We start from the raw sequence: 57,671 nt of genomic DNA on the forward strand, positions 1-57,671 counted from the left end.
TTGCAACAGACGACGGGCGTCACCCAGCAGCATCTCTCCATCGTCGGTCAGCGCGACGCTGCGGGTCGTGCGCCGGAACAGCGGACGTTTGGTTTCAAGCTCCAATCGCTTGACCTGCTGGCTGATGGTCGACTGCGTCAGATTGAGCCGTTCGGCGGCGCGGTGGAAGCCGCCGCAATCCGCGACGGCAACAAAGGAACGCAAAAGCTCGAATTCCAGCATGCCGATTGATCCAAATTCATGATCAATCATATTACAAAATATCGTTTCTATAATCAATACTGGTCACCTAACTTCTGCATCGAAGACAGCGTCGAGCGAAGGAGGTTCATCATGCACGCCACATCACGACGGGGAGCGGATCGCTCCGCGAGGCTAGCTCGGGCCGCCACGATCTGCTCTGAAAAGCTCTGCCCTGCCGAGCGCGCGACCGAGTTGCTCGAAGCGATCATCGAGCCGGGCGACCGCGTTGCCATCGAGGGCGACAATCAGAAGCAGGCCGATTTTCTTGCCGCCGCCCTGACGAGCGTGGATCCGGCGCAGATTCACGATCTGCACATGGTGCAGTCGGTGCTGGCGCTGCCCGATCATCTCGCCGTGTTCGAGCGCGGTGTCGCCAATCGGCTCGATTTTGCCTTCGCAGGTCCGCAGAGCCGCAAGCTCGCCGAACTGGTCGGCAGCGGCACGGTGAAGATCGGCGCAATCCATACCTATCTCGAGCTCTATGCTCGGATGTTGGTGGACCTGACGCCGCACGTGGCGCTGATCGTCGCCGACAAGGCCGACCGCAACGGCAATCTCTACACCGGTCCCAACACCGAAGACACGCCGACCATCGCCGAATCCGCGGCCTTTCGCGGCGGCATTGTCGTGGCGCAAGTCAACGAGATCGTTGACCGGTTGCCGCGAGTAGACGTCCCCGGCGACTGGGTCGATTTCGTCATACCAAGCCCAAAGCCTTACGCGATCGAGCCTCTGTTCACGCGCGACCCCGCCAAAGTAAGGGACGAGAACGTGCTGATGGCGATGATGGCGATTGCTGCGGTCTATGAGCCATTTGAGGTCCGGCGGCTCAACCACGGCATCGGTTACGCCACCGCGGCGATCGAGCTGATCCTCCCGACATTTGCCGCCCGGCGGGGCCTGAAGGGCAAGATCGCGAGCCAATTCGTGCTCAATCCGCACCCGACCCTGATCCCGGCGATCGAAGCCGGCTTCGTCGACGGCGTCTATTGCTTCGGCTCCGAGCTCGGTATGGAGCGCTACGTCGCAAAGCACGCCGATATATTCCCGATCGGCGCCGACGGCAGCCTGCGGTCGAACCGGGCACTGGCGCAGGTCGCCGGACAATATGCCTGCGACATGTTTGTTGGCGCCACGCTGCAAATCGACGCGCGAGGCAACAGTTCGACGGCCACAAAAGACCGGATCGCAGGCTTCGGCGGTGCGCCGAACATGGGCGCGGATGCACGCGGTCGTCGCCACGACAGCCCCACCTGGCTTCGCGCCGGTCAGGAAGCAGGCGATCCCTTACGCGGGCGCAAGCTTGTGGTGCAGATGGTGCAGACCCATCAGCCAAACGGCACGCCCAGTTTTGTCGAGCGTCTGGACGCGTTCGATCTGGCCGCCTCCGCCGGCTTCGCATTGCCGCCGGTGATGATCTATGGCGACGACGTGAGCCATGTCATCACCGAGAAGGCCGTGGCGAACCTGTTGCGCTGCCGATCACCGCAAGATCGCGAGGCGGCATTGCGCGCGATCGCCGGCGACACCGAATTTGGCAAGCGCCAATCGCCTGACACAACCGAGAGCCTCCGCCGTCGCGGCATCGTGATGTTTCCGGCAGACCTTGGCATCGACGTCGGCACGGCGACGCGCGATCTGCTCGCCGCCAAGACGATCGATGACCTCGTGGCCGCCTCGAGCGGACTCTACGCGCCACCGGCCAAGTTCCGCCGCGCCGTCACCGCCCAAGCTTGAGGAGGAATAGTCATGTCCGCAATCCGCCAAACTTTCAACGATCCATCCAGCACGACAATGCCGCTCCTCGATCGCGCGAAGCAGCTCGCAGCATCGCTGCTCTCCGAGCGCAGCCAGGCCTCAGGAGCGCTGGTCGCGCGGCAATTGCGCGAGATGCTTGGTGCACTCGACGACAACGATCGCCGCTGCTTTCAGCGCTATCTCGCCACGGAATTCCATCCTCACGGTCCGGCTTTGCGCGCGGCGGCGCAGCGCTACCTCGCCGAAGGCACCGCAGAAGCCGCGGCCGCACTCGCGCGTGCTGCCGAGCCGCCGCGCCAGGAACTGCTGCGGCGAATCAACATGGCACCCGGCGGGATCAGCGCGCTGATCGCGATTCGCAGCGAAATTACTTCATACATGCGCACTGACCCCGAACTGAAGTTGCTCGACGCGGATCTCAAGCATTTGTTCGCCTCATGGTTCAACCGCGGCTTCATCGAGTTGCGGCGCATCGACTGGCAGACACCGGCCGCGGTGCTGGAAAAGCTGATCGCCTACGAAGCCGTGCACGAAATCAAGGGCTGGGACGACCTGCGCCGGCGCCTTGCACCCGATCGGCGCTGCTTTGGCTTCTTTCATCCCGCACTTCCAGGCGAGCCACTGATTTTCGTCGAGGTTGCTTTGGTGGAAGGACTGGCCACGGCCGTGCAGCCGTTGTTGTCGCAGGACGACGGTGAAGCCATCGCGCAGCAACGCGCCGCGCGCGCCGACACCGCGATCTTCTACTCGATCTCCAATTGTCAGGACGGCCTGCGCGGCGTGGCGTTCGGCAATTTCCTGATCAAGCAGGTCGTTGAAGAGCTGCAGTCGGAGTTTCCGCAGCTGAAGCGTTTTTCCACCCTATCTCCGGTACCGGGATTTCGGCAATGGCTCGCTAATCGGCTTGCAAATGCAAGTGATCCCGATGCGGCGCTGTTATCGCAACTGGAGAGCGATAGCTGGTGGAATGACCCGGCGCAGAGCGAGAAGCTGCGCGTGCCCTTGCTGCGGCTCTGCGCTAGCTATCTGACACGGAAGCCCTCGATACGCATCGACCCCGTGGCGCGTTTTCACCTCGGCAACGGCGCACGGCTCGAGCGCATCAATTGGCTCGGCAATACCGCTCTGCGTGCGATTCAAGAATCCTTCGGGATCATGGTCAACTATCTTTATGACCACAACACCATTGAGACCAATCACGAAGCATTTGTACGCGACGGCACTATCGTCCGTTCGCCTGATGTCGATGCTCTACTGCACATCACCGACTGAGCCGCGATCAAGTTCGTTGCGCTAGCTCGGCGCCATCCCGCCGCCGTTCAGCGCCTTGCGGATCATCTCGGCGAGCTGGTTGCGCCGATAGGGCTTGGTCAGCAGCAGCACGCCGTCGTCGAGCTTGCCGTGATGGACGATGGCGTTGTCGGTGTAGCCGGAGGTGTAGAGCACCTTCACGCCCGGCCGGCGCCTCGCCACCTCGTCGGCGAGCTCGCGGCCGCTCATGCCGCCGGGGATGACGACGTCGGTGAACAGCAGGTCGAAGCTCTGCCCGGCCTCGATCAGGTCCAGCGCCGCCTTGCCGTCGGACGCGGCGATCGTCTTGTAGCCAAGGCTCTGGAGCTGCGCGGTGACGAAGTTGCGGACCAGCGGATCGTCCTCGACCACGAAAATGGTCTCGGCGCCGCCTTCGGCCGTCGGCGTGACGCCGGTTGCGATGTCCGCTGCGCCTTCGCCCGGCGGCAGGTAGAGCTTGATCGTGGTGCCGTGGCCTTCCTCGCTGTAGATCTTGATGTGGCCGCCGGATTGCTTGACGAAGCCGTAGACCATGGAGAGGCCGAGGCCGGATCCCTTGCCGACCTCCTTGGTGGTGAAGAAGGGCTCGAACGCCTTCTGCTGCACGTCAGGGGGCATGCCGGTGCCGGTATCGCTGACCGCGAGCATGATGTAGGGGCCCGCTGCCACGTCGGCATTGGCCTGCGCATAGGCTTCGTCGAGCACGACGCGGTGGGTCTCCAGCAGCAGCTTGCCGCCGCCCGGCATGGCGTCGCGGGCGTTGATCGCCATGTTGAGCACGGCGTTGGTGAGCCTGGACGGATCGATATGCGTCGTCATCGGCCCCTGTTCCAGGACGGTCTCGATCTGGATCTGCTCGCCGAGGGTGGGGCGCAGAAGCTTTGCGATGTCCGAGATCGCGGCGTTGATGTCGACGTTGCGCGGCTCGAGCGGCTGCCGGCGCGCGAATGCCAAGAGGTGCTGGATCAGCTCGGCGCAGCGTTCGGCGGCATCGTCGATAAGCCGGGCCGTGCGCTGCAGCTCGGGCTGGTCCTTCAGGCGCTCCACCAGCGTCTCGGTGTTGCCGGAGATGACCGTGAGCATGTTGTTGAAGTCGTGCGCGACGCCGCCGGTCAGCTTGCCGATCGCATCCAGCTTCTGCGACTGGTGCAACTGCCGCTCGGTCTCGCGCGAGGTCGTCGCATCGTGATAGACCAGCACCGCGCCGGAGATGTTGCCTTGCCCGTCCCGCATCGGCCGGCCGCTGACCATGAGATGGCGCGGCGGGTTGCCGCTGTGCGGGCGGACGATCATCTCCAGCTCTTCGAACTGCTCGCCGCGCAGCACGCGCGTCGATGGCAGCTCGTCGGCCGGAAGCGGCGTGACGCCGTCGCCGTGAAACACGTCGGACAGCGCGCGCAGATTGCCGACGTTCATGCCGGTGCGATGCAGCAGCATGCGCTCGGCGGCCGGATTGGACAGCAGCACGGTGCCCTCGGCGTCGATGACCAGCACCGCCTCCGCCATGCTGCGAAACGTGCTCTGGAGCACGTTGACCGACAGGCGCAATTCGTCATGCGCGGCGACGAGGTGCTCGGTGCGTTCGGCCACCGCCGCCTCGAGCGCCGCCTTGGCGGCTTGGGTCTGCTCGAGCGAGCTCTGGAGCTCACCGGTCGTGCGGCGGCTTTCGCGCATCACCAACGCGACCAGGAGCAGGATCAGCACGGCGCCGGCGACGTCGATGCCGAGCAGCACGATGCCGGTGCGGCGCGAATCCTGGGAGCGGGCGGCGAGCAGGCGTTCTTCCTCCGCGCTCAGGCGGTCGAGATTGCGCATCACCGTGTCCATGAGGCCGCGGCCCTCGGCCTTGCTGTTGAGCGCGGCAATGCCGGCCTGGTCGTTGGCGGCCCGCAGGCGCATCGCGGTGGCGGCGATCTCGATCCTGCGCAGCGCCAGCGGCTCGGTGCCCTCAAGCAGGGCGACCTGATCGGGGGTGTCGCGCACGTCGCGCTTGAGCTCGGCGAGGGCCGGCGCGAGCTTGGCGTGCACCGCCTGGAACTCGTCGCTGAAGCCCTGGCTGCGATAGAGCTCGTAGCCGCGCGCGGCGCTCTCGGCCCGGCGCAGCAGCACGCGCAGATCGGAGATCTTCTTTTGCACCTGGACGGTGTGGTTCACCGACGCCGCGTCGGACCGCGACTTGACGTCGAGGGCGATCGAGGCCGCGGTGATGATCAGGAGGATGGCAAGTCCAACACCGAGAATGACGCGCTGCGTTGGAATCAAGGGGCTTCTTTCTGGTCCTTCGGCGGCGCGCTCTCGCCCGCGCCGGCAAGGCATTCCCGGATCGTGGTCAGCAGCGCTTCCGGCGTGAACGGCTTGCGCAGGCAGCGCGTTGCGCCCAGCTCAAGCGCCATGCGGAGAAAATCGGGAGAGGGCGAGGCGGACGAGGCGAAGGCATAGCCTGACATCGCGATCAGCGGCGTGGCAGGGGCGCGCTCGTGAAAGATGCGGATGGATTCGAAGCCGCGCATATGCGGCATGAAGATGTCGACCAGCATGACGTCGAAGGCTTGCGATTCCAGCGCAGCCAGTCCTGTTTCGCCGCCGTCGGTCAGCGTGACGTCGAAGCCCTGACGTTGGAGGAGGACCTCGATGGTCGCGCCGACCATCGGATCGTCATCAACCACGAGAATACGCGGCATGACACTTCCCAGAAGATCGAAGTCCCCACTGTGGTTTGTGATATCCGCGAATCGTGGGTCCGGTCAATTTGCGATTGGATCGCGCAGGATATGCACGGTTTGGTGCATAAAGGTCCATTTGCATCGATTTGTATTTATCTGCGAGGGTGATGGAGCCGAAAGGAGCGAGGAAGGCGCCGATTGCAAAAAAGGCGCCGCATTGCTGCGACGCCTTTCGCCTCTAGTCTTCGCGATCTGCTTACGGGCAAGGATGCCGCCGGCCGTCGTAGCCGAGATAGGTGCCCGAGGCCGGGTCGTAAGATTTGAAGCGCCGCGCGCAATAAGCGGCGTCGCCGCCGCCATCCTGCACTACGGCAACCGACGGCTCGTCATAGTAGCCGTAGTAGTAGGGATCATCGTAATAGCCGTAGCCGCTGCCGTAATAGGCGTAGGAGCCGAGGCCGCCGATCGCGGCGCCAGCCGCAAAGCCCGGCCAGAAGCCGCCGTGGCGATGATGATGGTGGTGGCGACCGTGCCAGTGACGACCGCTCCAGTTGCCGCTGCCGCCCTGCCAATTGCCGCTGCCGCCCTGCCAGTTGCCCGCAACTGCAGCGCTACGGGTCCCACTGAAGCTCGGCGAGATAGCGGCACGGTCTGCCGCGCCCCCGACGAAACTGCCACCGCCCGGACGGACCGCGCCACCGCCTGCGAAATTGCCACCGCTCGGGCGCATCGCGGCTCCGCCCCCGAAACCGCCGCCACCGCCCTGGAACGCGGCGCCGCCGCCGCCCATGCGGGCGCCGCCACCGAAGCCGCCGCCTCCGCCACCGACCGCGGCACCTCCGCCACCGATCGCCGCACCACCGCCCGCTCCGACCGCGGCGGCACGACTCTGCTGCGCAAAGCTCGGGCTCGCCAAGGGAAGAACCAACGCCACCGTCGCAGCGGCACTCAACAATTTCAGACTGTTCATGGTAAACTCCTTTCCCGGAAAGCAACCCTGAGAAAGCGCGGGGGTTCCTGGGATCACGCCGGTTTGCGCGCGCATGGAGGCTCAGGTCCCGCCGCTGTACCGGGCATGAATGAATCGCGTCGGCTTTGCGGCAGGGGCGTGCGCGGCAGGCGGATTTGCGGGGGCGCCGACGCGCCTGCCGAACTGGACATTTCGGCCCCCGGATGGCATCAGGACCCCACGAAGCAGGGCCCTTGCCGCATGAAACAATTCTTCCTCAAGTTCTTCACCTGGTGGAATGGCCAGACCTTTGGCACCCAGCTCTGGACCAAGCGGTATGGCGAGCTGGTCGGGGAGGACGAGCAGGGCAACCGTTACTACCGCACGCGGGGCGGGGCGATCGATCCGGCGCTCGGCTTCGAGCGGCGCTGGGTGATCTATAACGGCTACGCGGAAGCGAGCCGGATTCCGCCGTCCTGGCATGGCTGGATCCACCACGTCGTCGACAAGCCGCCGACCGAGATCGATTATCAGCCGCGCGAGTGGGAGAAGCCGCACCAGCCGAATCTCACCGGCACGGCCAAGGCCTATCGTCCCTCCGGCTCGACGCTCGCCAGCGGCAGGCGTCCCAAGGCGACCGGCGACTATCAGCCCTGGACGCCCGGCTAAGCCCCTTTCGGCCGACCCACGAATCACCATCGTCCAAAGCGGATGCACATGCATCCGCGCCGCGCCGCTGTGGACAACGGGAACAGCGGGGATGCCGCCTGCGCAGGTGTTGCCGCGAGGCGGGCGATGCGGCTCAATGATCCCATCTTACGGAGATGGGAGACCATCGCGTTCGGTTCGGGCAACAGTTCGCGACTGTCCCGAGATGCAGCGGCCGCCGAGGAAGGACTCGATCGGGAGATAGGCCCCCGGTCTGGAAGCTCCGACATCGCCCGATGTGAATGTGCAGCCACCGTGAGACAGGAAAGGCCGCTCGGGAAACCGAGCGGCCTTTTTCTGTCGTTGTTCGCCTCGCGTGTCCCGGACGCGCTGGAGCGTGCAGCGCTGCGCTGCGTCCGGGGTACAAGAGCAAGCCCGATCCTTTACGCCACCCGCTCGGCCGCGCGCTGCACCGCCTCGAGCCGCCGTGCATGGTTCTGCGCGCCGCGCTCCCTCAGCAGCGCCAGCACTTCGGCTGGTGCGGTGTCGGGCGATCCGGCATTGAACGGCGGGGCTGGATTGTATTCCATCTGCAGCTGGATCGCTTCGGCGGTGGTGCGATTGACCATGATCGAGACCAGCGTCAGCGCGAAATCGATCCCGGCGGTGACGCCGCCGCCGGTGATGCGGTTGCGATCGACGCAGACGCGTGTCTTGGTCGGCGTCGCGCCGAACTGTGCGAGCATCTCCATTGCGCTCCAATGGGTGGCGGCGCGGTAGCCCTTCAGAAGGCCGGCGGCGCCGAGGGCCAGCGATCCCGTGCAGACCGAGGTGACGTACTTGGCGCCTGCCGCCTGCTTGCGCAGGAATTCCAGTACGTCCTCGTCGTTGAGAAGGTCGTTGGTGCCCTGGCCGCCCGGCACGCAGATGACATCGAGCTGGGGGCAATCCGCAAAGGTCGTAGTCGGCGTCAGCGTCAGCACGGAATCGCTCGGCACCGGCTCGATCCGCTTCCAGATCAGGTGCAGCTTTGCGTCCGGGACCATGGCGAACACCTGCAAGGGGCCGGTGAAATCGAGCTGGGTGACGCGCGGAAATACCAGGATTCCGATCTGGAGCGGTGACGACATGGGAGCCTCCGATAATGCGCTTGACGCCGGCAGAATGGCATGGTGCCCTTCTGTCCGAAATGGCATAATTCCCTCGCTTTCGGACATACGTTACGGCTTGGCCCATGATCGGCATCCTGATCTTCCCGGACTTCCAGCTGCTCGATGCGGCAGGTCCGATCTCGGCGTTCGAGATCGCAGCGCGCTGCCTCGGCAAGGCGCCAGCCATCCGCGTGCTGGCCGCCAAGCCGGGGCTGGTGCGCAGCTCGTCCGGCGTCGAGATGATGGCGCGCGACTTCAAGACCGCGAACGCGATCACGACGCTCGTCGTCGCCGGCGGCATGGGCGTCGCGGAAGCTGGGCGCTGTCAGATCACGCGGGCCTTCGTGCAGCGGCTTGCAAGGCGCGGCGTGCGGGTCGCGAGCGTCTGCTCGGGCGCCTTCGTGCTCGCCGAGGCGGGGCTTCTCGACGGCCGCCGCGCCACCACGCATTGGGGACGGACGCGCGATTTCATCGCGCGGTTTCCCAAGGTGAAGTTCGAGCCGGACCAGATTTTCACCCGCGACGGCAATGTGTGGACCTCCGCAGGTATCACCGCAGGGATCGACCTCGCGCTCGCGATGGTCACCGAGGACCACGGTGAGGAGATCGCGCAGGCGACCGCGCGGCAGCTCGTGCTCTATCACCGCCGCAGCGGCGGGCAGTCGCAATTCTCGTCGCTGTTGGAGCTGAAGGCGCCGAATGGTCGTTTCGGCGCACTGCTATCCTGGGCACGCGAAAATCTCGACGCGCCGCTGACGGTGGAGGATCTCGCCGATCGCGCCGGCATGAGCGCGCGGCATTTTGCCCGTGCCTTTGCCGCCGAGACCGGCACGACACCGTCCAAGGCGATCGAGCGGCTCAGGCTCGAAGTCGCGCGCGAGCGCGTGCAGTCCTCGCGCGAGGCGATCGAGCGCGTGGCGGAGGTGACCGGCTTCCGCGACCCCGAGCGCATGCGGCGTGCCTTCATCCGCGCCTATGGCCAGCCGCCGCAGGCGCTGCGGCGCGCGGCGCGGGCGGGGTAGGACGTTTCTCTTGACCTTGGCGAGCCCTGCGGAACGGCGAAGTCGGGCGTTGCTCAGAAGCGGACTTCGGCGATGCTCACTTGTCCGGCTTCTCGCTCACGATGGCGCCGGTTTTGGGATCGGCACGGAATTCCATCTTCTGGCCGTTCTTGATGCCTTCGCCCTCCCACCGGCCATCGTCGGCTTCAAGCTTGGTGACCTCGGAATAGCCCGCCTCCAGGATCTTGGCTATCACTTGTTGCATCGGCATCCAGTCGGGGCCGGGTCGATCGGCTCTCGCGGCCGAGCCCAGCGCGAGCGAGCCGAGAACCAAAATCACGGCAAACCTCATCGCGACCTCCTTTGGGTAACAGACCTTGAACGGCCACCTTAGATTGTTGTTCCTTCACGGCGCTCCTGTGACACAAACGAGTGAACTTCGGCCTTTTTTGCCTCGCTGGACCCATTCGTGCGTGCCGTCAGGCGCCTTGCGATCGGCATCAGCATGTACGGCGCAAAGTGAATCGGAAACTGCGTCAGCGCGAAATAGAGCCAGGTCGTCGCCGGCAGCGCGCCGGCGGCGGCCGCCAGCATCAGGCCCAGATTGCGCTGTGACACCATCAGGCCGAGCGCGAACGCGCGCTCGGTGCCGGCACGTCGGAAGATCAGCGTGGTTGCGGCGAGGAGGGTGAAGTAGACCGCAAAAGCGAGCAGCGCGACGGCGATCGTGAACAGCGGATCGGCGAGAAACTCGGTTGCGACGTCGCCCATCACTGCGGAGGCGAACACCAAGAGTATGATGATGTTGAGGCCGTCGATCGGCCGCTTGTGGCGCTGGATTGCATCACTGCCCACCAGACGGCGGATGATCGTGGCGGTCACCAGTGATGCGGCGAGGATGCCGAGCAGCTTCAAGCCGAGCGTCATCGGAGAGATGCTGAGCATGCCGCCGAGAAACAGGCTCGCGTACAGCGAGGCGGTGAATGGCACGAGCGCGGTCGAGGTCACCAGCGTGACCAGCACCAGCGCGGCATCGAGGCCCATCAGCGCGGCAAGCGCTGGCGCCGCCATCATCGGCGAGGCCATGCCCTGGAGCATCAGCGCGAGAGCAAGGCCTGGAGAGCTCGTGGAGAGCCCCGTCGCGTGGGCAGCGAGGGCGAAGATTAGCGGCACACCGATCGTGGTCCAGGCGGTGGCGGCCGCGACCAGCGCCGGCCGGCGCAGATGTCCGTACAGCGCGCCGAGATCGACGCGCATGAAGGAGATGCAGAGCAGAAGGAAGATCGCCTCGGTGACGTAGGGGCGCAGCAGCGCGCCGAGCGGCGGCACCGCGACCGCGATGAAGGCAATCGCCGCCACCGCGCGCGTGCCCTGGCCACCAAGCCAGCCGAGGGCACGCAGGGGAAGGGCGAGGACGGCTCGGAGGAGGGAGGGCATTTCTGTCGGTATTATCGGCTGTGTAGCGCTTTGGAGGGCATGCTCGCCTTCGGCCATGGGGGTGCCCCGGCGAGGGGCTCAGGACTATCCCATCCGGGAGCCGGCCTGGCCAGACCGGGCCGGGAAGGGCAGGGATGCCGCCCTTCCCCCGCCGTATTCGGCGTGTTAACCGGAAGGCCTGCGAGCGGCGGTATCCCCTGTAGAATGTCCAACGAGCCCGATTCGCTGTTGAAGCCGCGCGAAATGTTCAAAACCTTTTCCCTGACCGGTCTTGCGGCGCTTTTGGCCGCCACCGCACTGACGGCTGCGACGCCGGCAAGTGCGCAGATCGGCACGATCTTCTCCGATCCGCCGCCGCTGCGGCCGCCCGGCAGCATTCCGCGCGGCCAGCCCCAGCCGCAGCAGATGCCCGAGGACGACGAAGAGGTGCCGGAGCTGCCGCCGCAGGGCCGAGTGCTGCCGTCGCGCCCGATGCCGCCGCCTCCGGGCCGGCAGGGCAACGTGATGCCCGGGCCGGTCGAGACCCAGCCCCTAGCACCGCCGCCGGGCTCGACCCTCGCGCCGCCGAACCAGCCGCCCTCGGCCGCGATCACTCCGCCGGGTCCGCAAGGCGCTCCCGGAGCGCCCGGTCAGCGCCAGCCCCAGCAGAAGGGCGGCGTGCCGCAGACGCCGGCCAGCCTCCAGCCGGGCGACGAGGTCGTGACGGAGCCGCCGGCCCAGAAGATCGTGAACAAGAAGGCGACGTTCTCCGGCCTCGACAAGATCACCGGGCGCATCATCAATTTCGACGAGGAGATCGGCGAGACCGTCCAGTTCGGTGCGCTCCGCGTCAAGACCAACGCCTGCTACACGCGTCCGGCGACTGAAGCGGCCAACACCGACGCCTTCGTCGAGGTCGACGAGATCACCTTGCAGGGCGAGGTGAAGCGGATCTTCTCGGGCTGGATGTACGCGGCGAGCCCCGGCCTGCACGGCGTCGAGCATCCGATCTACGACATCTGGCTGACCGACTGCAAAGAGCCGCAGCAGACCGTGGCGACGGCGGCACCGGATCCGGCCGCGGCCAAGCCGCCGCCACCGCCGCCCGCGCAGAAGAAGGCCGCGCCCAAGCAGGTGCAGCAGCGCCCGCCGCAGCCGCTGCCGCCGATCCAGCAGCAGCAACCGGCGCCGCCACCGCCGCCACCACCGGAGCAGCGCCCAGGCCTGTTCGGCATTCCCGGGTTTGGCCGCTAACCGAGCTGTTCGTTATTGCCGCGAAGCGATGATCTCGAGGGCGCTTGCGCCCGGGATCGGTTCGCCGGCGGAGAGCTTCAGGAAATCGCCGGGCTCGCCCGCCAGCGCCTTGTCGAGCAGCGCGGTATAGCGTCGCCGCGAGATCTCGACGGCGCCGAAGCTCTTCAGGTGCTCGGTGACATATTGGGTGTCGAGCAGCTCGAAGCCGCCGTGAATGAGCCGCGCGACCAGATGCACCAGCGCGACCTTCGAGGCATCGCGCACATTGTGGAACATGCTCTCGCCGAAGAAGGCCCGCCCCAGGCTGACGCCGTAGAGACCGCCGACGAGCTCGTCGCCCTGCCAGGCTTCGACGCTGTGGCAATGGCCGAGCTCGAACAGCCCGCCATAGAGGTCGCGGATACGCTTGTTGATCCAGGTGTCCTCGCGGCCCACTTGCGGCGCCGCGCAGCCGGCGATGGTCGCCTTGAATGCGGTGTTGACGGTGACGCGAAACTGATCCGAGCGCACCGTGCGCGCGAGGCGCGAGGCGACGCGGAAGCCGTCGAGCGGGATGACGCCGCGCAGCTCCGGCTCGACCCAGAACAGGGTCGGATCGTCGGCGCTTTCGGCCATCGGAAAGATGCCGCAGGCATAAGCGCGCAGCAGCACGGCCGGCGTGATTTCAGACGGGGCGGAGTCGCGCGAAGTCATGGCTTGCCATCATAGCAGGATCGCAATGCAGTTGCGATGGGTGCGGCCGGACCGCTCAGCTCGCGGCAGCGGTGCTGGTCTTGCCGACGCTTGCGGGCATGCGGCCGAACTTCAGCACGACCCGGGTTCCGGAATGCGCGGGATCGCGCTCGACCGTGGCGTCGAGCTTGGTGGCCATGGCCGCGACGATGCGCTGGCCCATGCCAGTGGAGCGCGGATCGGCCTTGGCGTTGTCGCCGACGCCGTCGTCGGTGATCGAGAGCAGGAGGTCGTCGCCTTGCGAGATCAGCTCGACATGGATCGGGCCGGCGCCGTCGGGATAGGCGTATTTCACCGCGTTCATCACCAGCTCGTTGACGATGATGCCGACGGCGACCGCACGGTCCGGATCGATCTCGATCGGCTCAGCCTTCAGCGTCAGGCGCGACATGCGGTTGCCTTCGGCCGAGCGGCGGAGATCCTCGAGCAGCGAGTCCAGATACTGATTGAGGACCACGCTCTTGAGGTCCTGCGAGGTGTAGAGGCGGCGGTGCACCTGCGCCACCGCGGCGACGCGGCCCATCGCGTTGGTCAGCGCCGCCTTGACCTCGTCCTGCGCGGCGGAGCTTGCCTGCAGATGCAGCAGCGAGGCGATGATCTGGAGCGAGTTGCCGACGCGGTGATTGACCTCGCGCAGCAGGAGCTCGCGTTCGGCGGCGAGCGCCGCGTAGCGGTCGCGCGAGGCGTGGATCTCGGCCTCGGCTTCCTCGCGAGCCCGTTGCAGCTCGGCCTGGCGTAGCGCGCCTTCGGCGGCGACGTGGAGGAGCGGGATGAAGTCGCCCTGGACGTCCTTGACCAGATAGTCGGCCGCTCCCGCCTTGAGCGCCGTCACCGCGATGCTGGAATCCTGCGAGGCGGTCACGAACACGACGGGCGGCGCGTCCGGGATCGCCATGATCTGCTCGAGCGTCTCGAGCCCGTCGAGGCCTGGCATGTACTGGTCGAGCGCGACGACGTCGATGCCGCCTACGGTGCTGTTCTGGGCGGCGGCGCGGCGGATGTGCGCGAGCCCTTCCTCGCCGCTCGCGGCATGGACGACCCGGAAGCCGCGCCGCGTCAGGCCGCGATCGACCAGGCGCGCCAGCGCCCCGTCGTCGTCGATGTAGAGCAGTGTCGGCGTGCGCTGGTTCATGTGGCGGCGGGCGGGACCTGGATGACCGAGAAGAACAGACCGAGCTGCCGGATGGCGTTGGCGAAATTCTCGTAGTTGACGGGCTTGGTGATGTAGACGTTGCAGCCGAGCTCGTAGCAGCGCTTGATCTCCTGGGAATCGTCGGTGGTGGTCAGCACCACCACGGGCGAGGCCTTCAGGTACTTGTTCTCCTTGATCTGCTTCAGGATGTCGATCCCGGTCATGTCGGGGAGGTTGAGGTCGAGCAGGATCAGGAGCACGTTGCCCTTCTGCACCAGCCCGGAGCCGTCGGCGCCGAACAGGTGCCGCATGGCGTCGGTCCCGGTGGTGAAGGAGACGATCTCGTTGTTGACGCCCGAGCGGCGGATATTGCGCTCGATCAGACGGGCATGGCCCTCGTCGTCCTCGACCATGATGATGGTGACAGGCTGGGTCATCGATCTCTGTTCCGGTTGCTCACGTTCCAGGCGATCGGCAGCGTGATCGTGAAGGTGCTGCCCGTGTTGAGTTCCGATGATACCGACATGGTGCCGCCGAGGCGACGCACAAGTGCACGCACATGGGCAAGACCAATGCCCTGGCCGGGCTTGTCCTGGGTTCCCGCGCGGCGGAACAGGTCGAATATCCGCTGGTGGTCCTTGGGATCGATTCCGCGGCCGTTGTCGCTGACCTCGAAGATAGCGTAGCCGAGCTTGGTCCGCCCGCGGATTCTGATCTCGCCGGGCGCGCCGGGCTTGAGATATTTGATGGCATTGTCGATCAGGTTGGAGAAGATCTGCTCGAGGGCGAGACGGTCGCTCACGAGGTCCGGCAGGGGCTCGACGTGAATCTCGGCCTGCGCCTCGGCGGCCTGGTGCGCCAGCGTCGTCACGATGGCCTCGATCAGCTCGCGCGTGTCGACCTTCACCGGCTGGAATTCGCGCCGGCCCTCGCGGGTGAGGTTGAGGATGGCCGAGATCAGCCGGTCCATCTTGGCGATCGACGATTTGATGAAGCCGAGCGCTTCGGAGAAATCCTCCTGGAGCTGCTTGTCGCCGCCCTCGAGCGCGATCTCGCCCGGCGCGGCGGGCGCGAGCGGCGCTCCTTCCGCGGGGGCGTGCGAGAGGCTGCCGATGCGGCGGAAGATGTCGCCGCCGAGCTCATCGAGCTCGCTCGTGAAGCCCATGATGTTAACGAGCGGCGAGCGCAGATCGTGGCTGACGATATAGGCAAAGCGCTGGATCTCGTCGTTGGCTTCGCGCAGATCCGCCGTGCGCTCGTCGACGACGGTCTCGAGGTTGGCGTAGGCCTCGCGCAGGCGCGCTTCGGCCGCATCGCGTTCGCGTGTCGAACGCCGCACCAGCCAGATCGAGATCAGCGCCAGCACCACAACCAGGCCGGATCCGATACCGGTCATCGAGGCGGCCAGGGTCTGGCTGCGGTCGGAGTTGGCCGTGCGGAGGCGGAATAGGCGTTCCTCTTCCCGCATCATCGTGTTGGCAACGCTGGCGATCCTCGCCGTGGCGTCCTGGGCTGCCAGCTCACGCACCAGTGCCGTGGCCTTGTCCGGCTGGCCTTGCCGAATGAAGGCCATTTCCTGCGCGAACTGGCTGAGCCGGGTTTCGATCGCCGCGCTCAGCTTCTCGACATTCTCGCGTTGCCCCGGATTGTCGACGCTCTGGCGGGTGAGCTTGTCGAGGGCCGGGATGATGGCGGCCACGGCCTTTTCATGGTCAGTCCTGAAGTTGTCTTCCCCGGTCAACAGGTAGCCACGAGCGCCGCTCTCTGCACGTCGGATCTCCAGCAGCAGGGCATTGATCTGGTTCTCCACCTCGATGGTGTGAACCACCCATTTGCTGTCCTCCCGCGCCTTGTTGACGAGATAGACGGAACCGGCGCTGATCACGGTCAGCACCAAAAGGCCCGCCGCGAACAGCAGGATCTGCCAGAATGCGCGCCGTCGCTGGCCTTCAGCCGTCACGACGGTTCACCTGTCTGCAGGCAATGGAGTTCAAAACGCCCCCTTAGAACTGGCCCCAACCCTCCAGAACGCGATTGGAGGCAAGGGGTTCCATGAGAGGGCGTGATTATCGTGGCGCTGGTTCCACCTTGCCGGCCAGGTACTGCTCCAGCCAGTGGATGTGGTAGTCGCCGTTGATGATGTCGGCTTCGCGCACCAGCGCGCGGAACAGCGGCAGCGTGGTCTCGATGCCCTCGACCACCATCTCGTCCAAGGCGCGGCGCAGCCGCATCAGGCATTCGGCGCGGGTCTTGCCGTGCACGATCAGCTTGCCAACGAGGGAGTCGTAGTAGGGCGGGATCGTGTAGCCCTGGTAGACGGCAGAATCGATCCGCACCCCGAGGCCGCCGGGCGGATGATATTGCAGGATCCGGCCGGGCGAGGGGCGGAAGGTCTGCGGATTCTCGGCGTTGATGCGGCACTCGATCGCATGGCCGATGACCTGGACCTCATCCTGCCTGGCCGGCAGGTCGCCGCCGGCGGCGATGCGGATCTGCTCCAGCACGAGGTCGATGTCGGTGATGCTCTCGGTGACGGGATGCTCCACCTGGATGCGGGTGTTCATCTCGATGAAGTAGAACTCGCCGTCCTCAAACAGGAATTCGATGGTGCCGACGCCGAGATATTTCATCTCGCGCATCGCTTTCGCGCAGGTCTCGCCGATCTTGGCGCGCGCGGCGGCGGCGAGCACGGGCGAGGGGCCTTCCTCCCAAACCTTCTGGTGGCGCCGCTGCAGCGAGCAGTCGCGCTCGCCGAGATGGATCGCGCCGCCGCGGCCGTCGCCGAGGATCTGGATCTCGATGTGGCGCGGCTTCTGCAGGTATTTTTCCAGATAGACGGAAGCATCGCCAAAGGCCGATTTGGCCTCGTTGGCCGCTGTCGACAGCGCCACCTGCAGGTCGGCCTCGCTATGCGCGACCTTCATGCCGCGGCCGCCGCCGCCCGCCGCCGCCTTCACCAGCACGGGGAAGCCGATCTTCCTGGCGATCGCCATCGCATCGTCGTCGGGACCAACGGCGCCGTCCGAGCCGGGCACCACGGGGATGCCGAGGCGCTTGGCGGTCTTCTTGGCCTCGATCTTGTCGCCCATCAGGCGGATGTGCTCGGCCTTCGGACCGATGAAGTGCAGATTGTGCTCGGCGAGGATTTCCGCAAAGCGCGCGTTCTCGGAGAGGAAGCCGTAACCGGGATGCACCGCGTCGGCGCCCGTGATCTCGCAGGCCGCGAGCAGGGCGGGCACGTTGAGATAGCTGTCCTTGGACGCCGGCGGCCCGATGCAGACGCTCTCGTCCGACAGCCGCACATGCATGGCATCGGCGTCGGCGGTGGAGTGCACGGCGACGGTGGCGATCCCGAGCTCCTTGCAGGCCCTGAGGATGCGAAGGGCGATCTCGCCGCGGTTGGCTATGAGGATCTTGTCGAACATGTTGTCCTGCAGCGAATGGCGAGTGGCGAATGGCGAGTAGGGAAGGCTGACGCCATTCGCTATTCGCTATTCCCCATTCGCGTCACTCAATGATCACCAGCGGCTCGCCGTACTCGACCGGCTGGCCATCCTCGACCAGGATCTGCGTCACCGTGCCCGCGCGCGGCGAGGGGATCTGGTTCATCGTCTTCATGGCTTCGATGATCAGCAGGGTCTGGCCGACCGAGACCTTGGTGCCGACGTCGATGAACGGCTTTGCGCCCGGCTCCGGCGCCCAATAGGCCGTGCCGACCATCGGCGAGGTCACGGCGCCGGGATGCTTCGACAGATCGGCCGCGGCAGGGGCTGCGGGGCTTGCTGCCAGCGGCAGGGCGGCCGGAGGAGCCGTCACCTGCATCGGCATGGTCGCGGCAACGCTGATGTTGCGGGCGACGCGCAGGCGCAGACCCGCCCGCTCGATCTCGATCTCGGTGAGGCTGGTCTCATCGAGCAGAAGTGCCAGCTCGCGGACGAGCGCGGAATCCTCGCTGGAAAACTTTGCGGCTGCTTTGTCGTCTGGCTGGCGCGCCATGTTGTTTGATCCGAATGTTCTGTTGGAAGGGAGCGTCAGGCGTTGGGCTTGATGCCGAGCTTGGCGGCAAGGCCCTGGATGGCGAGGCGGTAGCCCTCGATGCCGAAACCGCAGAGCGAGGCGAAAGCCGCGCGCGCGGTGTAGGAATGGTGACGAAAACTCTCACGGGCGTGGATGTTGGTCACGTGCACCTCGACCGTCGGAATCTGCACCGCGAGCAGCGCATCGTGCAGTGCGATCGAGGTGTGGGAATAGCCGCCGGCATTGATGATGATGCCCTTCATCTTGCGCGCATGCGCCTCGTGGATGAAATCGATCAACTCGCCTTCGCGGTTGGATTGCCGGCAGTCCGCCTTCAGGCCGAACGTCGCGGCCGTGTCCCGGCACAGCGCCTCGACGTCGGCCAGCGTCGCATGGCCATACTTGTCGGGCTCGCGGGTCCCCAGCATGTTGAGGTTCGGCCCGTTCAGGACGAGGATCGTGTCGGTTGCAGGTTCGGCCATTCCAATCCCGGAAGAGGTGCTTCGGCGTGGCGGGGGTTATAGGTAACAAAGCGCGTGAGGGGAAGCCTTGAAGGGCCTTGAGGTTGGGTTCAAGCACCTCATCCAGTGCGCAAAAACCTGTGCGGAAACCACGGAAATTGCTTGTTAACCAGTCCGAAGCATGGCTGCCGGGCGCATGCAAAGGGGCGGGCATCGCTGCCCGCCCCTGAGATTGCCCGTGTCCGCCTTAGACGTTCAGCACAGCCACGATCTCGTAGGTGTCCGGATCGATGATGACGATCTCTTCCCGGACCAGGACATACTTGTAGCTCCGCCATTCCGGATAGATCGACACGACCCGAGACGGCAGGGCGTGAAGGGTGATGCCCTCCCGCGGAATGCGGGTGCCGACCGAGATCGAGAAGTTCACGTTGGTCACCGGGGCGACGCGCTGCTCGCGGATCACGGACGTGATCTGCGTGCGCTGCTCAGTCGAAAGCTTGGCAGCGGCGCCGGCCTGGCCGACCGTGGTCGAGCTCTGGCCCTGCGCGTTCTGGGTCGAGCTGGTGCCAGTCTGACCCTGCACGTTCTGGTTGGTGCTGGTGCCAGTCTGGCCCTGAGCATTCTGGTTGGTGCTCGTGCCGGTGCCCTGTCGGGTCTCGGTGGTCGAGGTGCCGCTCTTGCTGCCCTCAGCCTTCATGTCCTTCTGGTCCTTAGCACCGGACTTGCTGGTGTCCTGGCTCATGCTCTTGGACTTGTCCTGCTGGGACTTGTCCATCTGGCCCTGCGCGCGATCATCGGTGCGCTGGCCCTTGGTGGTACCAGACTTGTCCTCGGCCGCGTTCTTGTTCATCGCGCCGCCCGAGGAGCGCTCGTCCTTCATCGCGCCGGACTTGTCTTCGGACTTCATCGTCCCGGAGCCGCCGGCCTGGCCAACGGTCCCCTTGTCCTGGCTCATCGAGCCACCGCGCTCAGCAGCGCCGCCGGAAGGCTGCGAATGCTGCATCTGCGCGCCACCGGCGCCGCCGCCGCTGTCGCGGCCCATATTGCCCTGCGCGTTCGCGAGGCCAGTGCCCGCGACGAGCGCGACTGCGGCAACCGAAATCATAAAGCGGTTCAACATCGAAATTCTCCTCACGTGTTCATTCGCGTCATTGCCCGCGCCGACAACGAAAGGGGATTTGAGTTGTTCCGGAACTTCGACTGTTCCGCGGCTTTTGTTTGTTGAACGCCAGATGAATGACTTTGCACGAAGGCGCCAACGTTCAGCGCAAGAAAAAAGGCCGGCATGTCTGCCGGCCTTTTTGTGTTCTCGCTATCGTAAAACTGTGATCAGCAAGTCGCCTTGCCGCAACGGGCAATGCCGATCTTCTCCTTCAGGCTTTCAACACCGACGGCACCGATCACGATCTGCTTGCCGATCACGTAGCTCGGCGTACCGTTCATGCCCATCGCTTCGGCAAGCTTGAAATTCTCCTCGAGGGTGGCGCGCACCTCGGGGCTGGCGATGTCCTTCTCGATGCGAGCCGTGTCGAGACCGGCTTCCTTGGCGGCTTGCATCGCGCGGGCCTTGTCGGCGGCGCCGCGGCCGCTGAGCAGCTTCTGATGGAAGTCGAGATATTTCTTGCCGGAGGGATCCTGCATGCGCACGGCGACCCCGACCTGCGCCGCTTCCACCGAGCCCTGGCTCAGCACCGGAAATTCCTTCAGCACCACCTTCAGCTTCGGATCGCCCTTCATGATGGTCAGCATGTCGTCCATCGCGCGCTTGCAATAGCCGCAATTGTAGTCGAAGAACTCGACGAAGGTGACGTCGCCGTCCCTGTTGCCGAGCACGACCTGGCGTGGCGAGTTGAAGATCGCCTCGGCGTTCTGCGCGATGCTGGCTTGGTGCTTCTGCGTTTCGGCCGCGGCCTGGCGCTTGCTGAGCTCGGCCATGGCCTCCTCGAGCACCTCGGGATGGCTGACGAGATAGTTCTTGATGATCTTCTCGATCTCGGTGCGCTGGCTGTCGGAGAAACTGTCGGCCGAGGCGGGCACGGCTGCGCCGAACATGGCGAGCGCGAACAAGGCAGGAGCGAACAGGCGCAGCGAAGGCATAGTCAAATCCTCTTATCCAAAGCAGGTTTCGAGAAACGTCCCGGCGGATTCAAGCCCGGTGTCGTGACGTCGTGGTCGGGCGTCGTTCGAGTTTGCGTCAGTTGCGCGGCGGCTTCGCCGCCACGATGTCGTCGGCCTTGACCCATCCGGGGGTGCCGACGGCGAAACGTGTTTTCGCGCGCGTGGCAAGCTCGCGGGCGGTTTTGTTGTCGCCGCGCAAATATGCGGCCTGGGCCGAGGCGAGATCTGCCTCCGCATAATCTCCCTTCCGGCCATAGGCCATCGCGAGCTGGGTATAACCGAGCGCCGCCTCGGGCTCCCGGGCCACCGCGGCGCGGAGAATCCGAACGGCATCGTCGGTGTAGGCCTTATTATCGGTTCCGACCAGAGCCTGCCCAAGTAACATCTCGATGAGGGGGGCGTTGTTCGAGAGGGCGACGGCCTTACGCAAGGGAGCGATCGCTTCGGCCGCCTTGCCGCTTTCCAGGAGCGCCTGGCCGCGCACCTCGTAGAAATACGGGTTGTTCGGCTGCACCTGGATCAGCGCGTCGATCTGGGCGAGCGCGCTGCGCAGATCACCGTGCAGATAGGTGCTGATGGCGCGGGCATAGCGCGCCGGCAGGCTGTCGTTGGTCTGGGGATAGCGGCGGTACACCGTCTCCGGCCGCTCCATGAAGGCGGAGATTTTGGCGCGGACCATGTCATGCCGAAGCTGGAGCGCCGGATCGTCCTTCTTGTTCCAGTAGGGGCTGGAGCTTGCGAACTCCTGTAGTGCGGCGACGCGCTCGGCCGGCATCGGATGCGACTGCAGATAGGGATCGGCGCCGCGCGCGGCGAACAGGCTCTCGCTGGTGAAGCGCTTGAACGTCTCGTACATGCCCTTGGGCGATTGCTGGGTCGCAGCCAGGAATTTCACGCCGGCGCGGTCGGCATTCTCCTCCTGCTGGCGCTGGTAGGACAGCAGCGTGCGGCGGATCACCTCCTGCGGAGCGGCGATGGCGGCCGCGCCAGCATTGGCGAGCCCGTTGTTGCCTACGCTGCTGCGCTGCGTGCTGCCGGCCGCAATCGCGCCGGCGCCGAGCAGCATCGCGATGATCATCTGGGTCTGGGCGGCGGCGAGCTGCTCGCGCAGCTTGGACAGATGGCCGCCCGCCAGGTGTCCGGTCTCGTGCGCGAGCACGCCGATGATCTGGTTCGGCGTCTCCGATTGCAGGATCGCGCCCCAATTGACGAAGATGCGGCGGCCATCCGCGACGAAGGCGTTGAACGAGCTGTCGTTGATGATCACCATCTGGATGTTGTGCTTCTCCAGACCCGCAACGCGCAGGATCGGACGCGTGTATTCGCGCAGCAGCTGCTCGGTCTCGGTGTCGCGCAGGACCGGCGGCCCCTTGGCCTGCGCGCGCGCGGCCGTGAACGGCGTCAGCGCGATCGCCGTGGCCGTGACGAGGGCGGTGAGGGCGGAGGCCTTCTTGCGCAATGCGATCTGGAGCGACATCAAGCGGTCTTGGTCAAAAGGGGCTCGGTCAAGTGGTCTTGGTCAAGCAGTTCAGTGATTGGTTTTGGCGATTGGCGGCGGACCGGATACGCGATATGCCCTTGTGAGCGGTGCCCTTATGAGCCGTACAATGCGGCCAGTCTGGGGCACAAGCGCCCCGTTTACGGACCGGACGGACCGGTTCGCCAGCCAATAGCAGAAATCGATGCACGACGCGACATTGAGGAACCGGTTGGGGCAGTGGCTCGAGCCCTCCCGCCGCAGCGATGTTCCCCCGTTCATGGTGATGGACGTCATGGCCGCGGCGGCTCGAATCGAGGCCGCCGGCGGTCATGTGATCCACATGGAGGTCGGCCAGCCCGCGGCCGGCGCGCCCAGGACCGCGATCGCGGCCGCCCATGCGGCGCTCGAGGCTGGACGAATCGACTATACGTCCGCGCTCGGCATCCCTTCCTTGCGCGCGCGCATCGCGCGCCATTATCGCGACACCTATGGCTGCGATGTCAGCCCCGAGCGGATCGTGGTGACGACGGGCTCGTCCGGCGGCTTCATCTTGGCCTTCCTGTCGATGTTCGAACCTGGCGATCGTGTCGCCGTGACGGTGCCGGGCTATCCGCCGTATCGACACATCCTGACCGCGCTCGGCTGCGAGCCGGTGCTGATCGAGACCACGAACGAAACGCGTCACGCGCTGACCGGCGAGGCCCTGCTCGCAGCGCATCGCAAGGCGCCGCTGAAGGGTGTTCTGGTCGGCAGCCCCGCCAATCCGACGGGCACGATGATGTCCCGTGAAGCGCTCGCCGGCCTGATCGCGGCCGCGGAAGATGCCGGCATCCGCTTCATCTCCGATGAGATCTATCACGGGCTCGATTACGCGTTTCCGGCCGTGACTGCGGCCGCGCTGTCCGAGCACGCGTTCGTGATCAATTCGTTCTCGAAGTATTTTTGTATGACCGGTTGGCGCGTCGGCTGGATGGTGGTGCCCGAGATCCTTGTGCGGCCGATCGAGCGGCTGCAGCAGAACCTCTCGATCTCGGTGCCGGCGCTGTCGCAGATCGCGGCGGAGGCCGCCTTCGACGGCGCGGCCGAGATGGAGGAGATCAAGCACGGCTACCAGGAAAACCGGCGCGTCCTGATCGATGGTTTGCCCAAGGCGGGACTGACGAAATTCCTGCCGGCCGACGGCGCCTTCTATCTCTATGCAGACGTCTCGGACTTCACCGCCGACAGTTTCGAATTCGCAAAGCAGATGCTGGAGCAGGCGCGCGTGGCGGCAACGCCCGGCCTTGATTTCGATCCCATCCATGGCCGCTCGTTCATTCGTTTCTCCTATGCGCGCTCGCCAGGGGAGATGCGTGAGGCAGTTGACCGGATTGCTGAGTGGCTTAAATAACTGCGCCAGTTTTCTTCAGTCTTCCGGAGTTCAGCTTGTCAGACCGTTCCGTCCCGTCCGCCGCTGCGCCACATTCCTCTCTCGCCGCTTTGATGTGGCCGACCCGACCGGGCGAATCCGTCGGCGCGCTGCGTGCCGTCGTGCTGGTCGCGCTCGGCACGGCGTTGATGGCGCTGTCGGCCAAGGTGAATCTGCCGCTGCCTTACGTGCCCATGACGTTGCAGACGTTGGTGGTGCTGATGATCGGCGCCGCCTATGGCTGGCGCCTCGGCAGCGCGACCATGATCGCTTACCTCGCCGAGGGCGCGATCGGCCTTCCGGTGTTCGCCGGCCCCGTGGGTGGGATCGCGCCGCTGGTCGGCCCGACCGCGGGCTATCTGTTCGGTTTCGTTGTGGCCGCGTTCGCGACCGGTTGGCTCGCCGAGCGCGGCTGGGATCGCAGCGTCATGCTGCTGTTTGCGGCGATGGCTGTTGGCCACATCGTCATTCTCGCGGCCGGATTCGGCTGGCTGGCATTCGGCCTTGGTCTCGGCGCCGCCAAGGCCTGGCAGGTCGGCATCATGCCGTTCATTGCGGCCTCGCTGGTGAAGAATGCGCTCGGCGCGACCCTGTTGCCGGCGGCGCGCCGGATTGTCGAGCATCGCGGATAGGACGCGCTCGCTAAAATCGCTCGGGCCGGTACGGCGTGGGATCGACCGCGGGCGTTTCGCCGCTCATCATCTCCGCGAGCAGGCGTCCGGTCGCAGGGCCCAGCGTGAAGCCCTGGTGGCCATGGCCGAAATTCATCCAGAGGCCGGGGTGGCGCGGGGCGGGGCCGAGCACCGGCAGCATGTCGGGCGTGCAGGGCCGCGTGCCGAACCACGGATCCGGCTCGACCCGTTTGCCGAGGTCGATCAGCTCGCGCGCCGAGGCTTCGGCGCTGGCGAGCTGCACCGGGGTTGCGAGCGCGTCCGCGCCCGTCAATTCCGCGCCGGTGGTGATGCGGATGCCCTTGGCCATCGGCCCCATGGCGTAGCCACGGGCCTTGTCGACCAGCGGCAGGTCGAGCGAAGCGCCGCCGCTGTAATGCATGTGGTAGCCGCGCTTGCGCACCAGCGGGATGCGATAGCCGAATTTGTACAATAAATCAGGCGACCACGGCCCGAGCGTCACGACGGCGTGGGCAGCGTCGATGCGGCCCTGGTCGGTGTCCACCGACCAGCCGGTCGCGGTCTGTCGCAGCGACTGCGCATCACCGAGCACGATCCTGCCGCCGAGCCGTACGAACAGCTCGGCATAGGCCGTGACCAGCGCGCCGGGGTCGGACACGGTCCAGGTGTCGAGCCAGTGGATCGCTCCCGGGAGATCGTCGCGCAGGATCGGCTCGGCCCTGGCAAGCTCGCTGCCCGACAGCACGCGGTAGTTCACGCCAAATTCGCGCTGATCTTCCTCGGCAGCCTTGACCGAGAGATCCAACGAAACGGCATCGCGAAACAGCGCTCGGTAGCCGGCGCGGCGGATGAGATTGTCGGCATGCGCCTCGCGGATCAGGATGTCGTGCTCGGCCGTTGCGTAGGCGATCAGCTGTGCCCACGCCTCGATCGCCTCGCGATGTCGCTTCGGCGCCGAATGCCACCAATAGCGGAGCAGGGGCTCGATGTGGAGATGCAGCGAGGAGAGGCTGTAGCGCACGTCGTTGGTGCGGCCGGTCGCGATCTTCAAAAGCGAAGCGAGGTCGCGCGGCATCGGATAGGGGCGTACCGCTTCGGCCTGGATCATCCCCGCGTTGCCGTAGCTGGTCTCGCGGCCCGGCTCCCTGCGATCGATCAGCGTCACCCACCAGCCGCGCCGCTGCAGATGCAGCGCGGCGCCGACGCCCACCATGCCGCCGCCGAGAATGATCGCGCTTTGCATCGCAACTGACCTCATCAAATCAAAACCGCCCGGTTGGGCCGGGCGGCTTCAATTCCATTTGTCCCTTTACTCGCCGCCGCCGAAACGGCGCGACCACCAGCCGGCACGACGTGGGGCGGCCGGGGTTTCGCTTGCCGCCTCCGGCGCGGGCTCAGGTGCCGGCGCGGGTGCAGCAACCGGCTCGGTCGCCTCCGCCGCCGGCGTTGCGGGCTCCGCCTGGCTGTTCGCCAGGAAGCTCACCTTTTCGCGCACGGTGGAGCGGCGCCGCGCGGCCCTGTCGCCGGCTAACTCTTCGTCCGGCGTTGCGGTCGTCGCGGCGGGAGCGGGCTCCGGCTGGGCCGGCGCCTCGGTTCGGATCTCGGCGTGCGGCTCAGGCTCCGCAACTTGCGGCTCGCCGGTCGGCTCGGCCTGCGCGATCGAAGGCGAAGCCTGGCTGCCGAGGCCGTCGAAATCGGCCACTGCATCGGCAGCTTCCGGCGGCGGGTTGGTGCCGAGCTCGTCGCTGATGGAGCCGGCAAGACCTTCCTCGCCGCCACCGCGACGGCGGCGACCGCCGCGGCGGCCACGCCGACGCCGGCGATCACCGGCGCCCTGCTGTTCGCCACGGGCGGCCTGTTCCTCGCCTTCCTCACCGTCCTGCTCGGACTCGGTCTCCTCCTCGCTTTCGCCGGCGATCATCGCGGGCTCAGGCACGGTCGGCGCCGTATCCTCGCGCAACTCTCCTTCGCGCTGGCCGCCGCGGCCGCGCCGGCGGCGCCGGCGCTTGCGGCGCTGGCCGTCCTGCTCCGAGGCTGCCTCGCCGCCAGCCTGCTCGTCGGCAAGGCCTTCGGTCTCGTCGGTTTCGACCTCGGATTCCGTCTCCAGGTCGAAGACGTCCTCGTCGTCATAGGCCTCTTCGGCCGGTGGCGGCGGGCTCGCAGCGGCTTGCGCAACGAGCAGCGCCTTGGCGGCTTCGAGCGTATGCACCTGCTCGCCGCGGTCGATCACATAGGCCTGCGGACCGCTGACGCCGGGATCGGCGATCACCGACAGCGTGACCTTGAAGCCGTTCTCGAGATCGCGCAGATGGCCGCGCTTGTGGTTCAGCACATAGAGCGCGACGTCGGTGCGGGTGCGGACCACGAGATTGTGGGTGGCGCCCTTCATCAGGATCTCTTCGAGGCCGCGCAGGAGCTGCAGCGCCACCGAGGACACCGAGCGGACGTGGCCGGTGCCGCCGCAATGCGGGCACGGATCGGTCGAGGATTCCAGCACGCTGGCGCGGATGCGCTGGCGCGACATCTCGAGCAGGCCGAAATGCGAGATGCGGCCGACCTGGATGCGCGCGCGATCCTGCCTGAGGCAATCGGACAGCTTGCGCTCGACCGCGCGGTTGTTGCGCTTCTCGTCCATGTCGATGAAATCGATGACGATCAGGCCGGCGAGGTCGCGTAGGCGCAGCTGGCGGGCGACCTCTTCAGCCGCTTCCATGTTGGTCTTGAGCGCGGTGTCCTCGATATGGTGCTCGCGCGTCGATCGTCCGGAGTTGACGTCGATCGAGACCAGCGCCTCGGTCTGGTTGATGACGATGTAGCCGCCGGAGCGCAGCTGCACGGTCGGCGAGAACATCGCATCGAGCTGGCTCTCGACGCCCATGCGCGAGAACAGCGGCTGGCCGTCGCGATATTGCTTCACCGCGCCGACATTGGCGGGCATCAGCATCTTCATGAAGTCGCGGGCCTCGCGGTGGCCGGCTTCGCCGGCGACCAGGATCTCGTCGATCTCCTTGTTGTAGAGGTCGCGCAGCGAGCGCTTGATCAGCGAGCCTTCCTCGTAGACGAGGGTCGGGGCCTGCGATTTCAGCGTGAGGTCGCGCACCGTCTCCCACATCCGGATCAGATATTCGAAGTCGCGCTTGATCTCGGGCTTGGTCCGGGCGGCGCCCGCGGTGCGCAGGATGATGCCCATGCCCTCGGGCACGTCGAGGTCCTGCACCACTTCCTTCAGGCGCGAGCGGTCCTGCGCGCTGGTGATCTTGCGGCTGATGCCGCCGCCGCGTGCGGTGTTCGGCATCAGGACGGCGTAGCGGCCGGCGAGCGAGAGGTAGGTCGTCAGCGCCGCGCCCTTGTTGCCGCGCTCTTCCTTGACGACCTGAACCAGCATCACCTGGCGGCGCTTGATGACTTCCTGGATCTTGTACTGGCGGCGCGGGCGGAAGGTGCGCTCCGGCACTTCCTCGAGCACGTCGTCGCCGCCGACGGATTCGACGACTTCCTCTTCGGCATCCTCGCCGTCCTCGTCCTCGTCGTCCTCCTCGGCTGCTTCCCCGGCGTCCGCATGCGGGGCTTCCGTGCTTTCGCCGGCGGTGTAGATGGCCTCGGCCGGCTCGGCGGCCGATGTCACGGCTTCGGCCAGAGGCTCCGCCTGCGCTTCCGCGGCATGAGCTTCTGGAGCGGGAACGTCGAAGGTTGACGCCGGCTGCGGCTCGGCAGCGGTCTCGACCGCGGGCTCGGCGCCGACCGCCGCGACAGGCGCGGGCGTCTCGTCGGCGTGATCATGATCGTGATGATCGCGCTCGTCCTCGCGGCCGTGGGCATCATCGTGAGCGTGATCGTGCTCGTCATCGCGGGCATGACGATGTTCGTCATGATCATGGTCACCATGATCGGGATCGTGGCCTTCGTGCTCGCCATGATGCTCCGTATCGGCGTGCAGATGCTCGCCCTCGGCATGCTCGGGCAGCGCGGCGCCTTCGACCGGCTGGGCGGCGGGATCGGCGCCGGCTTCGAGACCTTCGACGATGTCGCTGCGCACGCGCTCGCCATGACCGCGGCGGCGGGCGTTGCGGTGCCGCGAGCGGCGACGGCCGTGCGAGCGGTTCTCGCTTTCTTCCTCGGCCTCGCGATGGGCCTGTTCCTCGGCCTCGATCAGCGCCTGCCGGTCGGCGACCGGGATCTGGTAATAGTCGGGATGGATTTCGCTGAAGGCGAGAAAGCCGTGGCGATTGCCGCCATATTCGACGAAAGCAGCCTGGAGCGAGGGTTCGACCCTTGTGACCTTGGCGAGGTAGATATTCCCGCGCAGTTGCTTGCGTTGCGCGGTCTCGAAATCAAACTCTTCGACGCGATTGCCGCGGACCACGACGACCCGGGTCTCCTCCGGGTGGGTGGCATCGATCAACATCTTGTTGGGCATGTCTTAACTCTTGGCGGCGGCGGACGCGATAAGCCGTGGGCGCGTATCGCGCCGGCGGGTGACGCGACGGTCCACCTGATTCGGGGGTGAGGGGAAGGCCGAAACGCCGTCTCTCGCGCCTTGCCGAACCGGAAGCTTCAGGACCATTGCGACGCACGGGATTGTCACTCCGCAGCGTCGCGAATGCTCCTTCAGATTTCGTCGGCACAGTCTGGCGCATCAAGCGTCGGCCCGTATGAAACACTGGGCGGCGAGGCCGCCCTTCAATCAGTTGCTGCTGGCCAGGCACGGCGCGAGCGCGCTCGCCTTGGGGATCACGAACCGCCCCCTTGGGGTCAAGGGACCGGGTAATGGGTTACGCCGCTGTCAGAACCGTCCCGGCAACATGAGTGGTAGCCCGAGACCGTCCGCCGCCGGGGCTTGACCCGCTCCACCTCGCTGCCGCGCACCGCGCTGGTCATAGAGGGAAGTGGAAAACGCTGGAATTCTCAAACCTTGAGAGTTCCGGCGCTGCACCGGGAGGCTGAATGCGACACAACCGGAAATATCGGCCGTCAGCATTCCGTACATACGAGGAATGAGCCATCCGTGCAAGGGAGCGTCGCACGGCGGTCACAGTCGGCGAGTTTCGCGTTTCCGTCATTAAGGATCGATTAACCCTGTGGTTCTATTGCGTTAAGAGAGCTGCTCGGAGGCACGGAATCGGTGGCGAGCCGCACAAATCGACGGATTTTGCTGGGGGGCGTGTTGCTGTGCACTGCGGCATTGCCCTGTGCCGATTCCGCGCGCCTGATCGCCGCCGAGAGCCGGCTGCAACCTGCTGCCGTTGCGGCGAATTTTCCGGTCGCCTCGGCCGCCCGCCTGGCCGGCGACGGCAAGCAGACCCGCTTCATCCTCGACCTCGACCAGACCGTCACCTTCCGCGCCGTCACGCTGGCCGACCCTTACCGCGTGGTGGTGGACGTGCCGCAGGTCAATTTTCAGCTGCCCGCCGGGACCGGAAGTGGGGGGCGGGGGCTGGTCAAGGCCTTCCGCTACGGGCTCGTCATGCCCGGCGGCTCTCGAATCGTGTTCGACCTGACCGGACCGGCGAAGATCGCCAAATCATACGTGCTGGAGGCGGCCAACGGCCAACCGGCCCGGCTGGTGCTCGAGCTGGAGGAGGTCGACCGCACCGCCTTCGTGTCGTCACGTGCCCCCGAAAACCGTCCCGAGCTGCGGCCCGCGATCGCTGAAGCGCCGCCCGCCACGGTTCCCAGTGCCGCGGCCCCGGATGGCGCGCAGCAGAAGGCCGATACTCGACCGGTGGTGGTGATCGATCCCGGCCACGGCGGCATCGACAACGGGACGCAGTCGAGCGGCGAGAGCGAGAAAAACCTGGTGCTGGCCTTTGGCCTGGCGCTCCGCGACAAGCTGGAAAAAGCCGGCAAGTACCGCGTGGTCATGACGCGGGACGACGACACCTTCGTTCCGCTCAATGACCGCACCAAGATCGCCCGCAATCTCAAGGCGGCCTTGTTCGTCTCGATCCACGCCGATGCGCTGCCGCGGGCGGAAGGGGATGCGCAGGGCGCGACCATCTATACGCTCTCCGACAAGGCGTCCGACGCCGAGGCCCAGCGGCTGGCGGATGCGGAGAACCGCGCCGATGCGATCGCCGGCTTCAACCTCGCGGAGGAGCCGACCGACGTCGCCGACATCCTGATCGACCTCACACAGCGGGAAACCCGCACCTTTTCAAACCGTTTCGCCCGCCATTTGATGAGCGAAATGAAGCAGACGGTGCGGATGCACAAGCATCCCCTGAAATCCGCCGGCTTCCGGGTTCTGAAGGCGCCCGACGTGCCATCGGTGCTGGTCGAGATCGGCTACGTCTCCAACAAGGGCGATCTCGAGCAGCTGGTCTCCGAGGGCTGGCGCTCCCGCGCCGTGGGCTCGATGGCCCAGGCGATCGACGGATTTTTGACCAAGCGGATGGCCACGGCGGGGACGTCGAACTGAGCCGGTTTGTTCCTCCCGGCCCGAAGGCCCTAGTTTGGCCACAGCGGACGCTTTATAGAAACCGGTAGAGGGTTCCGGAATCGGCGAGAACCTGTTCGGCAAGCGTCTTAAGTCCGGCCTCGATGTGATTGCGTAAGCCGGTGAATTCGCGGCGTGAGGTTGGTACCGTTTTGTGTGCCAAAGGGCTGATACTGGGCTGATCCAGAGTTTGAACGGATAAACAGATAATGCGCTTGCTGGTGCGGTTCATGGGCTTCCTGTTCGCCGCGGGAACAGTGGTGTTCCTTGTTGGCGTCGGGGCCGTGGCAGGCCTGATCTGGCATTTCTCCAAGGACTTGCCGGACTACTCTCAGCTTCAGGATTACGAGCCGCCGGTGATGACGCGTGTGCACGCGGTCGACGGTTCGCTGGTCGGCGAATACGCCAAGGAGCGGCGGCTGTATCTGCCGATCCAGGCGGTGCCGAAGCTCGTGATCAACGCCTTCCTCGCGGCCGAGGACAAGAATTTCTACGAGCATGGCGGCATCGACTACACCGGCATGGCTCGCGCAGGCCTGCTCTATCTGCAGAACTACGGCTCCAACCGCCGTCCGCAGGGTGCGTCCACGATCACGCAGCAGGTCGCCAAGAACTTCCTGCTCACCAACGAGGTCTCCTTCTCACGCAAGATCAAGGAAGCCTTGCTGGCGATGCGCATCGAGAAGACCTATTCGAAGGACAAAATCCTCGAACTGTATCTCAACGAGATCTATCTCGGCCTCGGCGCCTACGGCATCGCTGCGGCCTCGCTGGTCTATTTCGACAAGTCGGTGAACGAGCTGACAGTGGCGGAAGCGTCCTATCTGGCGGCGCTGCCGAAGATGCCGGCGACGCTGCATCCGGTCCGCAACCGCGACCGCGCCATCGAGCGCCGCAATTACGTGATCGACCGTCTCGTGGAAAACGGCTGGATCAAGCAGGCCGACGCCGACAAGTCGCGCAAGGAGCCGCTCGCCGTCACCAGCCGTTCCAACGGCGCCCACACCTTTGCCGGCGAATATTTCGCCGAGGAAGTCCGCCGCGACATTTTCGAGCGCTACGGCGAGAAGAAGCTCTACGAGGGTGGCCTGTCGGTTCGCACCACGCTCGATCCGAAGATTCAGGTCATGGCGCGCAAGGCCATGGTCGCCGGCCTCGTGAACTATGACGAGCAGCAGGGCTATCGCGGCGCCATCAGCAAGCTCGACATTTCGGGCGACTGGGGCGTGAAGCTCGCCGAGATCAAGTCGCTGTCCGACATCTCGCCTTGGCGCATGGCGGTGGTGTTGGAGACCAGCGATCAGTCGGCACGGATCGGCTTTCAGCCTGGCCGCGAGCTCGGCGGCGCGGTGAGCAAGCAGCGCGAGACCGGCATCGTCACGGTCGACGGCGTGCGCTGGGCGCGGGCGCTGCAGGGCGGCACGAGAGGCAAGACGCCGACAGCGGTGTCGCAGGTGCTCCAGCCCGGCGACGTCATCTATGCCGATCCCCTCTATAAGGACGGCCACCCCGTCGAGGGCCAGTACCGGCTTCGCCAGATTCCGGAAGTGTCCGGCGCGATGGTGGCGATGGATCCCTGGACCGGCCGCGTGCTCGCGATGGTCGGCGGTTTCTCGTTCGACCAGAGCCAGTTCAATCGCGCCACGCAGGCCTACCGGCAGCCCGGTTCGTCGTTCAAGCCGATCGTCTATTCGGCCGCGCTCGACAACGGCTACACGCCCTCGACCGTCGTGCTCGACGCGCCCATCGAGATCGACCAGGGGCAGGGCGCCGGCGTGTGGCGGCCTGAAAACTTCTCCTCGGGCAAGTTCCAGGGACCGGTGACGCTGCGCAATGCGCTGCGGCAATCGCTCAACACCGTGACGGTGCGCCTCGCGCAGGACATCGGCATGCCCCTGATCGGCGAATATTCCCGCCGCTTCGGCGTCTATGACGAACTGCCGAACTATCTCTCCTACGCGCTCGGCGCCGGCGAGACCACGGCGATGCGCATGGTCACGGCGTACTCGATGCTCGCCAATGGCGGCCGCCGCGTGAAGCCGACGCTGATCGACCGCATCCAGGACCGTTACGGCCGCACCATCTTCAAGCACGACCAGCGCGAATGCCGCGGCTGCGACGCGCCGGGCGGCTGGAAGAACCAGCCCGAGCCGCAGCTGATCGACCGCCGCGAGCAGGTGCTGGATTCCATGACCGCCTATCAGATCACCGAGCTGATGGAGGGTGTGGTGCAGTCCGGTACGGCCACGGTGATCAAGGAGGTCGGCAAGCCCGTCGCCGGCAAGACCGGCACCACCAACGAGGCCAAGGACGCCTGGTTCGTCGGCTTCTCGCCGGACATCGCAGTCGCAGTTTACATGGGCTACGACAAGCCTCGTCCGCTCGGTAAGGGCAATGCCGCGACCGGCGGTCATCTCGCCGCTCCGATCGTGCGTGACTTCCTCAAGCTCGCGCTCGCCGACAAGCCCGCGGTCCCGTTCAAGGTGCCCGCCGGCATCAAGCTCGTTCGCGTCGTCGCCAAGACCGGCATGCGCGCCGGCCCCGGCGAGACCGGCGGAACCATCCTCGAAGCCTTCAAGCCCGGCACGGCGCCGCCGGACAATTATTCGGTCATCGGCGTTGCCGACGCCGAGGGGCGCGGCATGCCGGTGCAGCAGCAGCAGCCGGATTCCGGCTTCCTCTTCCGGCCGGGCACTGGCGGGTTGTGGTAGGCCGCGGATAAGGCCGGCGATCACGGTTTGGGCGGTTGCGCTTTGCGGCCGCCGCCGCTACATCCCCTCTCGAACTGCACGCGGGATTCCGCAAGACAGAGAACAACATGCGCGCCGAAATCGAACGGTTGTTAGAAGAGATCAAGCAGTCAGTCGGGCTGCTGAGGAGGCATCTTTGACGTCGAGAAATCGACGGCGCGCCTCGCTGAGCTGAACAAGCTCGCAGAAGATCCCAATCTCTGGAACGACCCTCAGAAAGCCCAGAAGCTGATGCAGGAGCGCACCTCGCTTGAGGATGCGCTCTCAGGCATCGGCAAGGTCGAGCAGGAGCTCGAAGACGACATCGGCATGATCGAGCTCGGCGAGGCCGAGGGCGATGACGGCGTCGTCGCCGAAGCCGAAGCTGCGCTGAAGAACCTCAAGAAGGAAGTGGCGCGGCGCGAGCTCGAGGCACTGCTCTCGGGCGAAGCCGACCGCTTCGATTCCTATCTCGAAGTCCATGCCGGCGCCGGCGGCACCGAGAGCCAGGACTGGGCGCAGATGCTCCTGCGCATGTACACGCGCTGGGCCGAAACCCACGGCTTCAAGGTCGAGTATCTCGAAGAGTCCGAGGGCGAAGAGGCCGGCATCAAGTCGGCGACCATCCAGGTCTCCGGTCACAACGCCTACGGCTGGCTGAAGACTGAAGCCGGCGTGCATCGGCTGGTGCGCATCTCGCCATTCGATTCCAACGCGCGGCGGCACACCTCGTTCTCGAGCGTGCAGGTGTTCCCCGTCATCGACGACAGCATCAAGATCGACATCAAGGAATCCGACGTCCGCGTCGACACGATGCGATCGGGCGGTGCCGGCGGCCAGCACGTCAACAAGACCGAGTCCGCGGTGCGCCTGACGCATATCCCGACCGGCGTCGCCGTGGTCTGCCAGGCCGGCCGCTCCCAGCACAAGAACCGGGCGCAGGCCTGGGACATGCTGCGCGCGCGTCTCTACGAGATCGAACTGAAGAAGCGCGAGGAGAAGGCCGCTGCCGACCAGGCTGCCAAGACCGACATCGGCTGGGGCCACCAGATCCGCTCCTACGTGCTGCAGCCCTATCAGATGGTGAAGGATTTGCGCACAGGCGTGCAGACTTCCGACACATCGGGCGTGCTCAATGGCGAGCTCGACGAGTTCATGGCGGCGACGCTGGCGCAGCGCGCCTTCGGCACCACCGCCGGCGACGTCGAGGACGTGGACTAGCCATGTCCCGAATCGCCTTCATCGGGCTTGGGCGGATGGGCCATGGCATGGCCGGCCGCTATCTCGATGCCGGCTTCACGGTAACGATCTGGAATCGCAGCAAGGCAAAGGCCGAGGACCTGATCGCGCGCGGCGCGATTTGGGCGACCTCGCCGGAGGATGCCGCGATCGATGCCGACGCGGTCGTGACCATGGTCGCCGACGACGAGGCCTCGCGCGCGGTCTGGCTCGGGCCTGACGGCGCCGCCAAGACGGCGAAGGCCGGCACCATTGCGATCGAATGCTCCACCGTCTCCTATGACCATTCCCGTGAGATGGGCCGCGAGCTCAACGCGCGCGGGCTGATCTATATCGACTGCCCGGTGACGGGATTGCCGGACGCGGCGGCGGCCGGGAAGTTGACGCTCTTGGTTGGCGCCGACGCGGCCGATCTCGAGCGCGCGCGGCCCTATCTGACGCCGATCGGCTCGACCATCCGCCATTTCGGCGCGGTCGGCTCCGGCACGGTCTACAAGCTGATCAACAATCTCATGGGCGCGATCCAGATCGCCGGCCTCGCCGAGGGCCTTGCGATTGCCGAGCAGGCCGGGCTCGACATGAACCTGGTGCTGGAATCGATCCAGGCAGGCGTCGCGGCAAGCCCGCAGGTAGCGCGTCACTCCAAGCGCATGGTCGCCCGCGATTTCAGCGGCGCGACCTTCACCGCAGCGCTGCGGCACAAGGATGCCGCCTACGCCGTGAAGCTCGCCGAGAGCCTGCTCGCGGGCAAGCCGCTGGTCGCGCGCGCCGCGGTCGAGGCGTACGCGCAGGCGAAAGCGGTGATGCCGGACGATGATGAAGGCAGGATGATCGAGCTGGTGTCGCGGCCGAAGAAGCCATCCTAGTCAAACCGCGCTAACCGGTGCCCCTCAGTCACTCCATTCGCGCCGAGCATCGGTTTGTAAACCGGGACCTCGTCAGAAATCGGGTGGCGACATTGATCGCACCGTTCTAGGCCATGGGGCTGAGGTAAGACCCCATGCCCGACAATGACCACCGGATCGATGCACGCGACTGGTCGTTGCTCGCTCTGCTCTCGATCCTCTGGGGCGGCTCGTTCTTCTTCAACGGCGCAGCCTTGCGGGAATTGCCGCCGCTCACACTGGTGTTTTTGCGCGTCGCGCTCGGCGCTGCAATGCTGCTGCCGCTGCTGCGCGCACATGGCATCGGCTTTCCCAGGAGCTGGACGGGCTGGGCGCCGTTCATTGCGATCGGGCTGCTCAACAACGTCGTCCCGTTTTCGCTGATCGCGATCGGCCAAACTTTCATTCCGAGTGGGCTGGCCTCGATCCTGAACGCGACCACGCCGATGTTCACGGTGGCCGTGATGATTGCAGCGGGCCAGGAGGCCTTGCAGATGCGCCGCCTGGCCGGGGTGGCGTTGGGCTTTGTCGGCGTGATCCTGCTGCGCGGATGGGGCTTCGAGACCAGGCCGGGACAGGGGCTCGGCATTCTGCTCTGCCTCGGCGGGGCACTGAGCTACGGCTTTGCGGCGCTGGCTGCGCGGCGCTTGCTGAAGGACGCAGCGCCGCTGGGGACGGCGACGTTTCAATTGATGTCATCAACGGTGATGATAGCGGTCGTCGCCGGCGTCGTGGAGCAGCCTTGGCAGTTACCGATGCCGAGCCTCACGACCTGGCTCGCCGTGCTCGGCCTCGCCGCGCTGTCGACGGCGCTCGCCTACATCGTCTTCTTCCAGATCGTGCGGCGCTCGGGTGCGAGCAACGTGATGCTGGTGACGCTGCTCATTCCCGTCACCGCCATCCTGCTGGGCTGGCTGGTGCTGGATGAGCCGATCTCCGGCCGCGAGATCGCCGGCTCGATCGTCATCGCCAGCGCGCTGCTGGTGATTGATGGGCGTGCATTCAGCTTACTGCGCAAGCTCTCGGCCGCCATCTCTGGCTCTCGGGAAGCTCTGCGCTGCGAAACTGAAAAGCGCGGGCCTAACCCGCGCTGAGCCGCACGCCGGCGCGCAGGAATTTCTGTGGATCGACCGCTTCACCTTCGATGCGGGTCTCATAATGCAGGTGCGGACCGGTGGAGCGGCCGGTCGAGCCGACGAGGCCGATGACCTGGCCGATCTTCACGACTTCGCCGACCCTGACGTTGATCTCGGAGAGATGGCCGTAGCGGGTCGAAAGCCCGTTGCCGTGGTCGACCTCGACCATGCGGCCGTAGCCGCCGGACCATCCGGCGGAAACCACCTTGCCGTAGGCGGTGACGCGGACGGGATCACCGCTGGCGGCGCGGAAATCAAGGCCGGTGTGCATCGCGGGCCGACCCAGGAAAGGATCGCTGCGCACGCCAAAGCCCGAGGTGAACTCGACCTCGCCAATGACGGGCTTGCGATACGGCACCAACGCCAGCGTGCGGTTGAGACGGTCCATCTCGGCGCGCGTGGTGTGGATGCGGTGGAGCTGCTTCTCGAACGGTCCGGCATTCGCCGTCAGCTTGACCGGGACGAACGGTCCGCCCATCGCACTGCGCGGCACGGCGGCTTCGAGATGGGCAAGGTTCAGGCCGAGGTCGCTGACCACGCTGCGCATCCGGCGCATGCGCGAATCCATGCTTTCCTCGACCGCGTTGAGCGTCGCCATCTGGCGCCGCTCGACCTGATCAAGCGAGGTCGTGAGCCGGACCAGCACGTTGTCGAAACCGCGGTTCTTGGCGAACTGGCTGGTCGGCGTTGCCGCAACGCTCGGCGCGCGCGATTCGAGGCGCGCTTCGCGATCCGGTGGCGCCACGAAGATCACGGTGTCGCTGATGGGCGACGGTTTTGGCGTGGTCGGGCTTGCATCGCTGCGCTGCGGAGCGGCGCGGGGAATCGAGCCGGTCACGTCGGGCATGGCGCCGAGCGCCGTGGCCCGGGACTCGAGCGCCGTCTGGCGCTTCATGATCTGGTCGAGCTTTTGGTCGAACTGCTCCTGGTCGAGCAATTGACGGCTGGTGGTGCGATCGATCTTGGCGCGCAGCTCGGCGATGCGGTCCTCATAGGCGTATTGCATCTCGGCCTGGCGGGCGATCAGCCGGGTCAGGACGTCGTCACGGAACGCGAAATAGGTGGCGGTGGCGGCCGACCACAGCCCGAGCAGCACCACGGTGCCGACCACGATCCAGAACACCACGGGTCCGAAGCGGACCTGCTTGCCGGCATGCACGATGGTGTAGGCATCGTCGGTGGCGGGCAGGGGAATCGCGGTTACCGCCGCCGGGGCACCCAGAGGGCGCCGGAAGGCCCGTCCGTGATCGTGAGGATGATGTTGGGGGTACTGCGAGTATTGGGCAGAACTTTTCGACATCGGCACTCCCGCGCCGGTCGGATGGGTTCCTTGCGGCTCAATTGCCGCCGCAATCTGGGCCGCTCATGGTTAATTTTCCGCAAATGGGAACGCGCGAATTTAAAGGATTGGTTAAAGGCTCCTTGCCGCCTCCAGCACTTCGTCGGCATGGCCATCGACCCGGACATTGCGCCAGATCCGCGCGACTTTACCGTCAGTCCCGACCAGCACCGTGGTGCGAAGGATCCCAAGGAAGCTCTTGCCATACATGGACTTTTCGCCCCAGGCCCCATAAGCCTCCAGCATCTCATGCGTCTCGTCCGAGATGAGGGGGACGCCGAGCTTGTGCTTGTCGCGAAACTTCTCCTGGGCCCTTAACGGATCGGCGGAGATGCCGAGCACGGCGGTGCCGGCGGCCGCGAAGGCGCCCGCCAGGCGCGTGAAGTCGATCGCCTCCCGCGTGCAGCCGGGGGTGTCGGCGCGGGGGTAGAAGAACAGGACGAGCTTTCGGCCGGCGTAGTCGGCGAGCGTGACCACGTCGCCGCCATCGCGCGGCAGGCGGAAGGCCGGGGCCTTTTGGCCCTCGGCCAAGCCGGACTTCAAGTCCGACTTGGCGGCAGCCGGAGAGGAGGCGGATTTGGAGGATTTTAACTGTTTCGATGCGGCCTTATGTGATCCTGCTTTTGCTACGGTCGCAGCTGATTTGCGTGCCGGTGTGCGCTGCGTTTTCGCGGATCTTGTTTGAGTCGATGCCCGCGTTTTTGCGGACTTCTTTTCAGCGGTCGGACTGCCGGAGGGCGTTTTGGACGATTTCTTTCGGGATTTCTTGGACATACGCCTTCCTTTCGACGCTTTCGGCAGGTCAACCGAAGCGGTATTGCAGCTCTTGTCCGGCGAGCCGGAATCGTGCCCTCGGCTGGGCAAGTCTGGCGACGCCGGAGTATGGTTACAAGGAATTCCACGCACCACCCCACTGCTCGTTGAACGCGCTCCCGGGGCGAAATGACGAACAGCAGGAATATTCGAGGTATGGCGGCAGTGCCGGCGCAGGGAGCATCACTTCCCGCGAACGGCTGCGGTCCCGGCGGCGCTCAGTCCTATGACGGGCGCCTGTATCGAGAGGCAATGGCAAGGAATACGTCGCCCCAGGACTACAACCGGGATTTTGATCGGCGCGGCGGCCAACTCGAGCCGCAGGAATGGGACGACGCCGACTGGGATCCGGATCAGGAAGCGGCTGCGCGCAATCGCGCACGCCGGTTGCTGGCGCGTTCCGGTTCGGGCTTTCTTCGCTTCGGTGGTGGATTTGGCGCGCTGCGCCGCTGGACGGGTGGGGGACGCTGGCTGAAGCGCCTGGCGGTGGCCGTCGCCACCGTCATCGTCATTTTCATCGGCTGTTTCGGTGCGCTGTGGTGGCGGCTCGGTGCCGGTCCCATCAGTCTGGACATCGCAACGCCGTGGCTCGCAGCCGCGATCGAGGACAATATCGGCCACGGCAACACCGTTGAGGTCGGCGGCACTCAGATCGAGCGGGCCGGCCGGGTCCGCGTCGCCGTCCGCATCCGAGACATCATCGTTCGCGACCGCGATCACGCCGTCGTCGCCAGCGCGCCGAAGGCCGAGGTGAGGCTGTCGGGTGCGGCCCTCCTGATGGGGCACCTGCGAGCCGAGAGTCTCAACCTGGTCGATGCCGAGCTCGCCATCCGCATTGCGCCCGACGGCACCGTCACCGTGTCCGCCGGCGACACCGCAAAGCCGCTGGCGACCGGTGTCGCGTCCAAGAAGGACGCGGGCCTGCCGCCGACATTCCCGCGCAGCGGTGTTCCCCCGCCGCCATTCGCGACCGCGCCTGCGAGCCCGGACGCATCGCAGGCCGCACCGCAGGCGACCGCGCAGAGCGGCATCCTTCAGGGCCTCGACTGGCTCGACAGCCTGAGCATGACGGGCCTCGACGGTCAGAACCTCAACGAGATCGGTCTGAAAAACGGCGTCCTGATCGTCGACGATCAGCAGCGCGGCAGCAAATGGTCGTTCGAGAACATCACGCTCAGCCTGAGGCGGCCGAGCCGCGGCGGCGTCGCGCTCAGCCTCGGCGAGCAGGGCGCGCGTCCGTGGCTGCTGCGCGCCACGATCGGACCGGCCGAGAACGGCGTGCGCTCGGTCGACATCAAGGCCGACAAGGTCTCGACCTCCAACATCCTGCTGGCGCTGCGGGTGAAGGACCTCACCTACACCGCCGACCTGCCGCTGACGGGCGAGCTCAAGGGCGAGCTCGGCCGCGACGGCGTGCCGACCTTCTTCCGCGGCAAGATCGCGGCCGGCGCCGGCAACATCATCGATACCGACACGCCCGACTACCCGATGGCAATCGACTCAGCCGAGATCAACGTCGAGTGGGATGCGAACCGGCGGGTGCTGGTCGCGCCGTTCAAGGTTCTCTCCGGCGCGAACCGCCTGACGCTGCTGGCCCATCTCGAGCCACCCAACGGCAACATCAACGACTGGCAGCTCGGCTTCAGCGGCGGTTCGATCCTGCTCGGCGGCATCGACAACGAGCCGCCGCTCGTCTTCAACCGCATCGCGATCGGCTTCCGCTTCGACGCCGACCACAAGCGCATCCTGCTGACACAGGCCGACGTCTCCAACGGCGAGATCGGCGTCGCCGGCACCGGCGCCCTCGACTATTCGGGCGAGCCGCGGCTCACCCTCGGTTTTGCGGGCACGCCGATGTCGGCCTCCGCCTTGAAGCGGATGTGGCCGACGCTGATCGTCCCCGAATTGCGTGAATGGGTGATAGAACGGATCGAGCGCGGCACGCTCCAGCGCATCGAGATCGGCGTCAACTCGCCGACCAGGAACCTGCCGCGCAAGGGTCCGCCCATTCCGGACGACGGCCTGTCGGTCAACATCGTGGCGAGCGGCGTTGCGGTCCGGCCCGTGGACGGCATGCCGGTGGTGCGCGATGCCGATCTGAAGGCGCGCGTGACCGGTCGCACCGCGACCGTCAACATCGGGCAGGGCATTGCCGATACCCCCGCGGGCCGCAAGGTCACGATCTCCGATTTCGTGTTCGAGGTGCCCGACATGGCGCCCAAGCCGTCGCCGTCGCGGAGCAGGTTCCGTGTGGAAGGGCCGGTGCCCGCGGCCGCTGAAATGCTCGCCAATGATCGGCTGAGCGACCTGTCGGCGACCGTCGTCGATCCCAACACCAGCAAGGGAACGTTCTCGGCGAACATCCAGCTCGGCATGCCGGTCAAGGGCGAGCTGACCAAGGCCGACACCACCTACGCCGTCACCGCCGATCTCAACGGTTTTGCCGCCGACAAGCTGGTGATGAACCAGAAGCTGGAAGCCAACAACCTCAAGATATCAGCCAACAACCAGGGCTATCAGGTCAAGGGCGACGTCAAGATCAACGGCCAGGCGGCCTCGCTCGATTATCGCAAGCCGGCTGAGGGCGACGCGGATGTCAGGCTGCAGGCGACGCTGGACGATGCCAGCCGCGCGCGGCTCGGCTTCGATCTCAGCCCCGCCGTCATCGGATCGTTGCCGATCAAGCTGTCGGGCAAGATCGCGAGCGGCGCGGATCAGACGACGAAGCTCGGCGTCGAGGCCGACCTGACCGCGGTCAGGCTCGACAACATCCTGCCTGGCTGGGTCAAGCTGCCGGGCAAGTCCGGCAAGGCCAGCTTCAAGGTCGTGCCGACGGCGCAATCGACGCGTTTCGAGGACATCGTCATCGAAGGCGGCGGCGCCTCGATCAAGGGCTCGCTCGAGCTCGACGCGAACAGCGATCTCGTGAACGCGAACTTCCCGACCTACGCGCCGTCCGACGGCGACAAGGCCTCGCTCAGGGTGGAGCGCAGCCAGGACGGGGTGCTGCGCGGCACCATGCGTGGCGACGTGTTCGACGGCCGCGGCTTCCTGAAGTCGGCGATCTCAGGCAATTCCAAGGACGACAAGAACAAGCTGAAGAACGTCGATTTCGACATCGACGTGAAGCTCGGTGCCGTCGCCGGCTTCAACGGCGAGGCCATGCGCAGCCTCGATGCCAAGATGTCGAAGCGCAATGGGGCTATCAAGGCGTTCACGCTGAGCGGCAAGATCGGCCGTGACACGCCTGTCGCTGCCGACCTGCGCGGCGGCCGTGCCCAGGGCAACCGCGAGGTGATCTACCTGCAGACCAACGACGCCGGCGCGCTGCTGCGCTTCACCGACACCTACACCAAGGCGGTCGGCGGCCAGATGGTGGTGGCGATGGAGCCGCCGTCTTCCGAGCCGAACGCCGCGCGCGAGGGCCTGATCAATGTCCGCGACTTCACCGTGAAGGGCGAGGCGCAGCTCGAACGCGTTGCCGCCGGCGCGCCGAACGGGACCGGGAATGGCGTCTCCTTCAGCGCACTTCGCGCCGAGTTCACGCGGCAGAACGGTGCGCTCACGGTCCGTGACGGCGTGGTCAAGGGGCCGATGATCGGTGCCACCATCGAGGGCTCGATCGACTATCCCGGCAACCAGGTCTGCATGAGCGGCACCTTCGTGCCGATGTACGGCGTCAACAACATCTTCGGCCAGATCCCGCTGTTCGGCATCTTCCTCGGTGGCGGCAACAATGAGGGGCTGATCGGCGTGACCTACGAGGTCGTCGGCACGCCAGCCGCGCCCGTGATGCGCGTCAATCCGATCTCGGCGATGGCGCCGGGCCTGTTCCGCAAGATCTTCGAGTTCAACACCGGCAAGCAGAACTCGCCATTCGAGGAATTCCCATCGCATTCGAACGATGGCTCGACCGGATCGACGCGCCAGCTGTCGAGCGGTTGCACCCTCGCGCGGCGGTAGCCACGCACATTTCCAGGTGCACGTCATGCCCGGGCTTGTCCCGGGCATCCACGTTCTTCGTGCGGCGCGGCCAAAAACGTGGATGGCCGGGACAAGCCCGGCCATGACGAATGTGGCGATGCTTTCGCGCCAAACGTTTTGAGGCTGGAGCGGGGCGTCAGGCCGCGCGCACGCCCTTCAGGAATGTTCCGACTTCGCCGGAGAGCTGCTCGGCCTGCTTGGAGAGGTTGCTGGCTGCTGCGAGCACCATGCCGGCAGCGTTGCCGGTCTCGTTGGCTGCGGTGGAGACGCCGCCGATATTGGTGGTGACCTCCTTGGTCGCCTCCGCGGTCTGCGAGACGCTGCGGGCGATCTCGGCGGTGGCGGCGCCTTGCTCCTCGATGGCCGCGCCGATCGAGGTGGCGATGCGGCTGACCTCCTCGATGGTGGCGGTGATGCCGCCGATCGCATCGACAGCTTCCTTGGTGGCGCCCTGGATCTGAGCGATCTTGTCGCCGATCTCGCGGGTGGCTTCCGCGGTCTGGCTCGCCAGCGACTTCACCTCGGAAGCGACCACGGCAAAGCCGCGGCCGGCTTCGCCGGCGCGGGCGGCCTCGATGGTGGCGTTGAGCGCGAGCAGGTTGGTCTGCGCCGCGATGTTGGAGATCAGCTCGGCGACATGCTCGATCTGCTGGGCGCCGTCCGAGAGTGCGCGCACGATGGTGTCGGTGCGGCGGGCGCTGTCCACCGCACGTCCGGTGACCTCGGCCGATTGCGCGACCTGGCGGCTGATCTCGGTGATGGAGGAGGAGAGCTCCTCGGCGGCGGAGGCGACGGTCTGGACGCGCTGGCTGGCCTCATTGGCGGCCGAGCCGACCACGGCGGCGCGGCGATTGGTGCCTTCGGCGGTCGACGACATCGACTTGGCCGTGGTCTCCAATTCACCGGAGCCGGAGGCCATCAGGCCGACGAGCTGGCCGACGGAGGCATCGAAGCGGTCGGCAAGGGCGATCAGGGCCTCGCGCTTCTCCTGCTCGCTGCGGGCCTTGGCCGCGACCTGCTCGGCCTCCAGCGTGCGGGCCGTGAGCGCGGTCTGCCTGAGGATTTCGAGCGTCTCGGCCATGCGGCCGATCTCGTCGCCGCGGTCGGTCTCCTCGACCGGCTTGTCGATGGCGCCTTCGGAAATCGCCTGCATGCGGTTCTTCTGACGGTCGAGCGCGCCGAGCACGTCGCGGGCGATCAGCCAGGACAGCGCCGCCATCAGCAGCATCAGGCCGATGCCGATGGCGCCAAGCTCCATCGTCAAGGCGCGCACATCGGCGTCGATGTCGTCGACATAGAGGCCGTAGCTGATGATGACGTTCCAGGGCGCGAATTTGCGCGCGAACACGGTCTTGCGGACCGGCTCGGTCTGGCCGGGACGGGGGTAGAGATAGGAGGTGACGCCGCCCTGCGCAGTCTCGCTGCCGGCCTTGATGATGGCGTCGGCAATCAGCACGCCGTTTGAATCCTTGGCGCCGGTGATCTTGCCTTCGAGCTGCTGGTTGGCGCCGTTCACGACCAGGGAGCCGTCCGGATTGTAAACCACCGGATAGCCCTGGTTGCCGTTGAAGTTCATGCGGCGGCCGCGCTGGTGGAACAGGCTCTTGGCCTCGGCCGGCGTCAGCTTGCCGGCCGTCACTTCGTCCTGGAGCGCTTGGGCATAGTTGTAGAGGAGTTCGACGGCGGTCCGCATCTGCTCGACGCGGTCCTCCATCATCCGGCTCTTGCTGAGCACGGCCGATACGCCGATGATGGCTGTGATCGTGAGAGCCGCGAGGCAGACCATGCTGGCAAGCTTGGTGCGGATCTTCAAATGACTCAGCAGTTTCATCACAGCCCCTACGGAATGGTTGTTATTGCTCGCACCGGTAGCATGAAGTTCTTACCAATCATGAATGGAGGCATGCGGCGGCCTGCCGCGCGGACAACGTGCGCAGGCGCGGGCGCAATGGTGCAGGCAAATCGCCGTGCAGACGGACTCCAGCCCGTCTGGGGAAGGGAATCGATCTTGGGTTTTGGCAGCTAGACCGTCTGGACGGACCTGCAATGAATCGATTCGTTCATCGCATCATCATGTCTCTGCTGCTCGTCGCGGCCCTCGTTCTGATCTGGAATGTGCTGGGGACGCGCTGAGACGGCACCGGAGATCTGCCGGCGCCATCCTCGTGCTTAGCGGATGAGATGTGCTTCAGCGGGGCGCGGATGCGCCCGCCGGTCCGGCGGCTATTTCTTGCCCATCGCTGCGTCGACGCTGACCGGGCCTCCGCCCGCCGCCGAGAGATACAGGCAGGCGAAGCAGAACAGGATCGCCAGGGTGCCGTTGTTCAGCAGCGGCAGGAAGATCGGCGTCTCGCCCCTGAACATGTGGCCCATGAAGTAGGCGAAAGCCATTTCACCGGACAAGATGAAGGCTGCGAGGCGCGAGAACAGGCCGATCATGAGCAGCCCGCCAAGCACCAGTTCGAGCGCACCGGCGGCGCCGTAAAGCGACATCAGCTCGACCTTGGCGAACATTGGGACAGCCGGAAACTTGAACAGCTTGGCGACGCCGTACTGGAACAGCAGCAGGCCGGTGATGAAGCGAAACAGGCTCAGGAGAACCGGTTGAAAGCGAGTGAGATAAGGAAAGTCCATTGGTTTGCCCTCCATCCAATGCTGGACCCAATGCTGCGACTTGGACCGCATTCGCTTCCGCCTCGCAAGCCACCAGCATCAATTCAGCGCTGACATTTTCGTCATGTCGGACAAAACACCGCAAGGCGCCGCCACCAGCTGCACGCGACCCTCTTTTTTGCACGTTCGCCTCGCGCTCGTCCGTAGGATTCCGGTGAAACCAGGGTGTGCAGGTTACGTCGGGGAGACCTACTCCCGCAAAGCAGGGACGACCAGGAACGGAATCATTCCGAGGATCACGCTCGCAAGTGCGAAGACGAGCAGGAGATCGTAGCCGTGCGTGGCATCGTGGATCAGGCCGCCGCTCCATGAACCGAAGGCCGAGCCGAGGCCGCTGCCGATCGAGATCGTGCCGAAGATGGTGCCGACGCGTTTGCCGCGAAAGATCTTCATGGCGGTGGCGCTGATCAGCGGCCCGCGGGAGCCCATCATGCTGCCGAAGCAGACGACGAAACCGGTGAGCAGAATGACGTTCGGATAGTACTGCAGCAGCCAGAGCAGAACGATGCCGAGAATCGAGATCGCGTAGCTGAGCAGCACCGACGGCCGCCGTCCGATCAGGCCGTCGAGCGCGGAGACGCCGAGCATGCCGAACACCAGCACGATTCCGGAGAAGCCCCAGGCGGTCGCGGCCTGGAGCGGCGGAAAGCCGGCGTCGATCAGATAGGCCACGATCTGCGCCGCGATCGCATACATGCCGACCGCGGTGAAGAAGAAGGTCGAGAACAGCGCCCAGAATGCGTGGTGGCGCATCGCGCTCGCAAGCGTCCAGCCGCTGTCGACGAAGTCAGGATCGCTCTTCTTGGCGACGTGCGGCGAGCCGGCCGCGAACATGCGCCAGGGCAGCAGCAACAGCGGCGCCAGCAGCCCGAGCGCTGCAAAGCCGAACAGCTGATAGGTCTCGCGCCAGCCGAGATGATCGATCAGAAGCTGCGATGCCGGCAGCAAGGCCAGCACGCCGCCGCCCATCGCCGAATAGACCACCGCCATGGCGGTCGGCAGCTTTGGTCCGAACCAGCGGCCGAGCAGGATCGAGTTCGGCACATTGCCGATGAAGCCAACGCCGATGCCGACGCAGATGCCGATCGAGAGCTGGAATTGCCAGAGCGCGTGCGCATGGCTCGCGATCAGAAAGGCCGAACCGAGCAGGAGCAAGCCGAGCGCATAGACGAGCCGTGGCCCGGAATGATCGAACAGGCGCCCGACCAAGGGTGCGGTCAGCCCGCTGACGAGCCAGGTGAGGGAGTAGATCGAGACGGCCTGGGCGCGATCCCAGCCGAGGCTTTCGGAGATCGGCTTGAGGAAGACCGTGAAGCTCTCGCTCAAGCCCCGGCCAAGAACAGCCAGCGTGAAGCAGAGGCCGAGCACGACGAGTGCGGTGCGCACCGCGTCCCGCCGGGCGCCTCCGACCCTTTCCTTGCCCGTTTCCGCTGTCGTTTCCGCTTTCGTTTCCTTGGGCCTGTCCTGTTTCATTGCCGTCAGGGAGCGCGCATCCGTGCGCCCTGACAAGCAGTGAAAAGCTCATACGCCTATGCAGGCCTGATGAGCACGTGCTTCTTCTTGCCAAAGGACAGCTTGATCACGCCTTCCGGCGTCAGGTGGCCTGCCGACAGCGCCATCTTCTCGTCGGTGACGGGCGCGTCGTTGACGCGCAGGCCGCCTCCTTTGATCTGGCGCCTCGCTTCGCCGTTGGAGCCGACGAGGCCCGCCTTGACGAAGGCGTTGAGCACGCCGAGGCCGGCGTCGAGTTCGCCGCGCGGAATTTCCACGGTCGGCAGGCTCTCGGCAAGCGCGCCTTCCTCGAAGGTGCGGCGCGCGGTCTCGGCGGCTTCGTTCGCGGCGTCGCGGCCGTGCAGCAGCGCGGTCGCTTCGGTTGCGAGCACCTTCTTGGCCTCGTTGATCTCCGAGCCGCCGAGCGCCTCGAGCCTTCTGATCTCGGCCATCGGCAGTGTCGTGAACAGTTTCAGGAACTTGCCGACGTCGGCGTCCTCGGTGTTGCGCCAGTATTGCCAGAAGTCGTAAGGGCTGAACTGGTCGGCGTTGAGCCACACCGCGCCTTGCGCGGTCTTGCCCATCTTGGCGCCCGAGGCGGTCGTCAGCAGCGGCGTCGTCAGCGCGAACAGCTGGTGGGTGCCCATGCGGCGGCCGAGATCGACGCCCATGATGATGTTGCCCCACTGGTCCGAGCCGCCCATCTGGAGGCGGCAGCCGGTGCGCTTGGCCAGCTCGACGAAGTCGTAGGCCTGGCAAACCATGTAGTTGAACTCGATGAAGCTCATCTCCTGCTCGCGCTCGAGGCGCAGCCGCACGGAATCCATGGTCAGCATGCGGTTGACCGAGAAGTGCCGGCCGACGTCGCGCAGCATCTCGATCCAGTTCAGCTTGGTCAGCCATTCCGCATTGTCGAGCATGACCGCGTCGCTCTTGCCCTCGCCGTAGCGCAGCACCTTGGCGAACACGCCGCGGATCGATTCCTTGTTGGCCTCGATCTCGGCGATGGTGCGCATCGCGCGCGTCTCGTCTTTGCCGGAGGGATCGCCCACCATGGTGGTGCCGCCGCCCATCAGCGTAATCGGCTTGTTGCCGGACTGCTGCAGCCAGTGCAGCATCATCATGGTCAGGTAATTGCCGATGTGCAGCGAGCGGGCGGTGCAATCGTAGCCGACATAGGTGGTGGCCTCGCCCTTGGCGGCGAGCGCGTCCAGCCCCTCGAAATCGGAGCATTGGTGGATGAATCCACGTTCCTGCAGGGTGTTGAGGAAATCCGATTTAAATGCAGTCATCTGTCGGCGTGCCTGACAATTCTTGGTTTACCGTTTTGGGGGCAATTTAAGGGTCTTCCGCGGGAACCCGGTTGGCCGCCCGCCACTTGGCGCGTTGGCATTATAAGATGTGCCCCTCTGGCACAAGATCGGCATGCCAGCGCGGGTCTCTTGAGGATGCTGGTCCATGATGTTGACGGCACTCGGTTTGATGAGCGGCACCTCGCTGGACGGGGTGGATGTCGCGCTGATCGAGACCGACGGAAAACAGGTGAAGGCGTTCGGACCGTCCGGTTACCGGCCCTACGGCCCGGCCGAGCGCAACCTGCTGCGCCAGGCGCTGAGCGAGGCCGTGCATCTGCAGCAACGCGACGCCCGCCCGGGCAGTCTGGGCGATGCCGAGCGTGCGGTGACGCAGGCCCATGCCGAAGCGGTCGCGGCCTTCCTCGCCCAGAATCGGATGAGGGCGGAGGACGTCGACATTGTCGGCTTCCACGGCCAGACCGTGCTGCACCGGCCCGAGAGGCGGCTAACGGTGCAGATCGGCGACGCGCCGGCGCTCGCAAGGGCCATCCATATTCCCGTGATGCACGACTTCCGCGCCGCCGACGTCGAGGCTGGCGGGCAGGGCGCCCCGCTCGTGCCGGTTTACCACCGCGCGCTCGCCCATTCGCTGGAGCGCGAAGGCCCAATCGTCGTGGTCAATATCGGCGGCGTCTCCAACATCACCTATATCGACGGCAACGATGCGTTGATCGCCTGCGACACCGGCCCCGGCAACGCGTTGCTGGATGATTTCATGTACCGCACCATGAACCAGGCGTTCGATGCCGAAGGCAAGTTCGCCGCGCTCGGGAAGGTGGACGAGGCCTGGATCGCGCGGGCGCTGGAGCTGCCGTTCTTCGCAAGTCCGCCGCCGAAATCGCTCGACCGCAACGATTTTGCGGCCCTGCGGCTCGGCGACGTGCTGCCTGCCGACGGCGCGGCGACGCTGACTGCCTTCACCGCGGCCGCGATCGCCCGCATCATTCCGCTGTTGCCGCGGCGGCCGCGCAGCTGGATCGTCTGCGGCGGCGGTGCCCGCAACCTCACCATGCTGCGGATGCTGCGGGAGCGGGTGGGCTCGGCCACGGTCGAGGCGGCCGAAACGCTCGGCTGGGCCTCGGACGCCATCGAGGCCCAGGCCTTCGGCTTTCTCGCGGTCCGCGGCATGAAGGGCCTGCCGCTGTCCTATCCCGCGACCACGGGCGTGCCGATGCCGATGACCGGCGGGGTGATCGCCAGGCCCTGAAGATGACTGCCTGAGGATCACGCTCGGTTGATGCGAATGCATTGATCTTGACGAGTGAATGCAGATGCATCTATATTGAATGCAATTGCATCTAACCGCCGGGATCGTTGCCATGACATCTTCGCTTAATACGCCCGCTTCACTGAAGCTGATCAGCCACAAGCTTTGTCCCTATGTTCAGCGCGCGGTGATCGCGCTGAAGGAGAAGGGCGTGCCGTTCGAGCGGATCGACATCGATCTCGCCAACAAGCCGGACTGGTTCTTGAAGCTCTCGCCGCTCGGCAAGGTGCCGGTGCTGGTGGTGACGACGGAGCAGGGCGAGGTCGCGCTGTTCGAGAGCAACGTGATTTGCGAATACATCGAGGAAACCCAAGGCGGCGCGAAGCTGCATCCGGTCGACGCGCTGAAGCGCGCCGAGCACCGCGCCTGGATGGAGTTCGGCTCGGCGATCCTCGGCGACCTCTGGGGCTTGGAAACCACGACCGATCCGGCGATCTTCGAGAGCAAGCGCCAGGCACTCGCGGCAAAATTCGCGCGGGTCGAGGCCGCGCTCGGCGCGGGCCCGTACTTCGCCGGCGAGGCGTTCAGTCTGGTCGATGCGGTGTTCGCACCTGTCTTCCGTTACTTCGATCTGTTCGACGAACTGACCGAGCACGGCATTTTCAACGACGTGCCGAAGGTGCGCGCCTGGCGCGCCGAGCTCGCAAAGCGCCCGAGCGTGCGCAGCGCGGTCGGGGCGGATTATCCGCAATTGTTGCGCGCCTTCCTCATTCGCCACGACGCGCATCTGCTCAAGCTCGCGGCGTGAGCCCCGTCCGATGTCACAATCCCTTGCTTGGCTCATGCTGGTGATCGCGGGCCTGCTCGACGTCGGCTGGGCGATCACCATGAAATATGCCGAAGGCTACACGCGCGCCGGCTGGAGCATCGCCTCGCTCGTGCTGCTCGCCGCCTTCGTATTCCTGCTCGGGCGCGCCTTGAAGGTGCTCGAGGTCGGCGTCGCCTATTCGGTGTGGACCGGCATTGGCGCGGCCGGCACGTTCCTGATGGGCGTGGTGCTGTTCGGCGAGACCTTGAGCGCGATGAAGCTTGCCGGCATCGCGCTCGTCTTGATGGGGATCGTCGCGCTCAAGCTGGCGTAGTCAGTTGCTGCGATCAGATGCACCCATCCGCGAGCAGCAGCCTGCTGGTCGTCGTCGCCTGACGCAGTTTGAACAGGGGTTGAATCTCAGGATCATCCAAGAAGGCCTGAGCCTTCTCGCGGTCCGCAAATTCGATGATGACGAGACGCTCGGGCGCCCAGTCGCCCTCAATCGTTGTCGGCTCGACGCCGCGGACGATGTATCGCCCTGCGTGCTTGGCGATGAACGCCGGAACTTCAGCGATGTAAGTCTTGAATCCGGCGTAGTCGTTCACCGAGAGATCAAGAACCAGATACGCCTTCATCGCTCGCAATCTCCAGGGTGATGGGTTCGCAGCCATGCCGCGAACCCATCCACGTCGGAAGATATTACCGCACGTTGGCGAGGCGCATGTCGAGATAGGCCGTGATGGTTTCCATCAGCGGCTCGAGCTTGGAGTCGAAGAAGTGGTTGGCGCCGGGGATGATCTGCTGATCGATTACGATGCCTTTCTGGGTCTTCAGCTTCTCGACCAGCGTGTTGACGTCCTTGGGCGGCACCACCGCATCCTTCTCGCCATGCACGATCAGACCTGAGGACGGGCAGGGCGCGAGGAACGAGAAGTCGTAGAGGTTGGCCGGTGGCGCGATCGAGATGAAGCCCTCGACCTCGGGGCGGCGCATCAAGAGCTGCATGCCGATCCAGGCGCCGAAGGAGAAGCCGGCAACCCAGCAGGCGCGCGCCTCGGGATTGATGGTCTGCGCCCAATCGAGCGCGGCGGCCGCGTCGGACAATTCGCCGGTGCCGTGGTCGAACGCGCCTTGGCTGCGGCCGACGCCGCGGAAATTGAAGCGCAGCACCGAGAAGCCGCGATGGGCGAAGGCGTAGTAGCACTGGTACACGATCTGATGGTTCATCGTGCCGTGGAACTGCGGATGCGGATGCAGGATCATCGCGATCGGCGCATTCTTCTGCTTGGCCGGGTGATAGCGGCCCTCGAGGCGGCCGGCGGGGCCGGTGAAAATGACTTCAGGCATCGATGATCTCTGATCTAAGTCCCTTGGAGGTGATCCCTGCGCAATCGTCCGATTGTGGCTCTCGCAGCGTTGCCGCCGACGAGAGCACGGATGAAGGGTGGAGAGGCGCGCCCTCGGATGATGCGCGAGTGGCGCGCAGGTGAACTGACGCGCGCTTCTAACACAAGGCCAGGGTCAAAAAGCAAGCTTCTTCGACATCTCTCAATCAGCTCAAGAGCTTAGCCAGTCATTGCATTGTCATCTCTGGCTTGCCTGCCGCGACCTGGACCTGCCTGAATCAACCGAAGCACGGCAAGAGCCGGCCGTCCTGCCGAAGGGTGCTATCCAACTTATTGAAATCACGATTGTTTAGGGGGCGCCTGGGGCGATTCCCGCTGGCGCGGTTCGGCTTCCCAGCGATGCGACCGCCGGCCGGTAGCGCCGGCTGCCGCCGAGCGTCTGGCCGTTGTCGAAGGCGAGCTCGAAATCCCCTGATGGCTTGAGGTCCACGCCGCGCACCCGGTCGAGATTGGCGAGCTTGGTCCGGTGGACGCGAACGATGGAAAAGCGCGCCAGCTCGCTTTCCGCCGCTGCCAGCGTGCCCCGTATGAGGTGCTGGGTGCCGTCGGCGAGGCTATATTCGATGTAATTGCCGGCTGACGCGACCCAGAGGATATCGCGCGGCACCACGCGAATGCGGCTGGTGCCGTCGCGCAGCCAGATCAGATCGGCGGACGATGGCTGCTTCGGGGTGGGCGGCGCCGACGATGCGACTGCCGCGCTCTTCAGCTCACGCCGGCTTTCGAGCAGCCAGATCGTGGCGGCGATCAGAACAAAGGCCACGGCGTCTTTGCGGAATTCATACAGGACCGTCGCGAGCGAGAAACGGAAATCGTAGGCGCCGCCGGCGAGCCAGAGCGCGAGCTTCCGCACCCAGACCATGCCGGTGATGTGGAGGGTGGAGAAGCCGAGCAGGGCGATCGCCCCGATGGCCGCCTGGGCGGCGAGGCCGGCTGTCCGGCGCATGCGGCGGACCGCCAAAACCAGGATCGGCAGCAACAGCAGGATGACGGCGATGCTCGACATCTCCCAGAACAACCGCCGGCCGATGTCGTAGCTGTCGCCGCGCCAGGCCGCGTCCTGAGCGAACGAAAACGCATTGACGATTCCGATCACGAGCGCGACGGCCGCGATCGCTGCGAACATCATCCGGTCGCCGCCGCTGATCCCGAAAGTCCCGCGACTCGTCCCAGCCGCCGGCAGCTCATCCCCTCGTGTCCGATTCTGATCCCAAACCGGCTCGACGCGCGCCGCAGGCGGAGCATTTTCGGTGTCAGCCATTTTCGTCAGTCCTGGCCCCAAAACCGCGTTTGTCGTCCCGTCAAGGAGCAGAAAACCATGACAACACCACAGCAATCCCAAAGCTCTGAAAGGCGTATCGACCTGGACTGGGTGCGGATTTTAGCCTTCGCGCTGCTCATCTTCTACCACGTCGGCATGCTCTACGTGTCCTGGGGATTTCACATCAAGAGCACGCACCGGCTGACGTGGCTGGAACCGGTGATGCTCTTCCTCAACCCATGGCGGCTGTCGCTTCTGTTCCTGGTGTCTGGGGTTGCCACCCGCTTCATGCTCGGCAAGTCCAGCCTCGCCTCGCTTGCCGGTGCGCGATCGGCGCGGCTCCTGATCCCGCTGATCTTCGGCATGCTCGTGATCGTGCCGCCGCAGGCCTATCTCCAGATCGTCGAAAGCCTCGGCTATCCCGCCGGCTTCTTCGATTTCTACGCCAGGCACTACTTCGCCTTCGGCGCGCAATTCTGTCCGAAGCCGTGCATCGTGTTGCCGACCTGGAACCACCTCTGGTTCGTGGTCTATCTGTGGGTCTACACCATGGCGTTGATCGGCGTGCTCGCGTTATGGCCGGCCGGCGCTGACTGGCTTGGCCGAAAGCTGGCTCGTGCGCTTACCGGCCCATGGCTCCTGATCGCGCCCTGCCTGCTGTATGCGGCCTGGCGCCTGGTGCTGTTCCCGGCTTTCCCGTCGACACACGCGCTGTTTGGCGACTGGTACAACCACGCGGACCACGCCACGGCCTTCCTGATCGGTTTCCTGCTGGCCAAGCAGGAGGGGATCTGGCGCGAACTCGAACGCCTGCGCTGGGCGGCCCTGCTGGCCGCCGCCGCGTGCTTCGCTGGCTTCATCCTGGTACGCGCCGGCCTGTTTGCGCCGTCGCCCATGCTGAAGTGGTTCGCCGCCTCGGCCTATGGCTGTTATCAATGGCTCGCGATCGCCGTCGTGCTGGGCTTTGCCCGGCGCTATCTTACAGCCGACAGCCCGGCGCGGCGCTATCTGACCGACGCGATCTTCCCGTACTACATAGTGCATCAGACCGCGATCATCGTGATCGCGCATCAATTGCATGGCAGCGGTCTGTCGGCTGGGATCGAAGCGTCCATTGTCATCGCCGGGACCGCGCTCACATGTGTGGCGAGCTATGAGATCGTCCGGCGCGTTGCCTGGCTTCGGCCGCTGTTCGGGTTGCGGGCGGTGCCCCGAAGTGTTGCGAGGACGGAGCAACAGCTGGCCTGACGAGCGCACGCCCTCCGATTGGCCGAACGACAAAAGGTGCTAAGAGGGCCAGATGCCGAACCGTGTCTATCTCGACTGGAATGCGACCACGCCGCTGCGCCCCGAGGCGCGAGCGGCGATGGTCGCAGCCTTCGACCTGGTCGGCAATCCATCCTCGGTCCATGCCGAGGGGCGGGAGTCGCGGCGGCTGGTCGAAGAAGCCCGCGCGACACTCGCCGCCGCGGTGGGGGCGCAGCCGCGCAACGTCGTCTTCACCTCCGCTGGAACCGAGGCCAATGCGCTGGCGCTCTCGCCGGGTTTGCGGGGCCCCTCCGGCGCACCCGTCGAGCGGCTGCTGGTCTCGGCGGTTGAGCACGCCTCGGTGCTAACAGGCGGCCGGTTCCCGGCGGACAAGATCGGGCTGATCCAGGTCACGCGCTCCGGCGTGGTCGACCTCGATCATTTGAAGGCGCTGCTGAAGGGCGGCCCGCCAGCCCTGGTCTCGATCATGGCCGCCAACAACGAGACCGGCGCCCTTCAGCCCGTCACGGAGGCTGCAAGGATCGTCCACGAGGCCGTCGGCCTGCTGCATGTCGACGCGATCCAGGCGATGGGCAAAATACCGTTCGATATCAATTCAGTCGGCGCCGACCTTGCGACCTTTTCTGCGCACAAGATCGGCGGCCCCAAGGGGGTCGGCGCCCTGGCGATGGCGAATGGGATAAGCGGCCTTGAGCCGGTGCTGCGGGGCGGCGGACAGGAGTTCAGCCGCCGGGCCGGAACCGAGAACACTGCCGGGATCGCCGCCTTTGGCGCGGCGGTGAAGGCTGCGCTTCAGGCTCTGCCGGAAGATGTGAAGCGTATGGCAAGTCTCAGAGATCGCTTGGAAAATGGCGTCCGCGACGTTCCCGGCACGACAGTCTTTGCGAAAGACGTGGCACGGTTGCCGAATACCGTCCTTTTCACCGCACCAGGCCTCAAGGCCGAAACCGCCGTGATCGGCTTCGATCTGGAGGGCGTCGCGGTGTCTTCCGGCTCCGCCTGTTCCTCCGGTAAGGTCCAGCCGTCTCACGTCCTGTCGGCGATGGGCTATGATCCCGTAGTGGCCCAGGGAGCGGTGCGTCTCAGTCTGGGCTGGTCCACGGAACCGGCGGACATCAATAGGGCGTTAGAGGCTTGGCGAAAGCTTGGTAATACCCTACTTAAGGGTTGAGCGATGAAACACGGCTTGAACGGTTCTAAGCCCGTGCTTTCCGCAGAGAAATATCGTAATACTCGTCCGAGTTTGATCCACCGCGGTCCTTGAAACCGCGAGCGGAGGATGGAATGCCAGCCGTACAAGAGACGGTCGAGCGCGTGAAGCGCATCGACGTCGACCAGTATCGTTATGGGTTTGAAACCCTGATCGACTCCGAGAAGGCCCCCAAGGGGCTGTCGGAGGAGATCGTAAAGTTCATCTCACAGAAGAAGAACGAGCCCGCCTGGATGCTGCAGTGGCGGCTGGAGGCCTATCGGCGCTGGCTGACCATGCAGGAGCCGACCTGGGCCCGCGTCGACTATCCCAAGATCGACTTCCAGGACCTCTATTACTACGCGGCGCCGAAGCCGAAGAAGACGGTCTCCTCGCTGGATGAGATCGATCCGGAGATCCTGAAGACCTACGAGAAGCTCGGCATCCCCTTGCGGGAAGTCGCCATGCTCGAAGGCGTCGAGCCCAAGCCCGGCGAGGAAGATCCGGCCCGCCGCAAGATCGCGGTCGATGCTGTCTTCGATTCGGTCTCGGTTGCGACCACGTTCAAGGCTGAGCTGAAGAAGGCCGGCGTGATCTTCATGCCGATCTCGGAAGCCATCCGCGAGCACCCTGAATTGGTGCAGAAATATCTGGGATCGGTGGTTCCGACCTCGGACAATTTCTACGCGACGCTGAACTCGGCGGTGTTCTCCGACGGCTCGTTCGTCTATGTGCCGCCGGGCGTGCGCTGCCCGATGGAGCTGTCGACCTATTTCCGCATCAACGAGCGCAACACCGGCCAGTTCGAGCGCACGCTGATCATCGCCGACAAGGGCTCCTACGTTTCCTATCTCGAAGGCTGCACCGCGCCGCAGCGCGACGAGAACCAGCTGCATGCCGCCGTGGTCGAGCTCGTCGCCCTCGACGACGCCGAGATCAAATATTCGACGGTGCAGAACTGGTATCCCGGCAATTCGGAAGGCAAGGGCGGCATCTACAATTTCGTCACCAAGCGTGGCGACTGCCGTGGCGCCAACTCGAAGATCTCCTGGACCCAGGTCGAGACCGGCTCCGCCATCACCTGGAAATACCCGAGCTGCATCCTGCGCGGTGACAATTCCCGCGGCGAGTTCTACTCGATCGCGATCTCGAACGGCTTCCAGCAGGTCGATAGCGGCACCAAGATGATCCATCTCGGCAAGAACACGTCGAGCCGGATCATCTCCAAGGGCATCGCCGCCGGCAAGTCGCAGAACACCTATCGCGGCCTCGTCACCGCGCACCGGAAAGCGACCGGCGCGCGCAACTTCACCGCCTGCGACTCGCTCCTGATCGGCGACAAATGCGGCGCGCACACCGTGCCGTACATCGAAGCCAAGAACTCGTCGGCGACGTTCGAGCACGAGGCGACGACCTCGAAGATCTCCGAGGACGTGCTGTTCTACTGCATCCAGCGCGGGCTCAGCCAGGAAGAAGCGGTCGGCCTCGTCGTCAACGGCTTCGTCAAGGACGTGCTGCAGCAGCTGCCGATGGAGTTCGCGGTGGAAGCGCAGAAGCTGATCTCGATCTCGCTCGAAGGGTCGGTCGGCTAGCTCGGACCTCGTCCTGAAGAGGCCGCGCAAGCGGCCGCCTCGAAGGATGGATACCGGAAAGATTGGTGGCCTCAATCCTTCGAGACGCGCCTGCGGCGCTCCCTGGGATGAGGGGATAGATGGAAAAACATTATGGCTTTGCTTGAAGTGAAAGACCTCAAGGTTCGTGTCGAGGAGCGTGAGATCCTCCACGGGCTGACGCTGACCGTGAACGAGGGCGAGGTGCACGCGATCATGGGGCCGAACGGCTCCGGCAAGTCGACGCTCTCGCACGTCATCGCCGGCAAGCCCGGCTACGAGGTCACCGACGGCCAGATCCTGTTCAGGGGCGAGGACCTGCTGGAGATGGATCCCGACGAGCGCGCCGCCAAGGGCGTGTTCCTGGCGTTCCAATATCCGGTCGAGATCCCCGGCGTCACCACCATGAATTTCCTGCGCACGGCGCTGAACGCGCAGCGCAAGGCGCGCGGCGAGAGCGAGCTGATGGTGCCGGACTTCCTG

General features: G+C 65.5%; 48 protein-coding genes (2 of these 48 running past the window's edge). 20 read left to right on the forward strand and 28 right to left on the reverse strand.

The features are described 5' to 3' along the window. A protein-coding gene (locus I6F09_RS02925) for a LysR substrate-binding domain-containing protein (RefSeq protein WP_036000125.1) crosses the window boundary here: on the reverse strand, positions 1-222 show its 5' portion. It extends 639 nt beyond the left edge of the window; only the first 222 of its 861 coding nucleotides appear in the window; its start codon is at positions 220-222; its stop codon lies beyond the left edge, outside the window. Positions 223-333: 111 nt separating this feature from the next. Between I6F09_RS02925 and mdcA the strand changes: the two genes are divergently transcribed. Both mdcA and I6F09_RS02935 read left to right on the forward strand, forming a co-directional pair. Next, positions 334-1,980, forward strand: a complete 1,647-nt coding sequence (gene mdcA, locus I6F09_RS02930) for a malonate decarboxylase subunit alpha (protein ID WP_225125586.1) — start codon at positions 334-336, stop codon at positions 1,978-1,980. Positions 1,981-1,992: 12 nt separating this feature from the next. Beyond that, the gene (locus tag I6F09_RS02935) at positions 1,993-3,273 is read left to right on the forward strand and encodes a malonyl-CoA decarboxylase family protein (RefSeq protein WP_225187415.1); all 1,281 of its coding nucleotides are present in this window, start codon (positions 1,993-1,995) and stop codon (positions 3,271-3,273) included. 21 nt (positions 3,274-3,294) lie between these two features. Here the strand turns inward: I6F09_RS02935 and I6F09_RS02940 are convergent, their stop codons facing one another. The 3 genes from I6F09_RS02940 to I6F09_RS02950 all read right to left on the reverse strand — a co-directional run bounded on the left by I6F09_RS02940 (position 3,295) and on the right by I6F09_RS02950 (position 6,924). Further along, positions 3,295-5,553, reverse strand: coding sequence for a CHASE3 domain-containing protein (locus I6F09_RS02940; RefSeq protein ID WP_225171227.1), 2,259 nt, complete (start codon positions 5,551-5,553; stop codon positions 3,295-3,297). Then, positions 5,550-5,972, reverse strand: coding sequence for a response regulator (locus I6F09_RS02945; RefSeq protein ID WP_036022871.1), 423 nt, complete (start codon positions 5,970-5,972; stop codon positions 5,550-5,552). Before I6F09_RS02945 ends, I6F09_RS02940 begins: the two co-directional genes overlap by 4 nt. A 238-nt stretch (positions 5,973-6,210) precedes the next feature. Next, positions 6,211-6,924: a BA14K family protein gene (locus I6F09_RS02950; RefSeq protein ID WP_225113967.1), complete on the reverse strand. Its 714-nt coding sequence runs from the start codon at positions 6,922-6,924 to the stop codon at positions 6,211-6,213. A gap of 240 nt (positions 6,925-7,164) precedes the next feature. On the opposite strand from I6F09_RS02950, the gene I6F09_RS02955 reads away from it, so the two are divergent. Further along, positions 7,165-7,572, forward strand: coding sequence for an NADH:ubiquinone oxidoreductase subunit NDUFA12 (locus tag I6F09_RS02955; RefSeq protein ID WP_036022873.1), 408 nt, complete (start codon positions 7,165-7,167; stop codon positions 7,570-7,572). Positions 7,573-7,994: 422 nt separating this feature from the next. Here I6F09_RS02955 and I6F09_RS02960 read toward each other — a convergent pair whose 3' ends face one another. Next, a complete protein-coding gene (locus I6F09_RS02960; protein WP_225187416.1) occupies positions 7,995-8,681 on the reverse strand; it encodes a DJ-1/PfpI family protein in 687 nt (228 codons plus the stop codon). A 104-nt stretch (positions 8,682-8,785) separates the two neighbouring features. Between I6F09_RS02960 and I6F09_RS02965 the strand changes: the two genes are divergently transcribed. Then, complete coding sequence (locus tag I6F09_RS02965; RefSeq protein WP_225185982.1) at positions 8,786-9,724, forward strand: GlxA family transcriptional regulator; 939 nt, start codon at positions 8,786-8,788, stop codon at positions 9,722-9,724. A gap of 76 nt (positions 9,725-9,800) precedes the next feature. On the opposite strand, the gene I6F09_RS02970 is transcribed toward I6F09_RS02965, so the two are convergent. Next, positions 9,801-10,055, reverse strand: a complete 255-nt coding sequence (locus I6F09_RS02970) for a PepSY domain-containing protein (protein ID WP_036000102.1) — start codon at positions 10,053-10,055, stop codon at positions 9,801-9,803. A 38-nt stretch (positions 10,056-10,093) separates the two neighbouring features. Beyond that, complete coding sequence (locus tag I6F09_RS02975) at positions 10,094-11,140, reverse strand: Na+-dependent transporter (protein ID WP_225187417.1); 1,047 nt, start codon at positions 11,138-11,140, stop codon at positions 10,094-10,096. Positions 11,141-11,344: 204 nt separating this feature from the next. On the opposite strand from I6F09_RS02975, the gene I6F09_RS02980 reads away from it, so the two are divergent. Beyond that, a complete protein-coding gene (locus I6F09_RS02980; RefSeq protein ID WP_192893224.1) occupies positions 11,345-12,373 on the forward strand; it encodes a DUF2155 domain-containing protein in 1,029 nt (342 codons plus the stop codon). Positions 12,374-12,385: 12 nt separating this feature from the next. Here the strand turns inward: I6F09_RS02980 and aat are convergent, their stop codons facing one another. The 10 genes from aat to I6F09_RS03030 all read right to left on the reverse strand — a co-directional run bounded on the left by aat (position 12,386) and on the right by I6F09_RS03030 (position 22,313). Then, positions 12,386-13,066, reverse strand: a complete 681-nt coding sequence (gene aat, locus I6F09_RS02985; protein ID WP_225187418.1) for a leucyl/phenylalanyl-tRNA--protein transferase — start codon at positions 13,064-13,066, stop codon at positions 12,386-12,388. 55 nt (positions 13,067-13,121) lie between these two features. Then, positions 13,122-14,237: a histidine kinase dimerization/phosphoacceptor domain -containing protein gene (locus tag I6F09_RS02990; RefSeq protein ID WP_225187419.1), complete on the reverse strand. Its 1,116-nt coding sequence runs from the start codon at positions 14,235-14,237 to the stop codon at positions 13,122-13,124. Next, a complete protein-coding gene (locus I6F09_RS02995; protein ID WP_225187420.1) occupies positions 14,234-14,674 on the reverse strand; it encodes a response regulator in 441 nt (146 codons plus the stop codon). Before I6F09_RS02995 ends, I6F09_RS02990 begins: the two co-directional genes overlap by 4 nt. Beyond that, positions 14,671-16,197 carry a CHASE3 domain-containing protein gene (locus I6F09_RS03000; RefSeq protein WP_225187421.1) on the reverse strand — a complete coding sequence of 509 codons (1,527 nt, stop codon included), beginning with the start codon at positions 16,195-16,197 and terminating at the stop codon, positions 14,671-14,673. The genes I6F09_RS02995 and I6F09_RS03000 overlap by 4 nt, the downstream gene beginning before the upstream one ends. Positions 16,198-16,303: 106 nt before the next feature. After that, positions 16,304-17,662 (reverse strand): acetyl-CoA carboxylase biotin carboxylase subunit, encoded by a 1,359-nt coding sequence (gene accC, locus I6F09_RS03005; protein ID WP_036022882.1) that lies wholly within the window; start codon positions 17,660-17,662, stop codon positions 16,304-16,306. An 82-nt stretch (positions 17,663-17,744) separates the two neighbouring features. Continuing rightward, positions 17,745-18,233 (reverse strand): acetyl-CoA carboxylase biotin carboxyl carrier protein, encoded by a 489-nt coding sequence (gene accB / locus I6F09_RS03010; protein ID WP_036000059.1) that lies wholly within the window; start codon positions 18,231-18,233, stop codon positions 17,745-17,747. A 35-nt stretch (positions 18,234-18,268) separates the two neighbouring features. Beyond that, positions 18,269-18,736, reverse strand: coding sequence for a type II 3-dehydroquinate dehydratase (gene aroQ / locus I6F09_RS03015; RefSeq protein WP_036022884.1), 468 nt, complete (start codon positions 18,734-18,736; stop codon positions 18,269-18,271). Positions 18,737-18,962: 226 nt separating this feature from the next. Next, on the reverse strand, positions 18,963-19,838 hold the full coding sequence (locus I6F09_RS03020) for a DUF1236 domain-containing protein (protein ID WP_109143915.1): 876 nt from the start codon (positions 19,836-19,838) through the stop codon (positions 18,963-18,965). A gap of 209 nt (positions 19,839-20,047) precedes the next feature. Then, positions 20,048-20,815 carry a DsbA family protein gene (locus I6F09_RS03025; protein ID WP_036000050.1) on the reverse strand — a complete coding sequence of 256 codons (768 nt, stop codon included), beginning with the start codon at positions 20,813-20,815 and terminating at the stop codon, positions 20,048-20,050. Between the two features lie 97 nt (positions 20,816-20,912). Beyond that, positions 20,913-22,313, reverse strand: coding sequence for a M48 family metalloprotease (locus I6F09_RS03030; RefSeq protein WP_225187422.1), 1,401 nt, complete (start codon positions 22,311-22,313; stop codon positions 20,913-20,915). Positions 22,314-22,518: 205 nt separating this feature from the next. Between I6F09_RS03030 and I6F09_RS03035 the strand changes: the two genes are divergently transcribed. Continuing rightward, entirely contained in the window at positions 22,519-23,706 is a 1,188-nt protein-coding gene (locus tag I6F09_RS03035) for an aminotransferase class I/II-fold pyridoxal phosphate-dependent enzyme (protein WP_225187423.1), read from the forward strand. 92 nt (positions 23,707-23,798) lie between these two features. Further along, positions 23,799-24,356, forward strand: coding sequence for a biotin transporter BioY (locus I6F09_RS03040; protein ID WP_225136065.1), 558 nt, complete (start codon positions 23,799-23,801; stop codon positions 24,354-24,356). Between the two features lie 10 nt (positions 24,357-24,366). On the opposite strand, the gene I6F09_RS03045 is transcribed toward I6F09_RS03040, so the two are convergent. Both I6F09_RS03045 and I6F09_RS03050 read right to left on the reverse strand, forming a co-directional pair. Next, positions 24,367-25,599 carry an FAD-binding oxidoreductase gene (locus I6F09_RS03045; RefSeq protein WP_225135978.1) on the reverse strand — a complete coding sequence of 411 codons (1,233 nt, stop codon included), beginning with the start codon at positions 25,597-25,599 and terminating at the stop codon, positions 24,367-24,369. Between the two features lie 66 nt (positions 25,600-25,665). After that, positions 25,666-28,773, reverse strand: a complete 3,108-nt coding sequence (locus I6F09_RS03050) for a ribonuclease E/G (RefSeq protein WP_225187424.1) — start codon at positions 28,771-28,773, stop codon at positions 25,666-25,668. Between the two features lie 705 nt (positions 28,774-29,478). On the opposite strand from I6F09_RS03050, the gene I6F09_RS03055 reads away from it, so the two are divergent. The 5 genes from I6F09_RS03055 to I6F09_RS03075 all read left to right on the forward strand — a co-directional run bounded on the left by I6F09_RS03055 (position 29,479) and on the right by I6F09_RS03075 (position 36,738). Next, on the forward strand, positions 29,479-30,774 hold the full coding sequence (locus tag I6F09_RS03055; protein ID WP_225125561.1) for an N-acetylmuramoyl-L-alanine amidase: 1,296 nt from the start codon (positions 29,479-29,481) through the stop codon (positions 30,772-30,774). 227 nt (positions 30,775-31,001) lie between these two features. After that, complete coding sequence (locus tag I6F09_RS03060; RefSeq protein ID WP_225187425.1) at positions 31,002-33,503, forward strand: penicillin-binding protein 1A; 2,502 nt, start codon at positions 31,002-31,004, stop codon at positions 33,501-33,503. A 107-nt stretch (positions 33,504-33,610) separates the two neighbouring features. Beyond that, positions 33,611-34,742 (forward strand): peptide chain release factor 2 gene (gene prfB / locus I6F09_RS03065; protein WP_225187426.1). Its coding sequence is split into 2 segments (ribosomal slippage): positions 33,611-33,679 and positions 33,681-34,742, totalling 1,131 coding nucleotides; the frame shifts between segments, so codons are not numbered across the junction. Beyond that, the gene (locus I6F09_RS03070; RefSeq protein WP_225187479.1) at positions 34,643-35,626 is read left to right on the forward strand and encodes an NAD(P)-dependent oxidoreductase; all 984 of its coding nucleotides are present in this window, start codon (positions 34,643-34,645) and stop codon (positions 35,624-35,626) included. The genes prfB and I6F09_RS03070 overlap by 100 nt, the downstream gene beginning before the upstream one ends. 134 nt (positions 35,627-35,760) lie before the next feature. Next, positions 35,761-36,738 carry a DMT family transporter gene (locus I6F09_RS03075; protein WP_225173391.1) on the forward strand — a complete coding sequence of 326 codons (978 nt, stop codon included), beginning with the start codon at positions 35,761-35,763 and terminating at the stop codon, positions 36,736-36,738. Here the strand turns inward: I6F09_RS03075 and I6F09_RS03080 are convergent. Further along, complete coding sequence (locus I6F09_RS03080) at positions 36,725-38,080, reverse strand: M23 family metallopeptidase (protein ID WP_192893223.1); 1,356 nt, start codon at positions 38,078-38,080, stop codon at positions 36,725-36,727. The two genes, I6F09_RS03075 and I6F09_RS03080, sit on opposite strands and share 14 nt — an antisense overlap. Before the next feature lie 111 nt (positions 38,081-38,191). Further along, positions 38,192-38,893 carry a peroxiredoxin gene (locus I6F09_RS03085; RefSeq protein ID WP_225187427.1) on the reverse strand — a complete coding sequence of 234 codons (702 nt, stop codon included), beginning with the start codon at positions 38,891-38,893 and terminating at the stop codon, positions 38,192-38,194. Positions 38,894-39,088: 195 nt separating this feature from the next. Between I6F09_RS03085 and I6F09_RS03090 the strand changes: the two genes are divergently transcribed. After that, positions 39,089-42,895, forward strand: a complete 3,807-nt coding sequence (locus tag I6F09_RS03090) for a DUF3971 domain-containing protein (RefSeq protein ID WP_192893222.1) — start codon at positions 39,089-39,091, stop codon at positions 42,893-42,895. A 157-nt stretch (positions 42,896-43,052) separates the two neighbouring features. Here I6F09_RS03090 and I6F09_RS03095 read toward each other — a convergent pair whose 3' ends face one another. From I6F09_RS03095 to tyrS, 4 genes are all read right to left on the reverse strand, one after another. Then, on the reverse strand, positions 43,053-44,747 hold the full coding sequence (locus I6F09_RS03095) for a methyl-accepting chemotaxis protein (protein WP_225187428.1): 1,695 nt from the start codon (positions 44,745-44,747) through the stop codon (positions 43,053-43,055). Between the two features lie 392 nt (positions 44,748-45,139). Next, on the reverse strand, positions 45,140-45,550 hold the full coding sequence (locus I6F09_RS03100; protein WP_036000011.1) for a DoxX family protein: 411 nt from the start codon (positions 45,548-45,550) through the stop codon (positions 45,140-45,142). Between the two features lie 228 nt (positions 45,551-45,778). After that, entirely contained in the window at positions 45,779-47,062 is a 1,284-nt protein-coding gene (locus tag I6F09_RS03105) for an MFS transporter (protein WP_225171219.1), read from the reverse strand. Positions 47,063-47,118: 56 nt separating this feature from the next. Then, complete coding sequence (tyrS, locus tag I6F09_RS03110; protein ID WP_225135994.1) at positions 47,119-48,372, reverse strand: tyrosine--tRNA ligase; 1,254 nt, start codon at positions 48,370-48,372, stop codon at positions 47,119-47,121. A 166-nt stretch (positions 48,373-48,538) separates the two neighbouring features. On the opposite strand from tyrS, the gene I6F09_RS03115 reads away from it, so the two are divergent. The 3 genes from I6F09_RS03115 (at position 48,539) to I6F09_RS03125 (ending at position 50,784) form a co-directional block, all read left to right on the forward strand. Continuing rightward, a complete protein-coding gene (locus I6F09_RS03115; protein ID WP_225187429.1) occupies positions 48,539-49,642 on the forward strand; it encodes an anhydro-N-acetylmuramic acid kinase in 1,104 nt (367 codons plus the stop codon). Positions 49,643-49,754: 112 nt separating this feature from the next. Beyond that, complete coding sequence (locus I6F09_RS03120; RefSeq protein WP_225187430.1) at positions 49,755-50,450, forward strand: glutathione S-transferase family protein; 696 nt, start codon at positions 49,755-49,757, stop codon at positions 50,448-50,450. A gap of 10 nt (positions 50,451-50,460) precedes the next feature. Then, positions 50,461-50,784 (forward strand): multidrug efflux SMR transporter, encoded by a 324-nt coding sequence (locus tag I6F09_RS03125; protein ID WP_225125549.1) that lies wholly within the window; start codon positions 50,461-50,463, stop codon positions 50,782-50,784. Between the two features lie 13 nt (positions 50,785-50,797). Here I6F09_RS03125 and I6F09_RS03130 read toward each other — a convergent pair whose 3' ends face one another. The 3 genes from I6F09_RS03130 to I6F09_RS03140 all read right to left on the reverse strand — a co-directional run bounded on the left by I6F09_RS03130 (position 50,798) and on the right by I6F09_RS03140 (position 53,120). Next, positions 50,798-51,088: a DUF1330 domain-containing protein gene (locus tag I6F09_RS03130; RefSeq protein ID WP_225125548.1), complete on the reverse strand. Its 291-nt coding sequence runs from the start codon at positions 51,086-51,088 to the stop codon at positions 50,798-50,800. A 64-nt stretch (positions 51,089-51,152) separates the two neighbouring features. Continuing rightward, entirely contained in the window at positions 51,153-51,800 is a 648-nt protein-coding gene (locus I6F09_RS03135; protein ID WP_035999994.1) for an alpha/beta hydrolase, read from the reverse strand. Between the two features lie 348 nt (positions 51,801-52,148). Then, the gene (locus I6F09_RS03140) at positions 52,149-53,120 is read right to left on the reverse strand and encodes a LytTR family DNA-binding domain-containing protein (RefSeq protein ID WP_225187431.1); all 972 of its coding nucleotides are present in this window, start codon (positions 53,118-53,120) and stop codon (positions 52,149-52,151) included. A gap of 57 nt (positions 53,121-53,177) precedes the next feature. Here I6F09_RS03140 and I6F09_RS03145 point away from each other — a divergent pair, with 57 nt between their 5' ends. From I6F09_RS03145 to sufC, 4 genes are all read left to right on the forward strand, one after another. After that, positions 53,178-54,368 carry an acyltransferase family protein gene (locus I6F09_RS03145; RefSeq protein WP_109143899.1) on the forward strand — a complete coding sequence of 397 codons (1,191 nt, stop codon included), beginning with the start codon at positions 53,178-53,180 and terminating at the stop codon, positions 54,366-54,368. A 52-nt stretch (positions 54,369-54,420) separates the two neighbouring features. Further along, positions 54,421-55,560, forward strand: a complete 1,140-nt coding sequence (locus I6F09_RS03150) for a cysteine desulfurase family protein (protein ID WP_225187432.1) — start codon at positions 54,421-54,423, stop codon at positions 55,558-55,560. Between the two features lie 113 nt (positions 55,561-55,673). Continuing rightward, a complete protein-coding gene (sufB, locus tag I6F09_RS03155; RefSeq protein ID WP_225113990.1) occupies positions 55,674-57,170 on the forward strand; it encodes a Fe-S cluster assembly protein SufB in 1,497 nt (498 codons plus the stop codon). Between the two features lie 132 nt (positions 57,171-57,302). Next, a protein-coding gene (gene sufC, locus I6F09_RS03160; protein WP_035999976.1) for a Fe-S cluster assembly ATPase SufC crosses the window boundary here: on the forward strand, positions 57,303-57,671 show its beginning. Its footprint extends 384 nt past the window's final position; the window shows 369 of its 753 coding nt (coding positions 1-369); the start codon lies at positions 57,303-57,305; its stop codon lies off the right edge, out of view.

Origin of the sequence: Bradyrhizobium sp. IC3195 (assembly GCF_020193585.1) — a bacterium.
GTDB classification, from domain to species: Bacteria; Pseudomonadota; Alphaproteobacteria; order Rhizobiales; family Xanthobacteraceae; genus Bradyrhizobium; species Bradyrhizobium yuanmingense.

Coding starts and splice junctions, on each gene's coding strand:
- I6F09_RS03080 (WP_192893223.1), bottom strand. CDS start 38,080: ATGTCGAAAAGTTCTGCCCAATACTCGCAGTACCCCCAACATCATCCT.
- I6F09_RS03105 (WP_225171219.1), bottom strand. CDS start 47,062: ATGAAACAGGACAGGCCCAAGGAAACGAAAGCGGAAACGACAGCGGAA.
- I6F09_RS03120 (WP_225187430.1), top strand. CDS start 49,755: ATGACATCTTCGCTTAATACGCCCGCTTCACTGAAGCTGATCAGCCAC.
- I6F09_RS02980 (WP_192893224.1), top strand. CDS start 11,345: ATGTCCAACGAGCCCGATTCGCTGTTGAAGCCGCGCGAAATGTTCAAA.
- I6F09_RS02965 (WP_225185982.1), top strand. CDS start 8,786: ATGATCGGCATCCTGATCTTCCCGGACTTCCAGCTGCTCGATGCGGCA.
- I6F09_RS03135 (WP_035999994.1), bottom strand. CDS start 51,800: ATGCCTGAAGTCATTTTCACCGGCCCCGCCGGCCGCCTCGAGGGCCGC.
- I6F09_RS03140 (WP_225187431.1), bottom strand. CDS start 53,120: ATGGCTGACACCGAAAATGCTCCGCCTGCGGCGCGCGTCGAGCCGGTT.
- aroQ (WP_036022884.1), bottom strand. CDS start 18,736: ATGGCCGAACCTGCAACCGACACGATCCTCGTCCTGAACGGGCCGAAC.
- I6F09_RS02990 (WP_225187419.1), bottom strand. CDS start 14,237: ATGAACCAGCGCACGCCGACACTGCTCTACATCGACGACGACGGGGCG.
- I6F09_RS03025 (WP_036000050.1), bottom strand. CDS start 20,815: ATGCCTTCGCTGCGCCTGTTCGCTCCTGCCTTGTTCGCGCTCGCCATG.
- I6F09_RS02950 (WP_225113967.1), bottom strand. CDS start 6,924: ATGAACAGTCTGAAATTGTTGAGTGCCGCTGCGACGGTGGCGTTGGTT.
- I6F09_RS03050 (WP_225187424.1), bottom strand. CDS start 28,773: ATGCCCAACAAGATGTTGATCGATGCCACCCACCCGGAGGAGACCCGG.
- I6F09_RS02970 (WP_036000102.1), bottom strand. CDS start 10,055: ATGAGGTTTGCCGTGATTTTGGTTCTCGGCTCGCTCGCGCTGGGCTCG.
- I6F09_RS03035 (WP_225187423.1), top strand. CDS start 22,519: ATGCACGACGCGACATTGAGGAACCGGTTGGGGCAGTGGCTCGAGCCC.
- accC (WP_036022882.1), bottom strand. CDS start 17,662: ATGTTCGACAAGATCCTCATAGCCAACCGCGGCGAGATCGCCCTTCGC.
- I6F09_RS03045 (WP_225135978.1), bottom strand. CDS start 25,599: ATGCAAAGCGCGATCATTCTCGGCGGCGGCATGGTGGGCGTCGGCGCC.
- I6F09_RS02995 (WP_225187420.1), bottom strand. CDS start 14,674: ATGACCCAGCCTGTCACCATCATCATGGTCGAGGACGACGAGGGCCAT.
- I6F09_RS03100 (WP_036000011.1), bottom strand. CDS start 45,550: ATGGACTTTCCTTATCTCACTCGCTTTCAACCGGTTCTCCTGAGCCTG.
- I6F09_RS03130 (WP_225125548.1), bottom strand. CDS start 51,088: ATGAAGGCGTATCTGGTTCTTGATCTCTCGGTGAACGACTACGCCGGA.
- I6F09_RS03020 (WP_109143915.1), bottom strand. CDS start 19,838: ATGTTGAACCGCTTTATGATTTCGGTTGCCGCAGTCGCGCTCGTCGCG.
- I6F09_RS02955 (WP_036022873.1), top strand. CDS start 7,165: ATGAAACAATTCTTCCTCAAGTTCTTCACCTGGTGGAATGGCCAGACC.
- I6F09_RS03090 (WP_192893222.1), top strand. CDS start 39,089: ATGGCGGCAGTGCCGGCGCAGGGAGCATCACTTCCCGCGAACGGCTGC.
- I6F09_RS02975 (WP_225187417.1), bottom strand. CDS start 11,140: ATGCCCTCCCTCCTCCGAGCCGTCCTCGCCCTTCCCCTGCGTGCCCTC.
- I6F09_RS03095 (WP_225187428.1), bottom strand. CDS start 44,747: ATGAAACTGCTGAGTCATTTGAAGATCCGCACCAAGCTTGCCAGCATG.
- tyrS (WP_225135994.1), bottom strand. CDS start 48,372: ATGACTGCATTTAAATCGGATTTCCTCAACACCCTGCAGGAACGTGGA.
- I6F09_RS03115 (WP_225187429.1), top strand. CDS start 48,539: ATGATGTTGACGGCACTCGGTTTGATGAGCGGCACCTCGCTGGACGGG.
- I6F09_RS03145 (WP_109143899.1), top strand. CDS start 53,178: ATGACAACACCACAGCAATCCCAAAGCTCTGAAAGGCGTATCGACCTG.
- aat (WP_225187418.1), bottom strand. CDS start 13,066: ATGACTTCGCGCGACTCCGCCCCGTCTGAAATCACGCCGGCCGTGCTG.
- I6F09_RS02935 (WP_225187415.1), top strand. CDS start 1,993: ATGTCCGCAATCCGCCAAACTTTCAACGATCCATCCAGCACGACAATG.
- I6F09_RS03150 (WP_225187432.1), top strand. CDS start 54,421: ATGCCGAACCGTGTCTATCTCGACTGGAATGCGACCACGCCGCTGCGC.
- sufB (WP_225113990.1), top strand. CDS start 55,674: ATGCCAGCCGTACAAGAGACGGTCGAGCGCGTGAAGCGCATCGACGTC.
- I6F09_RS03125 (WP_225125549.1), top strand. CDS start 50,461: ATGTCACAATCCCTTGCTTGGCTCATGCTGGTGATCGCGGGCCTGCTC.
- I6F09_RS03060 (WP_225187425.1), top strand. CDS start 31,002: ATGCGCTTGCTGGTGCGGTTCATGGGCTTCCTGTTCGCCGCGGGAACA.
- mdcA (WP_225125586.1), top strand. CDS start 334: ATGCACGCCACATCACGACGGGGAGCGGATCGCTCCGCGAGGCTAGCT.
- I6F09_RS03030 (WP_225187422.1), bottom strand. CDS start 22,313: ATGTCGCTCCAGATCGCATTGCGCAAGAAGGCCTCCGCCCTCACCGCC.
- I6F09_RS02945 (WP_036022871.1), bottom strand. CDS start 5,972: ATGCCGCGTATTCTCGTGGTTGATGACGATCCGATGGTCGGCGCGACC.
- I6F09_RS03075 (WP_225173391.1), top strand. CDS start 35,761: ATGCCCGACAATGACCACCGGATCGATGCACGCGACTGGTCGTTGCTC.
- accB (WP_036000059.1), bottom strand. CDS start 18,233: ATGGCGCGCCAGCCAGACGACAAAGCAGCCGCAAAGTTTTCCAGCGAG.
- I6F09_RS03040 (WP_225136065.1), top strand. CDS start 23,799: ATGTGGCCGACCCGACCGGGCGAATCCGTCGGCGCGCTGCGTGCCGTC.
- I6F09_RS03085 (WP_225187427.1), bottom strand. CDS start 38,893: ATGTCCAAGAAATCCCGAAAGAAATCGTCCAAAACGCCCTCCGGCAGT.
- I6F09_RS02960 (WP_225187416.1), bottom strand. CDS start 8,681: ATGTCGTCACCGCTCCAGATCGGAATCCTGGTATTTCCGCGCGTCACC.